We start from the raw sequence: 57671 nt of genomic DNA on the forward strand, positions 1-57671 counted from the left end.
GATATGGAACTGCTCCAAGGCGACCTCCCCACCTTTCTCGATCTCCGTCTCATATTCTCCATTCTCCTCGTACCACTCCACTTCCCGTGCGGCACCTGTTCCTCCATACTCAAACTCAATCTCTGAACTCAGTACCCATTTGGGAGAGAAGGCGTAATCAAACCCCAAAATAAAACGAGGAATAGAGACGGTAGCCCGGTTCGTATGTGATGTACCTTGAGGTGTCACCCAGTTCCAGTCATAATCCATATAACTGGCAGCCATCTCACCATATCCCCCAAAACGGAATTTAGAAAAACCGTCGGCATATATCTCCGATGCCTTTACGGTAGAGCTCATATTACGCTCTTGAGCATGTAAAGTAGTAAAGGAAAGTAATCCAATCGCCAATAAATTTGTTAACGTTCTCATTGCGTTTTATAATTTTGGGCAAAATTACAGGGGCAGAGAATCTGCTACAATCGCCCGAAATAGGTAAAAAGAGACCCTGATTACCTACTCGTAGGTATTGCGCGCTCTTATAGACCGATGTCTCTTACGTTTTATTACCTTTTTTTATCGCAGAATGGATGTATCTTTGCCCGGGAAACTGGAAGAGACTCAACTTAATGCTAGGAATCGTCAGTAAAGGAATCATTATAGGTGTATTGGTTTCGGCCCCCATGGGCCCCATCGGTATGCTCTGTATACAAAGAACACTAAATAAAGGACGTTGGCACGGGTTCGTCACCGGATTAGGGGCCGCGCTATCCGACGTGATTTATGCGGCACTGACTTGTCTGGGCATGGGAGTTGTGGTCAATTTCGTGGAGGCGAACCAAGCACCCCTGCAATTGATCGGAAGTATCGTTCTCGGCATTTTCGGGTATTATATCTTCCAGAGCAATCCGACTAGGAACTTAAAAAAACACCGAGAAAAAAAATTGTCGTTCACCCAAGACTTTATTACAGCTTTTCTACTTACCTTTAGCAACGTGTTAATCGTCTTGCTCTATATCGGATTATTCGCCCGGTTCGGTTTCGTGTTGCCGGAATATTCGTTTTGGCTACTGGTATTGGGTATCGCTTGCATAGGGTTAGGCGCCGTTCTTTGGTGGTTCGGCATAACATATATTATTGGAAAACTGAGAAAATGGTTCAACGTTAGAGGTATTGGGTTACTGAACCGGATCGTGGGATCTGTCATTATAGGATTGTCTATTATCGGCGCCCTATCGGTTGTACTGACCTCCTACTTACATTGGCCTTTGCTCCAAATCTATAGTTAAGATGAAACGACTGAAAGTTCCTGTTATTCCCGTTCTGGATGTGCTTGATATAACATCTATCGAACCGATTCTTGAGGTGCAATCCCAACGTGAGTTCCTCACCCATGCCAATTGGCGTGAATATCCGTATAAACCAATCACCGCTTTTAATATAGCCCGGACTGAGAAAAATCTATATATACGATATAGCGTACAGGGTAATTCGCTGAAGGCATCTTATGGGGTAGACGATTCCCCGGTCCATAAAGACAGTTGCGTGGAATTTTTCATGAAAAAGGAAGGTGACTCGCATTATATGAATTTCGAGTTTAACTGCATCGGAACTTGCGATGCCGCCCGCCGTACCTCGCGGGATATCAAGACATCGCTTTCGCAAGAAGAGTATAAAAGCATTCTAAGGTTCCCGTCCGTGAAAAAAAGGACGTTCGAGGAGATTAAAGGCATTCGTACATGGAGTTTGATCGTAGTCATACCTCTCAAGTTGATGGGGCTGGATCCGAGTAACCTGCCGGAGAAAATACTAGGGAACTTCTATAAATGCGCTGATGAGACGATGAATCCGCATTTCGTAAGCTGGAGCCCGATCGACCTTCCCGAGCCTAATTTCCATTGTCCGGAGTTCTTCGGTGAGATCTATCTGTAATATAGGCGTAGCGCATGCAGCATGCGCTACGCCTATATGGCTATTTATTATTCTTACCTAGTTTCAGCTCAAGTACGAAGGCTATTATCAAGCCGATGCCTCCGAATAAAAGAACCGAAGCCCCATAAGCTGTACCTGCTACCTCCTGCCTGTACCAATCAGCATCGCAATAAGAATGTGTCGCCATACACATGTTAATAATAAAGCCGACCAACAGACCTAATCCGATTCCCGCCAAAAGGCATCCGACCTTCAAGCTACTGAACGAGATGTTTCTCACGTAATTAGACAATCCCCATTTCCCATCGAAAGCAGAGGCATCCAGCTTATCACCGATCTTCTCGATAATCGCCAAACGTTCCCTCTTGCGAACAAACAACTCAAATAACCCATAAATTCCTGCGCAAACGATTCCGACAATTAGCGGAATAGAAATGAAATCCATCATAACGGTATAATTTTAATTGATTTATAATTCATTCTCATCTCTGTTTGCCTTTTTGACGCAATAAATTCCCTGAGGTTACACCTCCGGCCGGAAAATATTTTTTACTTTTGCTACCGCGGGTTGTAACCTATTTACCCGGCTTGCGTCCATTAAGTACGATGGAATTGTATACCGATACATATTATATACGAAGGATACAAGCGGGGGACGTGAAAGGTTTCGCTTGCCTTTTGGATAAGTATAGCCGCCCAATTCATTCGCTGATCCTCAAAGTGGTACAAAACCAGGAGGATGCAGAGGAACTGGCGCAGGATACGTTTATGAAGGTATTCAAGAACCTAGCCTCGTTCAAAGGTGATTGCAGTTTCTCCACATGGATTTACCGGATCGCTTATAACACGGCGATATCGTCCGTAAGAAAGAAGAGACATGAGTTCCTGACGATCGAGGAGACAGCATTGGATAATGTATCGGAGGAGGAAGCCGCTAACTTATTCGGGCAGACCGATTCCACGGGACAAGTGCGAAGACTGGAGATCGCCCTTGAACAGCTTCCCCCAGACGAACGGGCCTTAATATTGCTCTTCTATTGGAAAGAAAAGACAATAGAAGAACTCGTCTCTATCACCGGCTTGACCGCCTCGAATATTAAAGTCAAGCTGCATCGCATCCGAAAGAAATTGTTTGTATTATTAAATGGAATGAATCATGAGTAAGCTAAACACGAATAAGGAACGGCCCGATTTCTTGAGGGATTTATTCAGCCGTATACCGGAGGAGGAGTTGCCCGCCTCGTTTCGTTCAAACGTAATGCGACAAATCATGCTTGAATCTGTCAAAGCGAAGAAACGTGATGAACGATTCGGCCTGCTAGCGGTAATCCTCGCATCGCTTGTCATGATTTCCCTTGCCGTTGCGTCTCTCATCTACATGGGGATACCTCGGATCAGCCTCCCGGCCCTAGACACATCGGCTTTGGCTTTCTATCTATATATAGGAGCCCTGGCGCTCATCCTTCTACTAGCGGATTACAAATTGAGAAATCTGCTGCTTCACAAGAAAGAATAAAAATACTTGTCAATCAGAAAAAAAACATTACCTTTGCCCCGATTTTTGAGAGATGACAACATAATGTCTAACTTACTAATTAAAAACAAATTTAGTATTAACGATTAAAGAATGGAAAATTTAAAAAACATCCAGCCGGTTGAAGACTTCAACTGGGACGTTTTCGAGCAAGGCGAGACCTACACCGAGGTAAGCAGGGACGATCTTGTAAAAACGTATGACGAGACCATGAACACCGTAAGAGATAAAGAGGTGGTTATGGGTATCGTTACCTCCATGAACAAACGTGAGGTTGTTGTAAACATCGGTTTCAAATCTGACGGTGTTGTTCCTATGTCCGAGTTCCGTTATAACCCGGATCTAAAGATTGGTGACGAGGTAGAGGTGTACATCGAAAGCCAAGAAGACAAAAAAGGACAATTGATCCTTTCACACAAAAAAGCACGCGCTACACGTTCTTGGGATCGTGTTAACGAGGCTCTTGAAAAAGACGAAATTATCAAAGGTTACATCAAATGTCGTACGAAGGGCGGTATGATCGTTGACGTATTCGGTATCGAAGCGTTCTTGCCGGGTTCTCAGATCGATGTTAAGCCGATCCGCGACTACGATGTATTTGTAGGTAAGACTATGGAATTCAAGATTGTTAAGATCAATCAAGAATTCAAGAATGTTGTTGTATCTCACAAGGCTCTTATCGAGGCAGAGCTGGAACAACAGAAGAAAGATATCATCTCCAAATTGGAGAAAGGACAGGTATTGGAAGGAACTGTCAAGAACATCACTTCTTACGGTGTATTCATCGACTTGGGTGGCGTAGACGGTTTGATCCACATCACAGACCTCTCTTGGGGACGTGTTTCTCATCCGGAAGAGATCGTTCAGCTTGATCAGAAGATCAACGTCGTTATTTTGGACTTCGACGATGAGAAGAAACGTATCGCTCTTGGCTTGAAACAATTGACTCCGCACCCATGGGATGCCCTGGATCCGGACTTGAAGGTTGGTGACAAAGTTAAGGGTAAAGTTGTCGTTATGGCTGACTACGGTGCGTTCATCGAGATCGCTGCCGGCGTAGAAGGTTTGATCCACGTTTCTGAAATGTCTTGGACTCAGCACTTGCGTTCCGCTCAAGACTTCATGAAAGTTGGCGACGAGATTGAAGCTGTTATCCTGACCTTGGATCGCGACGAGCGCAAGATGTCTCTTGGTATCAAGCAGCTGAAGGCTGATCCTTGGGAAAACATCGAGGAGCGCTTCCCGGTAGGTTCTCGTCATATGGCTAAGGTTCGTAACTTCACTAACTTCGGCGTATTCGTAGAAATCGAGGAGGGTGTTGATGGCTTGATCCATATCTCTGACTTGTCATGGACGAGGAAGATCAAACACCCGTCTGAATTTACTCAGATCGGTGCGGAGATTGAGGTCCAGGTATTGGAAATCGACAAGGAAAACCGTCGCTTAAGCTTGGGCCACAAGCAATTGGAAGAGAATCCTTGGGATGTATTCGAGACAATCTTCACGGTTGGTTCCATCCATGAAGGTATGATCATCGAAGTATTGGATAAGGGCGCTGTTATCTCATTGCCCTACGGCGTAGAAGGTTTCGCTACTCCGAAGCACCTTGTAAAAGAAGATGGTTCTCAAGCTCAAGTAGATGAGAAACTTTCATTCAAGGTAATCGAGTTCAACAAGGAGGCCAAACGCATCATCCTTTCTCACAGCCGTATCTTTGAAGATGAGCAAAAAGGTGCTAAAGCCACTTCTGAGAAGAAAGCTTCCTTTAAGCGCGGTGGTAAGAAAGAAGAGGAAGCCGCGATGGTAACCGGTTCGGTTGAGAAGACTACATTAGGAGACATTGAGGAATTGGCTGCTTTGAAAGAGAAACTTTCCGGTAAGTAATCGATCCTTCTTTAAGATTATAACAAAAGGAGATATCTGGTCCAGGTATCTCCTTTTTCAATTCCTGCCGCGGGGCTTTATTTAGGAGAAACATTCTTCCGTGACACGTGCCTCACCGGGGTCGAAAATACCTAACAAATCATTGATCTCCTTCCTTTTCTCTAAATCCGTGAAATAAGTCTCTACAACTTTATAGATATCAAAACCTCCCGTAGAACCGGCCGCTAAGTTTAATGACTCTACCAACTTACCTGTAGCTTTGTGAATCTCAGCTTGTTTCAGTAAATGAAATTCATTCCCGTGAATTAATTGATTCTTTGCCATGATACTCTAATTTTAGGTTATACAATATTATTCCTGTCCTAAAGATACAAATATCTTGTATATGACCTAATACTTTTATCTATTTTTTAATCGATTCATCTATTTTATCAGCCGAAAGGGGAAATATGTCTCCATATTCCATTAATTTTGCCAGAAAACGGAAATGAAAAAGTTAGTCATATTCGATCTTGACGGAACACTATTAAATACGATCGCAGATTTAGCCCATAGTACGAATCATGCGTTACGGCAAAACGGCTTTCCGGCGCATGACGTAAACGAGTATAACTTCTTCGTAGGAAACGGCATCAACAAGTTATTTGAACGTGCCTTGCCTGAAGGCGGGAAAACGGAAGAGAATATATTAAAGGTAAGGAAGGAGTTCTTAAAGCATTACGATCTGCATAACACGGATCGCAGCGTTCCCTACCCCGGTATCCCGGAGTTATTAGCCATGTTGCAGGAAAGAGGAATAAAACTGGCGGTCGCTTCTAATAAATATCAAGCCGCTACTCGTAAGCTCATCGCCCATTTCTTTCCTTCTATACAATTTACGGAAGTTCTCGGGCAACGTGAAGGAATAAAGGCGAAGCCGGATCCCGGTATCATCCATGAGATTGTAGAACAAGCGGGCATCTCCAAAGAGGACACTCTTTATGTCGGAGACTCGGGCGTAGACATGCAAACCGCAATCAACAGTGAAGTGACATCCTGTGGGGTAACATGGGGATTTCGCCCTCGCACGGAATTAGAGAAATACGCGCCCGATCATATAGCGGAAAAGGCAGAAGATATACTCAAGTTTGTCTAAAAGACGATTCAAGCCAGTCGTGCGAGGTTTGCGCCAGCACATATTCCATCCAGTTCGCACAGCCATTAGAAATACAGTCGTCCCTAACATTCCCTCCAACTTTCCAAAGGACTTTTAAGTGCGCACCCAATTTGCTGAAAGAGATCAATAAATGAAAAATAAAGGGCCAGCTCCACCAGGAACCGGCCCTTCCGTCATACCCCTTAATGACGTACCAAAGACAACATTCTATAATCTACATCAATATCTGTCGAGCGTATTTCACGCAAGTACCTACCTCTTTCACGGAATCAGACCAAGGCTTGATAGCATATTCCAGCTCTATATCGCAATAGATAGGCCATTTCTCTTGTTTGATCAACAAGAGCACGTCTTCCAACGGCATCTCACCTTGTCCCCATACCTGATTCGTATTCGGCTGATCCCCTGTCGTAGGTCCTGTCTTGTCTTTCAGGTGGATACTATAGATCCGGTCATGGTATTTCTTGATCATCTCATTCGGATGGATACCTGTAGAGCCAAAGAAGTGACCCGCGTCAAAATTCAACATAATAGAAGGAGAGACCGCTAAGATCGGATCGCAACTAAACCCCTCCTCGGCATATTGCATATGATTGTGGAAAGCCATATACATCCCATGCTTTTCGGCGAATGGAGCGACTCTTTTCGCTGTCTCCAAATTAATCTCGTCCGTTACGGCTTTAGCACCCATGGCCTTGGCCACCTTGAAGGCATAATCAATCTCTTCGTCCGAACCCATACCGGAAGGTTGCATTTTTACGATATGCACTGATATTCCGGCGTCATTCAATAATTTACGGGCACCTTCTACCTTCGACAGATCTAAGCCGAGACGCCACGCTTTCAGCTCATCTTTATACTTATCGATCTCAGCCTGCTGCTCCGGAGTAAACTTCGGGGGACCCATCCGACGGGGAGCCGCCGGTTTCTCACCGGGTTTCGCCGCAGGTTGAGGAGCTTGCTGGCGGAAGAATCGCATCATCGGATTCTCCGGAGCTCCTAAATAAGTTTCCAGATCACTTCCCATCAACTCGATGGAACTGATATTCGCCTTTTGGCAATACCTGACGATATTCTCCAATCCACCCGGCATGGAGCGCCAACTGTAAGTGATCGTGCCGATTTGCACGCCACCGAACTTCGAGTTAACCTTGCCTGCCTCCGTCTCAACCGGAGCGGGAGCCGTCTCTCCCTTTCCCGTACAAGAGAAAGCACTCGGAAGGAAAGACACAGCCGCCAAAGCGGCGACCGATCTCCCTAGAAACTCACGTCTGGACTGACCATTGTTCACATCTTCATTCATAACCATTCAATTTATAAATTAACTTTAACTCTTAGAAGAAAGGCCCCCCCATTCGCCAGCGACACAATCTCCGCCAATTTAGCGGATGCCTCAAATTCATTAGCGGCGAAAATATATAATAGTAAAAAACACAACTTCGCTTCCTCGTGCGAAACAACGAGAGCAAATATAGAGATGAGCAGTAAACTATGAGTTAACAAACACTAAACAAGGCATTAATACAGGACTAATTTAAGGCTAATTTCGTATCTGTGTAAAGCTTAATTCGCACAATAACAGTGAAATAAATAAACTGAAAAATAGTTATAAAAATCTTCGGACACTTACCGGGTAGATTGCTGACTCATCAGCGAAGACGGCACGATTTGCTCAAAAGAGGAGGGGAAAGCCTCGCCATACATCTCCTGGTATAAATCGCAAAAGCGGTCGTACGCATAACGGGCCAATTTGAAGTTGTTCTGGTAAATCAAGGCTTTGATCTTATAGATCAAAGCCTCCTCGTTGCAAGGATCGTTCAGAAGGATCTGATCGGCTATCTGGATCACCCGATCCGCCTCGTTCTCGATCGAGTAGGTGCCGATAAAGCGAGACAAGACATCCACCGTACTATTACAGATATAACTTTTAAAATCATCCATCCAATCAAACGATTCCCCTTTGAACACTTCTCCTTTGCTGATAATATCGTAGAAATATTCAAAGTCCGGCTGAGTCCGTACCCGTTTATCTTTCAGCCAATCCAAGCAAACCAGATAATCGCAATAGACATCTTCCGAAAGCTGGAGGATATATCGATTCGCATTGAATAGGACCTCGATCGTGTCGATACGTTCCAATATCTTCCGGAGTTTCAATATCGATACGCTTCGAAGGCTCTTCGTACTTTTCGAGGGGTTGTCATTCCCCCAAATCATCCGTGTCAAGTCTCTGCTCGATATTCCGAACCTCCCGGGGGAAGAGTGAAGCATAATCAAGATAAACAGCTGTTTTAATTTGGGGGTAAATAGAGCGGTTATATCATTTCCATCCCGGTCCAACACATAGAACTCTCCAAACAACCGGATGTAATTGCGCAGAACCGGGGCCTCCTCGATCTTCTCCAGCATTTCTTGCGAAGAACGATCCGGCTCCTCGATTTCTTGCTCGATTCCCTCTTCCGCAACCGTTCCCGCATCAACCTCCTTCTGCCTTGGCTTTCTGTTCACCTTCCGATAGCCTAGATAAGCCATAAAGGCCAAAGCCATCAAGATCAACCCCATTCCAAGGATATCCAACCAAGTGATCGTATTCGATATATGCAAATCCAATAACTGGTTGCTCAATCCCAATATCTCCTTATCGCTCAACACACGAGACCAAATACAAAGATTATCCAGCACACCTGCGAAGTTCGAGGACTGACCGAAATTCACGAAGCCGACATATAAGCTATCACTACCTAGGTAAGCCGGACGATCAAAAGAGACTGCGTCCAGTTTTCCATTCACGAATATAGCCTGCTCCCCATTCCTCTTATTGTACCGCCATACGACATTGTACCATTTGCCCGGCTCGATCTCCGTGTTACCAACCAGATCGTTGTTAAAGAATCCCATATACGGTTTCCGGTTCCGTATCAACAGATGCAACGCTTGTTGATAAGCGCTGTTCTTAGCTCCCAGAATACAATAATCCTCCTTCTCCGGCAGGTACTTAGGTATTTTCAACCAAACGCCGACGGTGAAATCATGATCCCGCATATGAAGTTCCGAAGCAGTCGGCAAGTCCACACGGGCCTGATTTTCCAAGGAAGCGACCCGCCCCCGTATAGGATCCTGAATAAACTCGACATGCCTGGATACCGTGAGATTGTGATTGGACGAACCATCTTTCTCGTCGCCCTCAAACGGTAAATAAATCTCTATATCCTCGTCGATCCGCAAAGGCCTGGCCTTAAAATCACCGGCGAAAGCCTTCCTTCGGATACCGGAAACATAAACCGTGGCTGGCTCTATCCTATAGCCCGGAGAGGTAGGGGAAAGCATCAACTCGGCCCCGGGCTCTAGCGGGAAACAATATTTACCCGTCGTATAATTAGACATCCCCTCCCAATTCACGTAGTTAAGCAGTTCATTGTTATTCGTAACCGATCCGTAGATGATATCGAAATTCCGGAAAGTGACCAACGAGACATCCAACCACGGGTAATACTTATCTACCAAGACAAAATTGGGAATCCTTCCATCCCGGATCCACGCTCTTTTAAACGATTCTATTAAATAAGGCGTCTGTCGGGCTAGAGCCGAGATATCATTGCTATTTCCCCGGGAAGTCTCCAGAAACTTATATCCGGTAAATAAAGACAAATTCTTTTTCAGCCGTTCATCAAAACCCTCAATTCCTTTCGGTTGGTTTCCCCAATCAGCGTCCGTATGCTCCACGAAATCCCTCATATTATGTAACCATGAAGGATTGTTCAAATGCTTCTGAACCTCGAAAACGACCAGTCGCTTTCCGGAACTCAACATATCCTTCAGGGATGGCCATCCATTTTTCGTATCATACTCCAGTATATACTCCATCAAGCCTGTTTCCTTAAAAGAGGATTCCAGCCCCGTCTCCACATGAAAATCAAGGAAAAGCGTCATAACCTTGGAGGAGTCCGCATCCAAGGCCGTTTTAATGGCCTCCAATGATTCACTGAAAGGAGTAAACGTACCATCGGGTTTCCTTAGTAACAATACATTTGTCTCCGCATCCCGCTTCAAATAGAAATAAAAACCTTCGATCGGTTTCCGCAGCAACTCGTCCAAAGAAAGTTTTTCCGGGAAATTGGAGGATAGACAGGAATAATTAGATAGGACATAGACGCTCTCGTTGTATAAAAGACCGGCCTCCACATCCTCTTGACGTTGAGAAACCAAACGTTGTGCCGAAAGTAATTCCGGCATAGTGGTTATAATGCTGACAATTAAACATATATAACGAAACTGCGCTATCATCCTATACAATATCCCAATTATAAGATCATCCAAAAGTAAGGTTTTAATATGACATAACAATGCTTTTGGATGATTATCTTCGCATTAGGCAGCTTCCCTGTATGTATGTTTCAGTAGGATAATTGTAGATGTTGTCGAAAAATGTATATCTTTGCTTACTGTTAGAAGGAAAAGCAAATGAGGAAGTTTATGAGAAAAATCGGAATGTCGCTGATTGCCGTGATGCTGATTGTACCGGCGATGGCCCAGGTCTCTTTCGGCGTACGTGCCGGAGGCGCTTATTCTTCGTTGATCCAAAAGGTAGACGATCGGTATGAGTCGGGAGCCCGCTTCGGTTTCAGCGTAGCGGGTTTGGCGGACATCCCTTTGAGCAAGAATAAGAAATGGTCGCTTCGTCCCGAGGTGGCGTTCGTGAACCAGGGTGGCGCTTATTACTCGAATCAGGATATGCATGGAATGGCGCTTTATAACAAATGTTGGTATTACTCTCTGCAGATACCCGTGAATGTGGCATATACATTTACCCTCGCGGATGTTTATCTGTCCGTATTCGTCGGCCCTACCTTCGATTGGTCCTTGTTTGGCGAGATGAAGAGCCGGGAGACCAATCCGGATCTCCATTTCGGCGTGTCCGAGGAGAAGGATTTGAAACCTTGCGATTTTGGTTTGAGTGTTGGCCTGTCGGTGGAGTATAGTAACTTCTTCTTCTCCGTAAGCTCCCTGTGCGGCATGATAGACCGCCGTGCTCTGAAGCGTGACGGCGAGACTTCCGTTTACCAGAACAACGTGACACTTTCTTTGGGATATTACTTCCGGAAGTGACGGAAGTGACGCCTTCATAATAACTTGAAAAATAATTAGATTTGTTTGGTATTTCGGATAAAACCCGTACCTTTGCGAGCCGATTGTTATCAAATTGTACTAAGAGTTTAGTTCTTAGCACGTTGTTGCGTCATGTGTCCGTTGCAACAATGTTGGTAAGGCTGGTTTTTTGAGTTATTAATTAATTTAATTTTTAAGCAGTGGATACTTTAAGTTTTAAGACCATTTCTGCAAACAAGGCAACTGTAAACAAAGAGTGGGTCATTGTTGACGCCGAAGGCCAGACGTTAGGTCGCCTTTGCGCTAAAGTAGCGAAGCTTTTGCGCGGTAAGTACAAACCCAATTTCACTCCGCACGTTGACTGTGGTGATAACGTAATCATCATCAATGCAGACAAAGTCGTTCTGACTGGTAATAAGTGGAACGATCGTATTTATTTGAGATATACCGGATATCCCGGTGGACAGATTGAGTATACTCCGGCTGATCTCTTGAAGAAAGGCGGCGACCGTCTGTTCCGTAAAGTAGTAAAAGGTATGTTGCCGAAGAACCGTCTTGGCGCTAAATTGTTAGGCAACATGTACGTGTATGAGGGTACGGAGCACAAGCACGCGGCTCAACAACCCAAGTTAATCGATATAAACTCATATAAATAATCACGATGGAAGTAGTAAATGCAATAGGAAGACGTAAGGCGGCAGTCGCTCGCGTATTCGTTAGCGAAGGTACGGGAAAGATCACGGTCAACAAGCGTGAGCTGGAAAAATACTTCCCTTCTTCAATCCTTCAGTTTATCGTAAAGCAGCCGTTGGCAAAGTTGAACGTCGCGGAGCAATATGATATTAAGATCAACCTTGACGGTGGGGGTTTTAAAGGTCAGTCTGAGGCTGCCCGTTTGGCTATCGCTCGTGCGTTGGTAAAGATTAATCCGGAAGACAAGGCCGTCTTGAGAGCGGAAGGATTCGTAACGCGCGATCCTCGTGCTGTTGAGCGTAAGAAACCGGGGCGTCCGAAAGCTCGTAAGAGATTCCAGTTCAGTAAACGTTAATGTTATTTGTGAGTCCCTTACAAGTAAAGCGAAGCGTTTAGTATCTAAATTGTCGGGATTCTTTTTACATGCGGACATGCGGAAAGACTACCTGATGGTTGAAATTAAACAAAGAAAGTAAACGATTTAAGAAAAAAACAATGTCAAGAGTAAATTTTGATCAATTATTAGAGGCTGGTGTACACTTCGGACACTTAAAAAGAAAGTGGAATCCTGCTATGGCTCCTTATATCTTCATGGAGCGCAATGGTATTCATATCATTGATCTTTATAAAACAGTTGCTAAAGTAGACGAAGCTGCTGAAATAATGAAGAACCTGGCTAAACAGGGTAAGAAGGTTCTTTTCGTGGCTACCAAAAAACAAGCTAAACAAGTTGTCGCTGATAAGGCTGCTTCCGTAGGAATGCCTTACGTTATCGAGCGCTGGCCGGGTGGTATGTTGACCAACTTCCCGACGATCCGCAAAGCGGTCAAGAAGATGGCTGCTATCGATAAGATGACAAAAGATGGTACATTTGATAATCTTTCCAAGAGAGAAAAACTTCAAGTCACTCGCCAACGCGCTAAGTTGGAGAAGACGTTAGGTTCTATCGTAGATCTTACTCGTCTTCCGTCGGCTTTGTTCGTCGTAGACGTGATGAAAGAGCATATCGCTGTTCGAGAGGCTAACCGTTTGGGAATCCCTGTATTCGGTATGGTTGATACGAACTCTGATCCGAACAATATTGACTACGTTATCCCGGCTAACGATGACGCTACAAAGTCTGTAGAGGTGATCTTGGGCGCTATCTGCGAGGCTATGAACGAAGGCCTGCAAGAGCGTAAGGCCGAAAAAGTTGACACGGCGGAGGCTGCCGAAGAGGCTCCCAGGAGAGAGCGCAAGGCAAAGGCTGCTGTCAAGAAAGAACGTACGAAGAAAGAAGACGGCGATGCGTTGAACGCTAACGTTGCCGGTAAGTTCGCGAAAGACGAAGAATAAAATTCGGTTGACATTTTAAAAGATAAAAGAAATAAAATTATGGCTGTAACAATGGCTGATATTACCAAGCTGCGCAAAATGAGTGGAGCTGGTATGATGGACTGTAAGAAGGCTTTGACCGAGTCTGGCGGTGACATCGAGAAAGCAATGGAAATTATCCGTAAAAAAGGACAGGCTATCGCCGCTAAACGTTCTGATCGTGAGGCCGCCGAGGGTTGTGTATTGGCTAAGAAGGATGGCGAGTTCGCCGCTATCATCGCATTGAAGTGCGAGACGGACTTCGTGGCTAAGAACGAGGATTTCGTAGCTTTGACTCAAGCGATCTTGGACGCTGCCGTGGCTAACAAATGCCGTACTTTGGACGAGGTGAAAGCTTTGCCTATGGGTAAGGGTACGATCCAAGACGCCGTTACGGATCGTAGCGGTATCACGGGCGAGAAAATGGAGTTGGACGGTTACTGCGTAGTTGAAGGTACTTATACTACCGTATACAACCATATGGGTAAGAACCAACTTTGTACAATCGCCGCTTTCAACAAGGAGTCTGAGGTTGCCGCTCACAATGTCGCTATGCAAATCGCCGCTATGAACCCGATCGCTATCGATGAGGCCGGTGTTCCTGAGTCTGTAAAAGAGAAAGAGATCCAGGTCGCTATCGAGAAGACGAAGGCTGAGCAAGTGCAGAAGGCTGTGGAGGCTGCGTTGAAGAAGGCCGGTATTAATCCTTCGCATGTAGACAGCGAGGCTCACATGGAAAGTAACATGGATAAGGGTTGGATCACGGCTGAGGATGTAGCGAAGGCAAAAGAGATCATCGCTACTGTTTCTGCCGAGAAGACCGCTAACCTACCTCAACAGATGATCGAGAATATCGCTAAGGGTCGTCTGGGCAAGTTCTTGAAAGAGGTTTGCCTGTTGAACCAAGAAGACATCATGGATGGCAAGAAGACGGTAAGGGAGACCATGAAGGAGATCGATCCTGAGTTGCAGATCTCGGCGTTCAAACGGTTTACCTTGCGTGCTGAATAATTACGGTAAATGCATGAGATAGAAAGAAAAGGCTGTCGGATCCGATCCGACAGCCTTTTCTTATTTTAATGCGGCCAACGCATCCTTAATGCGTTTGATCGCCTCCGTGATATTCTCATCGCTGGTAGCATAGCTCATGCGGATACATTCAGGCGCACCGAAAGAGGTACCGCCTACGCAGGCTACATGCGCTACTTCCAAGAGATACATCGCTAAGTCGTCCGCGTTATTGATCACCCGGGGTCCATCGGTCTTACCGTAGTAATAACTACATTTGGGGAAGAGGTAGAAAGCGCCTTCCGGTTTGTTAACCTCCAGGCCCGGAACTTCTTTCGCCAAATTGACGATTAAGTCGCGACGGCGTTCGAAAGCCTTGCGCATCTCCTCGACGGGTTCCTGTGAGCCCGTATAAGCCGCTTCCGCCGCTTTTTGAGATACGGAGCAAGGGCCGGAGGTATATTGTCCTTGTAGTTTATTAACCGCTTTCACGATCCATTCCGGTCCGGCGATGAAACCGATACGCCAGCCGGTCATCGCGTACGCTTTGGAAACGCCGTTTACGATTACCGTACGGTCTTTCATCCCTTCGATAGAAGCGATACTGTTGTGTTTGCCGATATAGTTGATATGTTCATAGATCTCATCCGCGATAACGATGATATCCGGATGTTTTTTCAATACGTCCGCCAAACCTGCCAGTTCCTCGGCGCTGTAAACAGAACCCGTCGGGTTGGAGGGTGAGCATAGGATCAACGCTTTTGTCTTGGGTGTAATGGCCGCTTCCAACTGAACCGGAGTGATCTTGAAATTCTGCTCGATACCAGCCGGGACGATAACGGGAGTGCCTTCCGCCAGCTTCACCATCTCCGGATAGCTTACCCAGAAAGGAGCTGGGATGATAACCTCGTCCCCCGGATTTACCAATACCATGACTGTGTTACAAACGGATTGCTTGGCGCCGTTCGCGCAAGAGATCTGGCCTGCTGTATATTCCAGTCCATTCTCGTTCTTCAATTTGGCGACGATGGCATCGCGCAATGCCGGGTAACCCGCTACGGGAGAATAACGCGAGAAGTTGTCGTCAATCGCCTTCTTCGCGGCTTCTTTAATGAAGTCGGGAGTATTGAAATCGGGTTCTCCCACACTTAAATTGATAATATCGATGCCTTGAGCTTTCAACTCGCCGCTCTTTTGTGACATCGCCAATGTTGCTGAGGGCGATAAACTCGCTAAACGATCTGAGACTTGTGTCATAATTGTATATTATTTAATGTTGTGCAGTACATGACCCATGCGTTCTTTCTTCGTTTTCATGTAGAATTCGTTATAGGGATTCGGTTTTATCTCGATAGGAACATTCTCTACCACCTCAAGTCCATAAGCTTCCAGGCCTACACGTTTTACCGGATTATTGCTCATCAAGCGCATTTTCGTTACGCCGATATGACGTAAGATCTGTGCTCCGACACCATAATCTCGCTCATCCGCTTGATGGCCTAAATGCAAGTTCGCGTCCACCGTATCCAAACCATCCTCTTGGAGCTTGTATGCTTTTATCTTCTCCATCAATCCGATGCCTCGTCCTTCTTGGCTCAGGTAAACGATAACCCCTTTGCCTGCTTGTTCGATGCGGCGCATGGCCTCGTGCAGTTGCTCTCCGCACTCGCAACGCATGGAACCGAAGATATCACCGGTAGCGCAAGATGAGTGTACGCGTACTAAGATAGGCTCATCTTTCTCGAGTTTACCTTTTATCAAGGCGATATGTTCCAATCCATTGCTTTTCTGGCGGAAAGGAATAAGATGGAAATGTCCGTACCGGGTGGGGAGATCTACCTCTACTCCGTTCTCTACGATCGATTCGGTTCGGAGGCGATAAGCGATCAGATCCTTGATGCAAATGATCTTGATGCCGAATTTCTTGGCTACCTCGATTAATTGCGGCAGACGTGCCATGGTCCCATCCTCGTTGATGATCTCGATCAAGGCCCCGGCGGGATATAAACCGGCGAGTCGGGCCAAATCCACGGCTGCCTCTGTATGACCCGCACGGCGAAGCACGCCGCGAGAGCGAGCACGGAGCGGATTGATATGCCCGGGACGTCCCAGATCGGATGGCTTGGTCTTTGGATCGGCCAATGCCAAGATCGTTTCCGCACGGTCGTACATGGAAACGCCGGTCGTGCACTTCCCGCCTAATTTATCGACTGTTATCGTGAAAGGAGTACCCAGTAAAGAGGTGTTATTGGCAACTTGCATCTCCAGTTCCAGCTCTTGGCAACGTTCTTCCGTGATCGGGGCGCACAATACACCTCGTCCGTTTTTCAGCATGAAGTTGATTTTTTCCGGGGTTACTTTCTCGGCTGCGATGATAAAGTCTCCTTCATTCTCCCTGTCCTCGTCGTCTACAACGATTAAGAACTTTCCTTCGCGGAAATCCTCGATAGCCTCTTCGATGGTGTTTAATTGAATCTCGCTCATGTGTATTGATTATTTTATATCCGAGTTATTTTTCAGCAAATGTAGTGAATATATCATATGGATCAGCTCCTTGCTGGTCTTTTGAATCATGACGATATCATGCCGTAGCCATTTGCGTTGGTATGTAGCCAATAGGTAGATCGGCAATCCCAGCGGGAGGAAAAGGCCGATAGCCAGCGCAAGCCTCCCATTTAGATATTTGCTTAGCTTGTTACTGTAACCTCCGATGACCGGGTAGTCCATCAATTTGTTCAGGAGCAGATTCTGGTCGGAATTACTTAATTCCTCCACGATATCTTCGGTGTCTTGAGCTAACAGTTCCGCTGTGCGATCTTTTCCTCCTTGTTTCCAAAATGTCAGATAATGGATCCAGCGTTTATGGTTTGTCAGATAAGTCGTACTCTCTTCCACCAATTTCTCCAGTCGGGGAAGAGTGGCCTCATAATCCGGGGTGTATATGATCACCTCTTTTCGTGCCACTTTTCGCCCTTCACGCTTGCCGATTAAGTTTTTCAAGGCATTCACGTAAGTGTCTGCATTCAAGATAACCGAATCTTTTACCGCTTTATAGGTCAAGAATATACCCATAGGCGTTAGGACTGCGGAACTGAGCCACATACCCTCCCATGCGTCCCAAACGCCGTCGCGCGCCATCTTGAAGCCCATATTATCTATAATATAATAAAAGATAAACAAGATTACCGAGATAACAACCGGTACGCCCAATCCTCCTTTGCGGATGATGGCTCCTAAGGGCGCCCCTATAAAGAAGAACATGATACAAGCGAACGATACCGTGAATTTCTTATGCCATTCCGTCAAATGGCGGCGTACCTTATAAGCCTCATCGCCAACCGTGGCCGCACGGAAATAATAATCTGTCTTGATATTCTCGATCGAGGATTTGGCCCGACCTAATAAGGCGGCCTGGCTACTCGCTGCCTGCGCTTGGTAAAGACTGTCGAAATCCAACTGGATGGTAGGAGTGATTACTGGCGGTTTTTCCTGCCGCTCGTCGGGTTGTCCCTCGATTTCACGTTCTTTTTTAGCTTGTAAGAACTTTAGTGTCTTTACATAGGAGGCATCGTAAATGTTTCTTGCGTTCACGTTCTTGATGCTATCCAAGCGTACGCCCATCGAGTCGATAGAGGTTTGTAAATCTTCCAAGTTCTTTCCCATATATTGGTTCTGCATGAAAGATTCGTCGGTACGGTTGAAATTCCCGTCGAATTCAATCAAGATATCCTTGCTGCTGAATGATTCCCGTCGGTAGGGGACGGCGGTTCTCGTTTGCGTCGTGTTGGTCTGGCTTTTACCTACGTTCTCGAAAGATTCACCGTTGAATAAGGATAGGACAAGGAATAATTTATCGGCGGATGTCTTTAGCCGTCCGGAATCCGCTACGATTACGCGTGCGTTATTGAACCCTTCCGAATAATCATAGATCATCACGTCTTTTAGTAAACCGTCCTTCGGCTCCTTTTTCTTCACATATACGTTGAATCCGGGAATATCTTTATAGAATGAACCTTCCGGAATATCCAATTCCGGCGATTTCTGGCGCATGGAATATAATAATGTATATAGCTTGACCTGGACAACGGGCATTACGTTGTTTTGGAAGAAAAAGGCCCCCACGCTCACGAATAGGAGCGTTATGATTAAAGGACGCATGATATGTATCAATGATACCCCGGCCGACTTCATGGCCAGTAATTCCAGGCGTTCCCCCAAATTCCCGAAAGTCATCAATGAGGCCAATAGAATAGCCAAGGGGAGTGCCATCGGGACAAGGAATAGGGCCGCGTACATAAACATCTCCGCCAATACGGGGATGCCAAGGCCTTTTCCTACCATATCGTCGATGTATCGCCAGAGGAACTGCATCAACACAATAAACAGACAAATACCGAATGTCATAAGAAACAACGGCAGGAATGTCTGCAGCATAAATGTATATAATCGTTTTATCCTCAACATTGCCTAATCGGGTTGAAGGGGCAAAAGTAGTGTAAAAAACGATAACACCCCACGGATTTCTGTAAAACTACTCTAAATACCAAGCGTTCGCTTCAAATCCTCCACTTGTGAGTCCCATAAGTTAATGGAATCCTTTTTCTCCCCGGGGTCGGAGAAATCCGTAATCTCAAGCGCCGTAGAGCCCGTTAATTCGATCGTGTGGATTATAAATTCGAAATAGGCATTCTCATCTTCCTCATCCACCCAGCGGTAACGGACAAAGTTCTCCGGCTTGGAGTCGATCACTGTTGCCTCCTGGATCTCTTTGCTCCATTTAAAGGTATAGTGATTACCCCTTATAATGACCTCGTCGGCGAACCAAGCGGAAAGTCCCAGAGCGGTGGTTAGGTGATTCCACAAGCTTCGTCGCGAAACTTTATCGAAGATGTATTCGATATGAAACTTTTCTTTTTTCATTGCTCTTATCCTTATATTTGCCGCAAGTTACATAAAAGATTTGAAAACGACTAATTTTAACGCTGAAAAAAGGAACTAACAACTAATTGTTTAGATGAATGCCTTAAAAATTAGGCGATTTTTTCATTGAAAATGTTGTGTAATTCAAAAATAACCCCTACCTTCGCACCGTCAATGAGAGAAACGGTGACAGCAACAAGATGGCGAGATAGCTCAGCTGGTTAGAGCGCATGATTCATAATCATGAGGTCCCCGGTTCAATCCCGGGTCTCGCTACTGAAGAGGAGAGAGGTTTACGAGAGATCGTAAGCCTTTTTTTGTCAGCCCAGCACCGACGTGCCATTCGGATTAATTTTTTCCGCAAAAAGATAAGGATATTTTGGGAACTCATTGAGTTTTCGTATATTTGCGGGCGATTGAGTGAAGTTGAGGAGGGGGCGGGTAGTCCCCTTCTTTTGTTCTTAACAGATATGTGTATGATAGAAAAGAAAGTGATAAGCCAATTCATAGAGGAAAAATTAGCCTCTTCAAGCAATTATTTAGTAGACGTAGTGATTAAACCGGGAAACCTGATCGTCGTTGAGATTGATAGCGATGAGGCGGTAAGCATCGATGACTGCGCTGAGTTGAGCCGGTATCTGGAGGAGCATCTGGATCGTGACGTCGAGGATTATGAGCTGGAGGTTGGCTCCGCCGGTATTACATCTCCCTTCAAGGTGCTTCGCCAATATGTCAAGAACATCGGGAATGAGGTGGAGATGCTGCTGAAAAACGGCTCGAAGCTGACAGGCGTGTTGAAATCCGCCGACGAGAACGGCGTGGTGGTCTCTGTCGAGAAGAAGGTGAAGCCGGAGGGCGCTAAGCGGAAGGTGACCGTGACAGCGGATCAGTCGTATATATTTGATGAAATAAAATATACAAAATACGTAATAAGATTCAAGTAAGATTATGGCCAAGAAAGAGGAAACAATCAGCATGATTGACACCCTTGCGGAGTTCAAGGAGTTGAAGAATATCGATAAGGATACGATGATTAGCGTTTTGGAAGAATCGTTCCGTAACGTGATCGCCAAGATGTTTGGTACGGATGAGAACTATGACGTGATTATCAACCCTGAGAAAGGGGATTTCGAGGTCTGGAGAAACCGTACGGTTGTGGCTGATGATAAGTTGGAGGATGAGAACTTGCAGCTCACGTTGACAGAAGCCCGTAAAATTGACGCCGACTGTGAGGTGGGCGAGGAAGTGACCGACGAGGTGCATTTCGCGGAATTCGGGCGCCGCGCGATCTTAAACTTGCGCCAGACTTTGTCCTCGAAGATACTTGAATTGCAGAAAGACAGCTTGTTCGCTAAGTATAAGGATAAAATCGGTCACATCATCGCCGCCGAGGTCTATCAGGTGTGGAAGAAAGAGATCCTGTTGCTGGATGACGATGGGAATGAGTTGCTGCTGCCGAAATCCGAGCAGATCCCGACCGATTTCTACCGTAAGGGAGAGACCGTACGCGCGATCGTCCAACGTGTGGATAACCTTAATAACAACCCGAAGATCCTTCTCTCCCGTACGGATAAGGTCTTCTTGCAACGGTTGTTCGAGTTGGAGGTCCCGGAGATCAACGACGGCTTGATTACGATCAAGGCGATCGCCCGTATCCCGGGAGAGCGCGCCAAAGTGGCTGTCGAGTCATACGATGACCGCATCGATCCGGTAGGCGCCTGCGTAGGTATGAAAGGCTCTCGTATCCATGGTATCGTTCGCGAGCTGAGAAACGAGAACATCGATGTGATTAATTACACCTCAAATCTCTCTCTGTTTATCCAGCGTGCCTTAAGCCCGGCCAAGATCTCTTCCATCCGCGTAAATGAGGAGGAGAGGAGAGCGGAGGTTTATCTGCGCCCGGAGGAGGTCTCTTTGGCGATCGGTAAGGGCGGTCTGAACATTAAGTTGGCTTGCATGCTGACCGAGTATACGATTGACGTGTTCCGCGATATCGAGGGCGCGGACGAGGAGGATATCTACTTGGATGAGTTCGCCGACGAGATCGACAGCTGGGTGATCGACGCGCTGAAGAATATGGGATGCTATACGGCGAAGAGTGTCCTGGCTATGAGCCGCGATGAGATTATTGAACGTGCCGATCTGGAAGAGCAGACCGTGGACGATCTTCTAGCCATCTTGGCCGCGGAATTTGAAGATGAAGGTAACGAATAAGTAGTACGCAAAGTTAGATATGCCTATAAAATTAATTCAAGTACAACGAAAATTGAACGTGGGAATCAACACGGTGGTTGAGTTCCTGCACCGGAAAGGGTTCTCGGTCGAGGATAATCCCAACACGAGGATCAGTGATGAACAGTATGCTTTGCTCGTAAAAGAGTTTGGAAAGGATCTGCCCGCGAAAGAGCCTGATCGCGCGGCGGATCGCGCGCGGAAAGAGGTGCCTTCTGTGAAAGAAGAGAAGACCGCGGAAATAAAGACCGTGATACCGGAAGAATTCAGACCTAAGATCGTGAAGAAGGGTTATATCGATTTGGAGAGCGGACAACCTAAAAGACAGCAGGAAGAGCCGAAGGTGAAGGAGGAGCCGGTGGTGAAAGAAGAGCCAGTTAAAACCGTGCGGCCTGCGCAGGCTCCCGCGGAGGAAAAAGAAGAAAAAGTTATAGTAGTGGAAGTAGAAAAAGAGAAACCCGTAGAGACGCGACCGGTTGCCGCGGAACCCAAGGTGGAAAATGTGATGCCGGAACAGGAAGTAGAGAAGACCGCGGAAAAGGATGATAATCTTTTCCGTTTGACCTCGGTTAAATTGGAGTCGAAGATCAAAGTGACCGGTAAGATTGACCTGGACGCGCTCAACCAATCGACCCGCCCGAGGAAGAAAACGAAGGAGGAGAAGCGGAAAGAGCGCGATGAGAAGCAGCGGTTTAACGCGAACCGGCCGGGCAATACGGGCAACGCCTCGGGAGCGCCCCATAAAAATCCGAACGCGCCTGCCTTGGTTAAACCGAACGCGCCCGCTAAACCGGGGGAGGCCGGTGACGCGAAGAAGAAACGTAAACGGATCAAGAAAGATCGGATAGACGTGAATAATGTGGCGGGTACGAATTATCCGCGCCCCAATCGCGACGACCGTCCGAATAACGACCGTAAGCCTCGCCTGAAGAAGCCGGTGAAGGCGGAAGTGAGCGAAGAGGATGTTCAGAAGCAGATCAAGGAGACGCTGGCTCGCCTGACCAACAAGAATACGAAGAATAACAAGGGCGCCAAATACCGCCGCGACAAACGCGACGCCGCGGTGAAACGCGAGCACGAGTTGATGGAACAGGAGGAGCGGGAAAGCAAGGTATTGAAGCTGACCGAGTTCGTTACGGCCAACGATTTGGCGAACATGATGGACGTATCGGTAACGGAGGTCATCGGCACTTGCATGAGTATAGGCATCATGGTTTCGATCAACCAGCGTCTGGACGCGGAGACGATCAATATCGTGGCTGAGGAGTTCGGCTTTAAGACGGAATACGTAAGCGCGGATGTGGTCGAGGCGATCAACGCGGATGATGAGGAGGATAACGAGGAGGATTGGGTAGCCCGTCCGCCTATCGTGACGGTGATGGGACACGTTGACCATGGCAAGACCTCCCTGTTGGACAATATCCGTAACGCGAACGTAATCGCCGGTGAGGCCGGTGGCATCACGCAGCATATCGGAGCCTACAACGTGAAGTTGCCGAATGGCCGCCGTATCACCTTCTTGGATACGCCGGGGCACGAGGCGTTTACCGCGATGCGTGCCCGCGGCGCTAAGGTGACGGATATCGCCATCATCATCGTGGCCGCCGACGATAGCGTGATGCCCCAGACGGTTGAGGCGATCAATCACGCTTCGGCAGCCGGTGTCCCGATCGTTTTCGCTATCAATAAAATCGATAAGCCACACGCTAATCCGGAGAAGATCAAGGAGGAGCTGGCGAATATGAATTACCTGGTGGAAGACTGGGGAGGCAAGTACCAGAGCCAGGAGATCTCCGCGAAGAAGGGGATCGGTGTCGAGGATCTGTTGGAGAAGGTATTGCTGGAGGCCGACCTGTTGGACTTGAAAGCGAACCCGAAGAAACGCGCGGTGGGCTCTATCATCGAGTCTTCGTTAGACAAGGGACGCGGCTATGTATCTACCGTATTGGTGGAGAACGGTACGCTGAGGATGGGAGATATCGTCTTGGCGGGGACGCACCAAGGACGTGTCAAGGCGATGTTCAACGAGCGTAATCAACGGGTGGAGAAGGCCGGCCCTTCCGAGCCGGTATTGATCCTCGGCTTGAATGGCGCTCCCCAGGCCGGTGACACCTTTAATGTATTGGAGACGGAGCAGGAGGCGCGCGAGATCGCGAACCGGCGCGAGCAGCTGCAACGCGAGCTAGGCCTGCGTACGCAGAAGATGCTTACGTTGGATGACATCGGACGGCGTATCGCCGTAGGCAACTTCCAGGAGCTGAACGTGATCGTGAAGGGTGACGTGGATGGCTCCGTAGAGGCCTTGTCCGACTCGTTGATCCGCTTGTCTACCGAGGAGATCCAGGTGAACGTGATCCACAAGGCGGTCGGCCAGATTTCCGAGTCGGACGTGGTCCTGGCGGCGGCTTCGAACGCGATCATCATCGGATTCCAGGTGCGCCCCTCCCTGCAGGCGCGTAGAAACGCCGAGAAGGAGGGTGTGGAGATCCGTCTGTACTCGATCATCTACGACGCGATCGAGGAGGTGAAGAGCGCGATGGAAGGCATGCTCTCTCCGGAGATCAAGGAGGAGATTACCGCTTATGTGGAGGTCCAGCAGGTGTTCAAGATCTCCAAGGTCGGCACGGTTGCCGGATGTATGGTGAAGGAGGGCAAGATCAAGCGTACGAACAAGATCCGCCTGATACGCGACGGCATCGTGATCCATGCCGGCGAGCTAGGCTCCCTGAAACGTTTCAAGGACGACGCGAAAGAGGTCGTGGCCGGCTTGGATTGCGGCCTGAATATCGCGAACTTCAACGATATCCGGGTGGGCGACATGATCGAGGCTTACGAAGAGACAAAAATCAAGAAGACGTTATAACGATGAATGGGTTGGACATTATATTGCTATGTCTGGCGGGAATCGGATTTGTGAAAGGCCTGTTTGATGGAATCATCAAACAGGTTGTTTCGCTTATAGCCCTGGTGGTCGCGATCTTTTTCTGCGGGAAAGCGGCTGCCTGGCTGAAGGGATATATCCTGGCGCTGGGCTGGTTCCCGGAAGAGGGGGTCGCGATCTTGAGCTATATAGCGGGTTTCATCCTGATCATGGGGGTGTTTATCCTGGCGGGAGAGCTGGTTACCCGGGTGGTCGGGGCGACCCCGTTGAGCGTTTTCAACCATTTGTTCGGCGGCTTTTTCGGGCTGCTGGTCGTGTTGGTCTTTACCAGCTTGTTGTTGAACGTGCTGGAGTTCGTAGATCGCGAATCGGTCTTGATCCGTCGCCAATCGAAGGTGGAATCCCGTTTTTATTACAGCGTGAAGCAGATCGTGCCAACCATTTTCCCCCGTAACTTGTTTTCGTTGGGAGAATGATGGGCTTTTATCAATGGTTAATTTTAAATTATGCAGGATTCAAATCATATAATTGATGAGGTGACGAGCGGGGATTACAAATACGGCTTCGTCACCGATATTGATACGGAGGTGATCCATCGCGGGTTGGACGAGGAGACGGTCCGTATCATTTCCGCCAAGAAGCGCGAGCCGGAATGGTTGCTCGAGTTCCGTTTGAAGGCTTTTCGCCATTGGCAGACGCTGGAGATGCCTACATGGCCGCACCTGAATATCCCGCCGATCGACTATCAGGATATTATCTATTACGCCGCCCCGCGGAAAAAAGAGGCGCCGAAGAGCCTGGATGAGGTAGATCCCGAGCTGTTGAGAACGTTCGACAAGCTGGGCATCCCCTTGGAAGAGCGGAAGCACCTGAGCGGGATGGCGGTAGACGCCGTGATGGATAGCGTCTCCGTGAAGACGACTTTCAAGGAGAACCTCGCGGAGAAGGGGATTATCTTCTGCTCGTTCAGCGAGGCCGTGCGGCATCATCCGGACCTGGTGCGGAAGTACCTGGGCAGCGTGGTCGGTTATCGCGACAACTTCTTCGCCGCCCTGAACTCGGCCGTCTTCTCCGACGGTTCGTTCGTCTATATACCGAAGGGCGTGCGTTGCCCGATGGAGCTGAGCACCTACTTCCGGATCAACGCGGCGAATACCGGGCAGTTCGAGCGTACCCTGATCGTCGCCGACGATGAGGCGTATGTGAGCTATCTGGAGGGCTGCACGGCGCCGATGCGCGACGAGAACCAGCTGCACGCCGCCATCGTGGAGATCGTGGCGAACGAGCGCGCCGAGGTGAAGTACTCCACCGTGCAGAACTGGTACCCGGGCGACAAGGAGGGGAGAGGCGGTATCTACAACTTCGTGACGAAACGAGGCCTGTGCAAGGGGGAGGGCAGCAAGATCTCCTGGACGCAGGTAGAGACCGGCTCGGCGATCACCTGGAAATATCCGAGCTGCGTCCTGGCGGGCGATAACTCGGTGGGTGAGTTCTACTCGGTGGCCGTGACCAATAACTACCAACAGGCGGATACGGGCACGAAGATGATCCATCTGGGCAGGAATACGAGAAGTACGATCGTATCCAAGGGAATCTCCGCCGGTCATAGCCAGAATAGTTATCGGGGGCTGGTGAAGGTATCCGCCCGCGCGGAGGGCGCCCGCAACCATAGCCAGTGCGACAGCCTGCTGCTCAGCTCCACTTGCGGGGCCCATACGTTCCCTTACGCCGATATCCGGAACGAGACGGCGATCGTGGAGCACGAGGCCACGACGAGCAAGATCAGCGAGGAGCAGTTGTTTTACTGCCGGCAGCGGGGCATCTCGGTCGAGGAGGCCGTCGGCCTGATCGTGAACGGATACGCCCGCGAGGTGATGAACAAGCTGCCGATGGAGTTCGCCGTCGAGGCCCAGAAGCTACTGACGATCTCGCTGGAAGGCAGCGTGGGATAGAATGGTTTTCAATTTTCAACGTTCAATTTGCAATCAGAAAAAGATGTTAGAGGTTAAGAATTTGCATGCCAACGTGAATGGCAAAGAGATATTGAAGGGTATCGACCTGTCGGTGAGGGCGGGTGAGGTACACGCGATCATGGGGCCGAACGGCTCCGGGAAAAGCACCTTGAGCAGTGTATTGGTAGGTAATCCCGCGTTTGAGGTGACGGAAGGAGAGGTCCGCTTCAACGGCAAGGACCTGCTGGCCCTTTCTCCGGAGGATCGGAGCCGCGAGGGGATCTTCCTGAGCTTCCAGTATCCGGTCGAGATCCCGGGGGTCAGTATGGTGAACTTCATGCGCGCGGCGTTGAACGAGCATCGTAAATACAACGGCCTGGAACCGGTCTCGGCCACGGACTTCTTGAAGTTGATGCGCGAGAAGCGCGCGATCGTCGAGCTGGATACGCGACTGGCCAGCCGCAGCGTGAACGAGGGCTTCTCCGGCGGAGAGAAAAAGCGGAACGAGATCTTCCAGATGGCGATGCTGGAGCCGAGGCTGGCGATCCTGGACGAGACGGACAGCGGCCTGGATATCGACGCCTTGCGCGTCGTGGCGCAGGGCGTGAACCGCTTGAAGACCCCGGAGAACGCCGCGATCGTGATCACGCACTACCAGCGTCTGCTGGATTACATCAAGCCGGATGTGGTGCACGTGCTTTACAAAGGCCGTATCGTGAAGACCGCCGGCCCGGAGCTGGCCTTGGAGCTGGAGGAGAAGGGATACGACTGGATCAAGAAAGAGATGGGGGAGGAGTAGCATGAGGGCCGAGCAACAATACATCGATCTTTTCGCCCGCTACGAGGAGCTGGTATGCCGTCACAGCACGCCGGTGATGAACGCCCTCAGGGCCGGGGCCTTGGCGGACTTCGAGCGGCTCGGGTTCCCCTCCGCGAGCGGCGAGGACTATAAACATACGGATGTGGCCCAGGCCTTCGCGCCGGACTACGGGTTGAATATCAACCGGGTCGCGATCCCGGTGAATCCGTACGACGTGTTCCGTTGCGACGTGCCGAACCTGAGCACGTCGTTGTACTTCGTCGTGAACGATACGTTCTACGAGCGGGAATTGCCGAAGGCGCGCCTGCCGGAAGGCGTGTACGCCGGAGGCCTGAGGGCCTTTACGGAGCGCTACCCGGAGATCGCCTCCAGGTATTACGGGAAGGCGGCGCCGAGCGGCAAGGATGGCCTGATCGCGTTGAATACGATGCTGGCCCAGGACGGTTTCGTGGTGTACGTGCCGGAGAACGTCGCGGTGGAGCGCCCGATCCAACTGGTGAACATATTCCGCGGTGACGTGGATACGCTGGCGAGCCGCCGTATCCTGGTGATCCTGGAGCCTCATTCGGAGGCGAAGCTGCTGGTCTGCGACCACAGCGTCGACGACGTGAAGTTCCTGGCGAATCAAGTGGTCGAGATCTTCGCGGAGGAGGGGGCTTGCTTCGATTATTACGACCTGGAGGAGAGCAACGAGTCTACGACCCGCTTCTCCTCCGTACACGTAAGGCAGGCGGCCGCGACCCGCGTCCTGGTGAACGGCATTACGTTGACGAACGGCCTGACGCGCAACAACTATTACGTGGAGCTGAACGGCGAGCGCGCCGAGTCCTCCCTGTGCGGGATGTCCGTCCTCGACGGGGAGCAACAGATGGATACCTATAGCCATATCACCCACGCGGTCCCGAACTGCACGAGCGACGAGTTGTTCAAGAACGTGCTGAACGACCGCGCCGTAGGCGTCTTCAGCGGACGTATCCTGGTGAAGGCGAACGCCCAGAAGAGCGTCGCCTGCCAGACGAACCGGAACCTGTGCGCCACCCGCGAGGCCCGTATGTACAGCAAGCCGCAACTGGAGATTTACGCGGACGACGTGAAATGCTCGCACGGCATGACGACCGGCCAGTTGGACGAGAACGCGTTGTTCTACATGCAAAGCCGCGGCATCCCGCGCGACGAGGCCCGCATGCTATTGAGCGTGGCCTTCACCTCCGACGTGATCGACCGCGTACGCCTGGAGGCGTTGAGAGACCGGCTGCGCCGGCTGGTGGAGAAGCGCTTCCGCGGGGAGCTGGCCAAATGCGCCGGTTGCCGCGCCTGCGAATCCTAAGGAAATCCGGGCGGGGAGCCGCCTTGGAGGTCGTCGCGGGCCGCTCCGCGATTTTTAAACGGCCCCTCGCGGGGTGTCGCGGCCGTTTCGCGACTTTTAAACGGCCCGCGCGGGTGTCGCGAGCCCGCTTCGCGACTTTTAAACGGCCCGCGCGGGTGTCGCGAGCCTGTTTCGCGAATTTTAAACGGCCCGCGCGGGTGTCGCGAGCCCGTTTCGCGACTTTTAAACGGCCCGCGCGGGGTGTCCGCGGGCCGCGTTACATCTCCAGCACGTAGATGCCCTTCGGCGCCAGGGTCAGCTCCTTCTCCAGCCGGATGGTTTGGCCGGTCAATACATCCTTCCCCGAGCTCTTCCCCCTCAATACCTCGGCGTAGCGGGCCAGCGGGAGGCTCACCTCCTTGGAGCTGCCGTTCAGCAGGATCAATACGCTCCGCCCCTCCAGGCTGCGCTCGTACACGTAGACGCCTTGCTGCACCATGAAATGCTTCATCTTGCCCTTGGCGATGACGGCGTTGCCCCTGCGCCATCGCAACAGGGTGCGGAGGAAATTCCACGCGTCGTTCCGCACCTCGCCGCGGCCGGATGCCTCGAACCAGCTCTCCGGGTCGCCGGGCCAGCCGCCGGGAACATCCAGGCGGATGTATCCGTCGCCCTTCTCCTTGCTGCCGTTCATCAGCAACTCCTGCCCGTAATAGAGCTGGGGAATGCCGGGGATCGTCAGCAGGAAGGTCACCCCCTGCTTGAACGCGTACAGCTCGTCGACCGACCGGGGCAGGGCGGGCAGAAAACGATCCGTGTCATGGTTCTCCAGGAAACGCAACACGTTGTAGATGTCGGGGTATACGTAGTCGTAGCACATATGCTCGAAGATCGTGTGCAGGCCCCCGGAATACCCGGTCTCCTCGTGAAACGCCTTGCTCGCGATCCCCATCAGGCGGAAATCCATCACCGATTTCAGCCCCGTGTCCTGCCCGAAGTTCAACCGGCTGCCCCTTTGCCAGTAGGCGGAACCGATCGTGTGGTTCATCCACGCCTCGCCCACGATGTTATACTCCGGATACTCGCTCATCACCTCCGCGCACCACCGGCGCATCATCTCCGCGTCGGCATACGGGTAGGTGTCCTGGCGGATACCATCCGCGCCGCTATACTCGATCCACCAGATCGAGTTCTGGATAAGGTATTTGGCCACGTGCGGGTTCCTCTGGTTCAAGTCCGGCATGCTCCGGACGAACCAGCCGTTCAGCATCCTCTCCTTGTCGTAGTCCGACACGTAAGGATCGAAATAGGCCTCCTTGTCGTGGTTGGTCTGGACGTAGTTGTCGAGGTGATTGAACCAGTCGCGGCTGGGGAGGTCCCTCATCCAGGGATGCTCGCTCCCGCAATGGTTGAAGATCATGTCCATCACGACGCGCATGCCCCGCTCGTGCGCCTTCCCGATCAGGCGGACGTAGTCCTCGTTCGTGCCCAGGCGCGGGTCTATCCGGTAATAGTCCGTCGTGGCGTACCCGTGGTAAGAGCCCCCCTCCATGTCGTTCTCCAGTACCGGGTTCAGCCAGATCGCGGTGACGCCCAGGTCCTCGATATAATCCAGGTGCTGCTCGATGCCGGCCAGGTCGCCCCCGTGGCGGGCGTTCGGGTTGTCGCGGTCTACCCGGTAGGCGGCGCGCGTCGGGACCCGGTCGTTCGCGGGATTCCCGTTCGCGAAGCGATCCGGCATGATGAGATAAAGCACGTCGGAGGAGTCGAACCCCTTGACCCGGCGGGCCTCCGGCCGGCGGGCCTTCAGCTCGTACGGGCAGGTGAAGCGCTTCTCGCCCTTCGTGAACGTGATGTCGAACCGGCCGGGCCCGGCGTCTCCCACCTCCAGGTAGATCAACAGGTAATTCGGGCTCTCCAACGCCACCGCGCTTTTCAACCGCACGCCGGGATGGCTCACGCTGGGGCGGTACCCGGCGATATCCTTACCATACACCATCAGCTGGAGTTCGGGGTTCCTCATGCCGCTCCACCAGAAGGCCGGCTCGATCTTGAGGTTGTCGGCCGAAAGCGTGCCGGAAGCGAAGAGCGCCACTAAAAGGCTCAAGAATAGATGTCTGTTCATGCTATAGGTTTATTTTATGGGTCGATACGACCCAGGTTGCACATCCCCGCGAAGATAGCATAAAAATCGCGAGAACGTTCGCGGGCTGCCGCACATTCAGCGTGTCCCGCGCGGGCGGGATCCCTCTCTCCCCCTCTGCCGGCGAATGATAAAAAAGGCATCCTCCCGGCGGGAACGCCTTTTTTTTGTATCTTTGGCTCCCGTAATCTCAAGACAAAAAGCAGTAAGACTATGTTAGACGTTCAAGCGATCCGAAAAGACTTCCCGATCTTGGATCATAAGATATACGACAAACCGCTGATATATCTCGATAATGGCGCGACGACCCAGAAGCCGCGTCAAGTGGTGGAAAAGATAGCGAATGGATATTATAACGTGAACGCGAATATCCACCGGGGCGTGCATTTCCTGAGCCAGGCGGCGACGGAGGCGCACGAGGAGGCCCGCGAGACGGTACGGCGTTTCTTGAATGCCCGTTCCTCGAACGAGATCGTCTTCACCCGGGGGACGACGGAATCCATTAACCTGATCGCCTCCTGCTTTACGGACGCGTGCATGTCGGCGGGGGATGAGGTGATCCTGTCCGTGATGGAGCATCATTCCAATATCGTCCCTTGGCAGATACAGGCGGCCCGGAAAGGCATCGCGCTGAAGGTGATCCCGATGGACGAGAAGGGCGTGTTGAACCCCGACGCGTACCGCGAGCTATTCTCGGATAAGACGCGTCTGGTCTCCGTGACCCACGTGTCGAACGTACTGGGTACGGTGAATCCGGTGAAGGCGATGATCGAGACCGCCCACGAGCGGGGCGTCCCGGTGTTGATAGACGGGGCCCAGGCCGTCCCGCATACGCGGGTGGACGTGCAGGACCTGGACGCGGAGTTCTACGTCTTCTCCGGGCATAAGATTTACGGCCCGACGGGCATCGGGGTCTTGTATGGCAAGGAGGAGTGGCTGGACAGGCTGCCTCCGTACCAGGGCGGCGGCGAGATGATCGCCACGGTCTCGTTCGAGAAGACCGCGTTTAACGAGCTCCCCTTTAAGTTCGAGGCGGGAACGCCGGATTACATCGGCAGCACGGCCCTGGCGGAGGCCTTGCGGTATGTGGACCGGATCGGCATGGAGAACATCGCGGCCTACGAGGAGGAGCTCCTGCGCTACGCGACCGCCGGCTTGCGTACGATCGAGGGCGCGCGCGTTTTCGGGCAGGCCGACCGGAAAGGGGCGGTGCTCTCGTTCCTGGTGGGCGAGATCCATCCTTACGACATGGGGATGTTGCTGGACCGTCTGGGGATAGCGGTGCGCACGGGGCATCATTGCGCCCAGCCTTTGATGCGCGCCCTGGGGATCGAGGGTACGGTGCGGGCCTCTTTCTCCTTTTATAACACGAGAGAGGAGATCGACGCGTTCGTCGCGGGTGTGGAACGTGTCCGGAAAATGTTTCGCGTATGATGTATTATATCAAGAAATATCCGTTCTCGCTGGCGATTATCGGGATCGTTATCTACTTGTCGTTCTTTAATCCGCCGCAGATGGATGATATCCCTCTGTTCCCGGGAGTGGACAAGCTGGTTCATTTCTGTATGTATGGAGGGGTGTCGGGCATGCTGTGGCTGGAGTTCCTGCGGAATCACCGGAAGTATGAGACCGTGTTGAGGCACGCCTGGATCGGGGCGGTTCTCTGCCCGGTCGCCATGAGTGGGATGATTGAGATATTGCAAGCCTATTGTACGACGTATCGGGGCGGGGATTGGCTGGACTTCCTGGCGAATACCTGCGGGGTGGCCGCCGCCACGGCATTCGCCTGGCTCGTGCTCCGCCCTTGGTTCCTTCGGAGAATGCCGGAAGACCCGTCGTAAAAAAAGAACGTTGGAATGCCCCTCGCGAGAAGGGGGCCGTATGAACCCTATAAAAAAAGAGAGACGCGATGTTATTACCTTATAGAGAAGCCGGGCGCGTGGAGGCCGGGTGCGACGAGGCGGGAAGGGGCTGCCTGGCGGGCGCGGTATTCGCCGCCGCCGTGATCCTTCCGGCGGATTTCAAGAACCCGGATTTGAACGACAGCAAGCAATTGAGCGAGAAGAGGCGGTACGCGCTTCGTCCCGTCATCGAGCGTGAGGCGATCGCTTGGGCGGTAGGCGTTGTCAGCCCGGAGGAGATCGATCGGATGAATATCTTGAGAGCCTCTTTCCTGGCCATGCATCGCGCGATCGAGCGGCTGGGAGTACGGCCGGAGCATCTGTTGATCGACGGGAACCGCTTCACCCCCTATCCCGGTATTCCGCATACCACCGTGGTAAAAGGCGACGGCAAATACCTGAGTATCGCCGCCGCCTCTGTATTGGCCAAGACCTACCGGGATGATTACATGAACGAATTGGCCCTGGAGTACCCCGCTTACCATTGGTCGGACAATAAAGGTTATCCTACCCAGGCCCACCGGGAAGCGATCCGTACCCACGGCGTCACGCCCTATCATCGCAAGACATTCGCGCTGTTGCCGGAGGAGCGACAGCTTGCGCTCTTCGCCTGGTAAGCCACCGCGTACAGGCGCATTTGCTTCACCATCGCCACCAACCCGTTGGAACGGGTAGGGGATAAATGCTCCCTCAATCCTACCTTGTCTATAAAGTATAGATCCGCGTCCAGGATCTCTTGGGGGGTGTGGCCCGACAAGATCCGTATCAGCAAGGATACGATCCCTTTTACGATCACGGCGTCGCTTTCCCCCTGGAAAATGATCTTGCCATCCGCGTAATCCGCCTGGAACCAAACCCGGCTTTGGCAGCCCTCGATCAGGTTGCTTTCCGTTTTATAGCGCTCGGCGAGCGGGGGGAGCGAGTTCCCCAGATCGATTAATAACGCGTATTTGTCCATCCAATCATCGAAGGCAGAGAATTCCTCGATTACCTGGTCTTGAAGTTCATTGATTGTCATTTTATCAGTATTTTATCGGTTGTATAGTACTTCCAGTACGGTTTGGCCGACCGCTTTCAGCGTCTCGCGGCCGATGTTCTCCATCGTGTCTTCTTGCGTGTGCCAATAACCGGCGAAACCGGTCGCTGACTCCGGGTCGTAGTTGATGATGTCGATACTCGGGATATTTCGTCCGCCAATCACATATTGATGATCGTCTGTGATCGCCCCGCCGGTGGCGTTGATGAAATATTTGCCATAGCCCAGGTCGCGGGCCGCGCCCCATACCATCTCGACGATCGGGGCAGCCGCGCGCAAGGATTGTCGCTCCTTGAAAAACGTGGCGTTCTTGCCGCCCACCATATCCAATAAGATCCCGTATTCCGCCGTATAACCGGAGACATGCGGGTTCCTTGCCCAGAACTGGGCTCCCAGGCACCAGCTATCCGGCGTATAATCGGTTACGAATTCCGGCGTACCGTAATCCTCCGCGTCGAAGAAAATAATGTCGATGCCGATACCCGGGGCCTTCTGCCCGATTTGGCGGGCGATCTCCAATAAGACACCGACACCGCTGGCGCCATCGTCCGCCCCGTCCAGCGGCATCCGGTGCTTGGAAGGATCGGGGTCGTGGTCCGAATAGGGCCGGCTGTCCCAATGCGCGAACAGTAAAACGCGTTTACGGTTCCCCGGATCAAACGAGCCTATGATGTTTCTCGCTTCCAGCCTCGTCCCGTCGTAGGCGGTCAGCAGGGCCTCCTGCTGGTAGACGTCGGCGCCGAAGCGCCTCAATTCGGACGCCAGGTAATCCCCGCATGCTTTATGAGCCGCCGTGTTCGGTACACGGGGGCCCAAAGCGACTTGGCTCGCCACATAGGCGTAAGCGCTGTCCGCGTTGAAATCGGGGACAGCTGAAGCGATCGGTTGTTTTTTGATCTCCGGCATATGATCTGTCTCTTTGGTTCCTTTGGCTCCACAGGATAAAAGAACAAAACTCAATAACGCAAAAAATAATCGGGTCATAAATCTTCTGTCTGGTTTAGAATGTTCTTACGGAGGCGGCCGCTTGAACCTCGTCCAATACGCGCATCAGGTTTCCGCCCCATATCTTGGCGATATCCTCCTCGGTATATCCCTTCTCTATCAATCGCACCGTGATCTGTATGAGATCGTTGTCACTCTCGCAGCCGATAATTCCGCCACCGCCGTCAAAGTCGGAACCGATACCGACATGATCGATACCGGCGACTTTCACCATATGGTCGATATGCTCGATCGCGTCGGCAAGGCATGCCTTTTTAGAATCCTTGTTGATGTAGCGGTTGAGCAGGCAGACTTGCGCCACGCCTCCATTCTTGGCAAGCGCCCTCAGTTGATCGTCGGTCAGGTTGCGGTCGTGCTCGCACATCGCCATGGAGGAGGAGTGCGAGCAGATGATCGGGGCCTTGGACAATCGGATAACGTCCCAAAATGACTTTTCCGAGGCATGAGACATATCCACCATGATGCCTTGGCGGTTCATCTCTTTCACGACCTCCTCGCCAAACGGGCTTAAACCGTCCCACTCGTTCTTCGTATGGGTGGATGAGTCGCAAATATCGTTGTCGTAGGAGTGGCAGAGCGTGATGTAGTTGACACCCATCGCCTTGAACCTGGCGATATTCGCCAGGTCCTTGCCCACGCCGTACCCATTCTCGATACCGATAAAGAACGCCTTTTTCCCCTCATTCTTCAGGCGGATGAAGTCTTGGCTCGTGACGGCGATGCCGCATATATCCTGGTTCAACTCAGCTTGCTTGCGAATCCCCTCGATCAGGCCCGTCACTTTCCGTACGGCCTCTTGTAAAGAGGCCTCGTCGCGTTTACCTTGCCCGATGAAGGCCGCGAGGAATACCCCGTCCAGTTTCCCCTCTTGCATCTTCGGGATGTTTACCCGGTTACGTTCCCGGTCGGCGATGTTGAATCCGGCGCGTCTGAACCAGAAGGGAGTATCGGTATGTGTATCCACAGAAAGGAAGCGTTTGTGCATCTCCTTGGCTTGGTGGAAAGTCTCGGCCTTCCCTACCAGGTGGCGGAATAGCTTTAACATCGTCGTGTCGCCTCCGTAGGTCAACGTTTCCGGATGCCATTGAACGCCAAGGATGGATCGATTCGGATAAGCCTCGATCGCCTCGATAATGCTGTCGGACGCGTAGGCGGCGACCTTGAAGATCGGCGCTAGATCCTTGATCGCCTGGTGATGAAAAGAGTTTATGGTCAAGGTATCTTTCCCCAAGATAGAGGCTAGCTGCGACTTCGCACCAACGAAGACGCGGTGCGAGCCATACGAACCGGGTAAATCTTGCCGATGCTTGACGGCGTGATTGCCCCGTTGTGAGGGGATGTCCTGGTAAAGCGTGCCGCCAAAGGCCACGTTCAGCAGTTGCAAGCCCCGGCATATACCTAAGACCGGGATATTCTGGTCGGTAGCCATCTTGATGAGTTTCAACTCATACAGATCGCGTACCGGGTCGACTTCCTCCAGCCTTTCCCGAGGCTCCTCCCCATACCACAAGGGGTTTACATCCGCTCCTCCCGTAAGGACCAATCCGTCTACATTCGATACGATATTCCTGAGTACCTTGCCGTCGGTGACAGCCGGGATGATAACCGGAGTGCCCCCTGCCTTTACGATGGATTGGATATAGGTGGCTCCTACCCGCGAAGCCTCATTTGAGATACTGGCGGAAATCCCGATCAAGGGGGAGAATCGTGCCCGTACGTTTACGTCGCAAGAGTCTGTCAACTCATATAACTTTTTCAAGTTGGGTACCTCCGATCCGGGAGCCTGTGCCTGTGCTCCACACAAGATGCCACAGGCGCAGATTGCTGTGTATAAGATCTTTTTCATGCTATGTTGTTGTTTTCGTTCGCTATTTGTTTGGGAAATCTTGTACAGCGGTCATAACCCGCAGCAAGTTTCCACCCCATATTTTCCGTATCTCTTCTTCCGTATATCCTTCTTCTAAAAGCCGGACGGTAATGTTGATCAGCTCATGGGTGGCCGAGCAACCGATCAGTTCCCCGTCTCCGTCAAAATCCGAGCCGATCCCTACGTGATCGATGCCGATTAAATCCGCGATATGATTGATATGGCGGATCGCGTCACTTAAAGAGGCTTTGTCCTCTTCCTGATTGATGAACCCTTTGTATAGGCAGATTTGGGCGACTCCCCCTTGAGCGGCCAGCGCTTTCAGTTGATCATCCGTTAAATTGCGGGGATGATCGCAAAGCGCGCGCGCGGAAGAGTGGGAGGCTATGATCGGCGTCTCGCTTATTTCCAGTACCTGGTAGAAGGTACTTTCCGCCGCGTGCGAGATATCGACCATGATTCCTAACCGGTTCATCTCTTTTACCACTTCCCTGCCGAAAGGGCTCAGTCCCTTCCATTCCTGTTTGCCCCTGGCGGAATCGCAAATATCGTTATCCCCGTTATGGCATAAGGTGATATACGACACTCCCATATCCTTGAACAGCCGTAGGTTCTCGATCCGCTTACCTAAAGCGTACCCATTCTCGATACCGAGACAGATCGCTTTTTTCCCTCGCGCCTTGATCGTCCGGATCTCCTGGGGGGTAGTCGCTATGGCCATCCGGTCCGGATGTAAGGTTTGCTGGCGTTTTACCTGATTCAGCCGTTCGATCGCGTACGCTGTCGCCGCCCGCGAGGATGCCTCATCTCGTTTACCTTGCGGGATATAGGCGACCATAAAGGTCGCGTCGATATGTCCTTCTTCCATGAAAGGGAGATTCACCTTCCCTCCCTCTTTTTCCCCGATATCAAACGCGCCGGGAAAGATCATCGGGGTATCTGTATGGGAATCGATCGTCACGATCCGTTGATGGATCGTCTTGGCTTTCGCGAAACGGCGGGCGTTCCCGATATGGTAAGCGAATAGGGCTTTCATGGCCTGATCCCCCTGCGGGGCCATGGCTTCCGGGTGCCATTGTACGCCGAATATCGTCTTCTCCGTATGTTCCATCGCCTCATTGATCCCGTCCGGAGCGGTCGCTGTCGCCCTGAATCCGGGCGCGACCTCTTTTACCGCTTGATGGTGGAAAGAGTTGACAAGGATTTGTTCTTCTCCATTGAGGATAGTACGTAGCCGGTTCATGCCCGGTTCGAGTGTTACCGTATGCGACGGATACTCCCGGGCCAATGTCTGGCTGTGTTTCAACAGGGGGTGATTGGCTTGCGAATGAATGTCTTGATAGACACTCCCTCCGAACGCTACATTCATGACCTGATGCCCCCGGCAAATACCCATGATCGGAATCTGCCGGTTAGCGGCCAGGCGAAGCAGGATCAAATCGTATTCGTCGCGCAGTGTGTCTACGTCTTGCAGTCGCGGGATAGGCTCCTCCCGCAAATAGAGCGGATTGATGTCCCCACCCCCGCTCAGGAGCAACCCGTCCAGTTCGGAAACCAGTACGGTCAATGCTTTCAGGTCCGTGATCACCGGGATGAGTACCGGGGCTCCCCCCGCGTCCAATACGGCTTGCACGTAGGTCTCCGCTATACAGGAAAGCCCGTCCTTCCGGTTCGCGGATATGCCTATTCGGGGAGGTTGAAGGCTTTCTTTAGCCGGTATATAATTATCAACTTCTTTGTATAGGGCCTCTAAATTCGGACGACGGACTCTCATGATCTTAGGCATCTATGTTAGCATATGTGGCGTTTTCCTCGATGAACTCACGGCGAGGCCCTACGTCTTCACCCATCAACATGGCGAAGATCTGGTCAGCCTCGGCCGCGTTGTCGATCGTGATTTGCTTTAACGTACGGTTTTCCGGGTTCATGGTCGTATCCCACAATTGATGGTCGTTCATCTCTCCCAAACCTTTGTATCGTTGGGTATGGATCAAGTTCTCGTTGCCTCCTCCATATTTCAAGATGAACTGCTGACGTTGTTGCTCGGTCCAGCAATATTCCTCAACCTTGCCTTTCTTGCACAAATAGAGAGGGGGAGTCGCCAGATAAACATATCCGTTCTCGATCAAGGAACGCATACGGCGGAAGAAGAAGGTCAAGATCAATGTGGCGATGTGGCTACCGTCCACGTCGGCATCGGTCATGATAATCACCTTGTGATAACGTAGTTTCTCCATGTTCAAAGCCTTCGGGTCATCCTCCGTGCCGACGGTCACTCCCATCGCACGATAGATGTTCTGGATCTCCTCGCTTTCGAAGATCTTGTGATCCATCGCTTTCTCAACGTTCAAGATCTTACCGCGCAACGGTAGGATCGCCTGGAAGTTACGGTCGCGTCCTTGCTTAGCCGTACCACCCGCGGAGTCTCCCTCGACAAGGAACAATTCGCAGATCGCCGCGTCTTTAGAGGAACAATCCGCCAGTTTACCGGGAAGCCCACCTCCTGACAGCGGGGATTTGCGCTGTACCAATTCGCGAGCCTTACGTGCGGCATGGCGGGCCTGAGCGGCCAGGATCACCTTGTCGACAATTATTTTCGCCTCTTTCGGATGTTCTTCCAAATAGTAGCCTAACGCCTCGCCGATCGCCATATCCACGGCACCGGTAACCTCGCTATTACCCAGCTTCGTCTTTGTCTGTCCCTCGAACTGAGGTTCGGCTACCTTGATAGAGATAACGGCGGTCAAACCTTCGCGGAAGTCATCCCCCTGAATCTCTACCTTGGCTTTCTCCAATAATTTGGAGTCCTCGGCGTACTTTTTCAACGTACGGGTCAGACCCCGGCGAAAACCGGCCAAGTGCGTACCTCCTTCGATCGTGTTAATGTCATTTACGTAAGAGAATACGCTCTCGTTGTAAGAAGTATTATAAGTCAACGCCACCTCGACAGGGATGCCCTGTTTCTCGGTTATGATGTGGATTACGTCTGGAATCAGTTTCTCCTTGGAGCGGTCGATATAGCGGACAAACTCTTTCAATCCCTCATCCGAATGGAATACCTCGGACTTGAAAGAACCGTCTTCTTTCCGAACTCGCTTATCTGTCAGACGTAGCGTAATACCGGCGTTCAAGAATGCTAATTCGCGCAAACGGGTAGCCAAGATATCATACTTGTATTCCGTGACCGTAAAGATAGAACCGTCCGGCTTGAAAGAGATCGTAGTACCTGTTTTATCCGTGTTATCGACAACTTGTACGTCGTGCAACGGCTTTCCGCAGGAGAACTCTTGCATATGTACCTTACCGTTTCTGCGAACTTCCGCTTTCAGATAAGTGGAGAGGGCGTTTACGCAAGATACGCCCACGCCGTGCAAACCACCGGATACCTTATAGGTTCCCTTGTCGAACTTACCGCCGGCGTGCAGCACCGTCAATACTACCTCCAAGGCTGATTTACCTTCTTTCTCATGAATATCCACGGGGATACCACGGCCGTCGTCGGTAACCGTGATCGAGTTGTCCTCATTGATTACCACGTCGATGTATGTACAATATCCGGCTAGCGCTTCGTCGATTGAGTTGTCTACGACCTCGTACACCAGGTGATGGAGACCTTTCTCGCTGGTATCGCCAATATACATGGATGGCCTCTTTCGTACTGCCTCTAACCCTTCAAGTACTTGAATACTATCTGCGGAGTACTCTGCGGAAGTATTCTTAATTTCTTCACTCATGAGTTTATCTTTCTTTAAAATCTGTAATTATCTATGTCTTCAAAAAAAATCTAACAAATGTAGTGATTTTTATCGAGATAGCGAAGTGGGGGATGTGAAAATAGCGAAAAAAGGACGGAAGGATACCAAAAAAGGAGAGAGATAAGCCATGAACTTGTCTCTCTCCTCTGGGTGGTAGCCCATAGGGGAATCGAACCCCTCTTTCAAGAATGAAAATCTTGCGTCCTAGCCGATAGACGAATGGGCCATTGGGTTAAAAAAAGCCGGGCTTGTTGAGAGTCCGGCTTTATACTTGTAAAAGTATCTACCTCCTGCTTACGCTAGCGCGTTGACGCGCTTAGCCAACTTAGATTTCAGATTGCCAGCCTTGTTCTTGTGGATAACGTTCTTTTTCGCAAGCCTATCCAACATAGAGCACACCTTAGGGAACAAAGCTTGTGCTTCATTCTTGTCTTCAGTAGCGCGCAAAACTTTCACAGCGTTTCTAGCTGTCTTCGCGTAATACCTGTTACGCAGACGCCTCGCGCTTGTCTGTCTGATTCTCTTGATTGATGACTTATGATTTGCCATTTCTAGATCTTCTCTTTATTGTTTTTTAATCCTGTTTATTGTAGCCCATAGGGGAATCGAACCCCTCTTTCAAGAATGAAAATCTTGCGTCCTAGCCGATAGACGAATGGGCCAAACTGCCAAAGCTCTCACTTTTAACGTCCTAAGAAAATGATTTCCTAATTGCGAGCGCAAAGATAGACGATCTCTTTGAACCGGCAAAACATTTCGAAGGAAAAATTAATATTACTCATTGTTTTAACTTCTCTTTAGAACTTATATCTTCCAGATGAATTTCCAAGGCTTTAACGGAAATATTTATTTCCCAAATACATACACATAACGATGCCGCCAATAGCAACAGGGCTATGCCAAATATCCATGCGGCGAAAATCTGCCACGATACGTAAATGAGGAACATAGCGATTACGCAGAGCAGCAAACTGAGTATTCCCAATATTTGCATGGAACGGGTCAGATAGAGCCTTTTCCGCAGGTTTGCGATCTGGGCGATATCCCTGGGATCACGGGTTTGCTGATGCTTTTCTTTCAAGGCGCGCACTATGCTGGCGTATGAAAGGAAGCGATTCGTATAGGCCAACAATATCAACGATATGGCGGAAAATAATAAAGAAGGGGTCGTTAAGTCCAACATAATTCTACACTTTAATTACATGTATAACATTAATTTGAGTATCTTTGTTCGTAATCATCGTCGTAAAGCTACGAATTATGTTGTGTAAAACGAGGGGGATTGTCTTGCATACGATTCCTTACAATGATAAATACGCTATTATATATATGTATACGGAGGCGTTTGGCCGAGCCTCGTATCTGGTTAGTCGTAGCCGTGGGAAGAAAAGCACGGTATCGAAGGCATTGTTTATACCTTTGTCCGTTCTGGAGATGGAGGTGGAGCACTTGAATAAGCGGGATTTGCACCGGATTAAGGAGACCCGCGTTTGTTTTCCGCTGAATGAGGTTTGTCGCGATCCGGTTAAGAGTGTATTGGCGCTTTTCCTCTCGGAGGTTCTTTTTAGGGTCGTGAAGGATACGGAACCGGATCCCCGTTTATTTGATTACCTATACGAGTCTATACATTTATTGGAATACGCGGATAAAGGTATCGCTAATTTTCATTTGGTTTTCTTGTTAGGCCTTCTCCATCATCTCGGTATTTTCCCGAACATGGAATCGCACCGGGCGGGGTATTATTTCGATATGTTGAATGGGGTGTTTACGGATCATGTCCCGATGCATCAGCATTATTTAAATAGGGTGGAGAGCGCTTTCTTCTCTCGTTTGCTGCGTATTCGCTTTGAGAATATGTCGCTTTATGGCTTTTCCCGTCAAGAGCGGGTCCGTATTATTCGTCGTATTCTTGAATATTACCGTCTACATCTCCCGGATTTCCCGGAAATCAAATCGTTATCGGTGATGCAAAGCTTATTTGATTGATCTTTCCGGACCGTAAAAACATACGATAACGGTTGCCTATTTGAGGAAAAGATTATACTTTTGCGATCTCAAAGGAGTTGCCCTTGTAGTTCAACGGATAGAATAGTGGTTTCCTAAACCATAGATTTGGGTTCGATTCCCAACGAGGGTACAAGACGGCGTGGGAGAGGTACTCGAGGTGATGAAACGACAATTAAAATCATAAGCTACCATGAAATTCAGATTATTTGCTGTCGCGGCACTGATGATTGCCGCGCTGTGCGGTTGCTCGACATCCGCCAAGAAGAACAAGACGCTCGTCTTCTACTATTCGCAGACGGGCGCGACAAAGGCTGTCGCCGAGGAGTTGCAAAGCCAACTCGGTGCGGATATCGCCTGCATCGAGGTGGTAGAACCTTATAATGGAGACTATGCCGCTACGGTGGCGCGTTGGCGGCGGGAGCGCGAGGCGGGTGTCAAGGTCGCCATTCAGCCGCTGGCGGTCGATCTCGACCAGTACGACACGATTTTCCTTGGCTTCCCTATTTGGGGTGGAACGTTCGCTTCGCCCATGGCTACCTTTCTCGACGATCACTCGTTGGCCGGCAAGACGGTCGTAACCTTTGCCACCTTTGGCAGCGGTGGTATCGACTCGGCGACTGCTGATGTCGCCGCGGCACAGCCCGACGCGAAAGTCATCAAGGGTTACGGCGTGCGCAATGCCCGCGTAGCAAAGGCTCCTGCCGAAATCTCACGATTCCTGATCGAGAACGGATATGTAGAGGGTGAGATTGCCCCGCTGCCGGAGTATGGCGAGGCAGTACCGGTAACCGATGAAGATGTTGCGGTGTTCGATGCGGCCTGCGGCGATTACCAGTTCCCGCTCGGCACGCCCGTGACGGTGGCCAAGCGCAGCTATGATGGGACACAGGACTACCGCTTCGATGTGAAATCGCAGACCCGCGATGGCGGCGAGGCCTTATCGACCATCTATGTCGTTGTTCCGCAGGGCGGTACGCCGGAGTTTACGCAGGTGCTGAAATAGTTGCGATAGTCAGTGAATTCCATTGAGATACGGCGCCAAGTCAATGGAACGCGAGACGGATTCCAGTGACTTAGCCTCCCGATTCCAGGCGGATATCACCCGGCTCTGTTGTTTCCTCGATCTTTTTTTATACCTTTAGCGCAAAATTTTCAGATGTATGCAAAAAACATTACGCATTAAGAACGATATTCATGAGCTTTCCACGATGAATCAGTTCTTGGAAGAAGCTGGAGAAGAATTGGGATTAAGCACCGCTTTCAGGATGAGCCTGAATCTGGTGATGGAAGAAGCTGTCTCGAATATAATTCTTTATGCGTATAAGGGAGATGTGGAGGATGCCGTAGACATTTCGTTAGTCAGGGAAGGCGGGGAGCTGATCGTGACTTTGATAGATCATGGGATCGCTTTTGATCCGACCTTACGAAAAGACCCCGATATTACCCTACCTGCCGAAGACCGTCCGATCGGAGGGTTGGGCATTTTCTTGATCAAGAAGATGATGGATGAGGTCTCTTATCAGAGAGTAGATGAGCGGAATGTCTTTATCATGAAGAAAAAAATAACCGAATAAAATAGAAAGATATGGAAGTAGTTATTGATCGAAAAGGCGAGGAGACTGTAATCAAGATCAAAGGAAGATTGGATACGAATACGGCTCGCGAATGCGAGGAAAAGGTCTTGCCGGTATGGAAGAATCCGGGAGTGAAGGTTTGTGTCGATTGTTCTGATTTGGAATATGTGAGTAGCGCGGGCCTCCGATTGTTTTTAGTATTGCAAAAAACGACGACTGCCCAGAAAGGGGCTTTACGCTTGGTCGGCCTGCGGGATGTGGTTCGTGAGACGTTTAGTTTGACGGGATTTAACGCTCTCTTCAAGATAGAAGACGTGAAATAGGTGTGAAGGTTGGGGAAAGAAGTAAGCCGGTGTGTCAAATTTGTGGTACACCGGCTTTGTATTAATCTTTCAGATTTTCGTCGATGGTGCCCTCCCATTTGCCGCCGTTTACTACATCAAGGGTGAAGGTGTCGTCTGACACCCTTGGGGTGTAGAGAAGCCCGGTATAACGAATAATGTGATTCATGAGAGGCTGGATGTCATTGACCGCTCTTTCCCGGGTTACTTCGTTCCTCTGGTTTTGGGCCGAGAGGTGTGCTTCGAGCATGGATCCCGGAGCCGGGATAAACGTGAAGAAGGAATGGGTGAACCTTGTTTTCCCGATATCGGAGTCGTTAAAAGTGTAGGTTTGCGTATAAGGCGTGTTTCGCGAAATGCCATTCCCGGAGGTTAAGTCAATCTCGTTTTGATAGTTGGATACATTTATCGTGAGGCTTTTCAAGAATTCAGGTACGGCATCGGTGGATATGAACTCTATTTTACTGACGATTCGCTGTAAGGTGATATCTTTAATGATACTTTCTCCCGCTTGTACTTCTTGTGTCAGAAAAAGATGAAACGTATCCGATACTTTACTGAATAGCGCGGTTTGTCCGGACACGGAGATATTCCTGTCCGAGTGGGCTAGGAAACAAACATGGTAGTTGCCGGGAGGCAGCGAATCATAAATGATCGTGAAATCCGGGTCCTGAGGCGTGAATTGCCTATGCTTTACCAGAATGTCCGGGTTTCCGCTTTGGTATACGATATAATCGATCCGGTTGTATAGATGATCCGGATCGATCTCCGGAGTGGAAGGATCTTCCTCGGCATCGGGGTTTTGGGAAATAGGCTCGGGGATATTCAACTCGGGGATGCTCTTGGTTACGGGAAAGGGCAATATCTCCTTTTGTAAACCGATCGTAAACTGTACGGGTGATAATTTCACGTGTAGGTCGGGGGCAGGAACCTCCTTCTCCGTTCTATTACAACCGCAAAAACAAAACAGACAGGCGATGGCCACTAATTCTTTTTTCTTCATAGTTACTATTCTTTTGGTAAATGTTTGACGCGAAAATACGAATAAAAAGTGAAACGAAGAAGAATGTAGCATTCATTATTGATTTAACACTGTGAAGGAATGATATATTTTGTGAATTAAAAAATATTAAGCTGTTAAAATGGCGTACACCGGTTATTTTTCATAGCTTTGCGAATCAACAATGTAATTACCTCGCAGTTTAATAAAACGGAATAATACCATGAAACGAAAAATCAGAATGGGAATGGTCGGCGGTGGAAAAGGCTCGTTTATCGGGGCCGTTCATCGTGTCGCCGCCAATTTAGACGGACAGATCGAATTGGTCTGTGGATGTTTTAGTTCTCACCCCGAGAATTCATTGGCTACCGGACAATCTTTATTTTTACCGGATAATCGTATTTACGCATCTTATCAGGAGATGATAGAGAAAGAGGCCGCCCTGCCTGAAGGTGAACGGATGGATTTTGTGTCCATCGTTACCCCGAATCATGTGCATTTCGGCCCGGCCATGATGGCGTTGGAACATGGTTTTCATGTCGTGCTGGATAAACCGATGACATATACCTTGGACGAGGCGAAGCAATTGCGAGACAAAGTGAAGGAAACCGGGAAACTGTTTATGCTGACTCATACCTATACCGCTTACCCGATGGTGAAGGAAGCTCGGGAAAGGGTGCGCAGGGGCGATTTAGGTAAGATACGCCGTATTTATGTGGAATATCCTCAAGGTTGGCTATACAATGACTGCGCGGATGTTAACAAGCAAGCGGCTTGGCGGGTGGATCCCCTTCGGTCGGGTAAGGCCGGTTGCATGGGGGATATCGGGACGCATGCGTTTAATCTGGCGGAATATATAACCGGGCTGAAGGCCGTGGAATTGTGCGGTGAATTGAATGCCTTTGTGCCGGATCGTCTTTTGGATGACGACGGGGCGGCGTTGATCCGCTATGAGGGAGGCGCGAAAGGGGTGCTGACCGCCAGTCAGATCGCCGTAGGCGTGGAGAATGGCTTGAATATTCGTGTGTATGGAGAGAAAGGCGGGTTGGAATGGCGTCAAGAAGAGCCGAATACGATGGTTATGCGTTGGCCGGATCGTCCGGCGGAGATCGTCCGTACTTCCAATGGATATATGTCGGGTATCGCCGCTCATAATTCCCGTACGCCGGGTGGGCATCCGGAGGGCTATATCGAGGCATTCGCCAATTTGTATCGGAATTTCGCCTTGGCTTTGCAATCGGTTCTGGCTGGAGAAGAACCGGCTCCTGAGACCTTGGATTTCCCTTCCGCCGAAGAAGGTGTCCGCGGCATGCGCTTTATCGAGACGATTGTAGCAACCGGATCGACAGAGAATAAATGGATAAAAATAATCGACTAAAAATAAGACTATATATGGCACGTCCTGTAACATTGTATACCCTCCAGTGGGGAGATTTATCACTGGAAACAGTTTGTCAAAAAGCGAAAGAATTCGGATATGACGGTGTAGAATTGGGCCTTCCCGATCATGTGGATGTCCGACGTACGGATACGGCTTATTATCAAGGGATCAAGGACCTGTTAAAGAAATATGACTTACGGCTTTATGCGATCTCTACCCATCTGGTGGGACAAGCTGTTTGCGATAATATCGACGAGCGCCATAAGGCGATCTTGCCGGATTATATTTGGGGAGATGGCGATCCGGAAGGCGTTCACCGACGGGCTGCCGAGGAGATGATCCGGACCGCCCATGCGGCGAAGATGCTGGGAGTCGATACGGTCGTAGGTTTTACGGGTAGTTCTATCTGGCATTATTTGTATTCATTCCCTCCGGTAACGGACGCTATGATACAACAGGGGTATGACGATTTCGCCCGTCGCTTTACGCCCATCTTGGACGAGTTTCAGAAACTGGGTGTACGTTTTGCGTTGGAGGTACATCCTACAGAGATCGCGTTCGATACTTTTTCCGCACGCAGGGCATTGGAGGCGGTAAATAACCATCCCGCTTTCGGTTTTAACTATGATCCGAGTCATCTGGGATACCAAGGGGTGGACTATGTGGATTTCATCTATCAGTTCCCGGAGCGTATCTTCCATGTGCATATGAAGGACGTATATTGGAGTGATACCCCCAAGCAGGTGGGTATATTCGGCGGTCATGTCACTTTCGGCGATCCCCGTCGATATTGGAACTTCCGTAGCTTAGGGCGAGGAAAGATTAATTTTGAGGAGATTATCCGCGCTTTGAATTCAATAGGTTATCAAGGTCCGCTTTCCGTGGAGTGGGAAGATAGCGCTATGGATCGGGAACATGGGGCACGGGAATCTTGCGAGTTGGTGAAGAGAGTGGATTTCCAACCTTCCGCGCATGCGTTCGACGCCTGTTTCGGGAAGGATAAATTATGAACACAAAAAATATGAGATTCGATGAATTGCCGCAGGCTTAGGATATTTGCCGGGGCCTTGTTATTGGCCGCCGGCTTGAGCTCTTGGGTATTTGCCCAAAAGCCGGGGTTGAAGTTTAATCCGGATAAGAAGTTTAAGATCGTACAGTTTACGGACTTGCATGTGAAATGGCAAGACCCTCGCTCGGACATCGCCTTTGAGCGTATGAACCAAGTATTGGATGACGAGAAACCGGACTTGGTGATTTTTACGGGAGATATTATCTATAGCAAGCCTGCGTTGGAAAATATGCGGAATGTATTGAAGACAGTCTCCGACCGTAAAATACCGTTCTCTCTCGTTTTCGGGAACCATGACGATGAGCAGGGGGCGACAAAAGAGGAGTTGCTGAAAGTAGCCGAAAGCCTGCCGTATAGTTTGATGGCGGATGAGGTCCCCGAGATCCCGGGCGTAGGCAATTACGCCCTGACCGTACGTTCGTCCGATGGAAAGAAGGATGCTTGCGTCTTGTACTGCATCGACTCGAATGCCTATTCAACGATCAAAGGGGTAGAAGGATACGATTATATCAAGCGTGACCAGATCGATTGGTATTGTAAGAAGAGCGCGGAGTTTACCCGGAATAACGGAGGAGAGCCGGTTCCTTCCTTGGCCTTTTTCCACATCCCGTTGCCGGAGTTTAATCAAGCGGCTTCCGACGAGAATGCCCAGCTATATGGCATACGCAGGGAGAAGGCATGTGCCCCGGCCCTGAATTCCGGTTTGTTTACGGCGATCAAGGAGAACGGGGACGTGATGGGCGTATTTGTCGGTCATGATCATGATGACGATTACGCGGTTTGCTGGTACGATGTTTTATTGGCTTACGGTCGTTTTTCCGGGGGGCCGACGGAATACATGCATTTGCCCAACGGCGCTCGTGTAATCGAATTGAACGAGGGAGCCCGCGCCTTCAAGACGTGGATCCGTACGAAAGCCGGCGTGGAGCAGCTTACGGCCTATCCGGATTCATTCGTGAAAGAGTGAGGATCTATATCATTCTGAAAATGATATAAAAACTGTATTCCGTATTGTTAAAGCTCTAAATTATACCTAACTTTGCGGTTGGTTGAAAAGTAAAAACGAAAGTATGAAGAAAATTAGAGCTGCCATCGTAGGTTATGGCAACATTGGAAAGTATGTGTTGGAGGCCCTTGAGGCTGCCCCGGATTTTGAGGTTGCGGGTATTATTCGTCGTAATCCGAATGATATCCCCGACGAGTTGAAGGCATATACGGTTACTGATAGCATCACCCGGTTAGATAAGGTTGACGTAGCGGTTTTGGCTACTCCCACACGCAGCGTGGAGGCGCACGCGAAAGAGATTCTGGCTTTAGGCATCAATACGGTCGACAGTTTCGACATCCACGGAGGTATCGCGGATTTGCGTCGTTCTTTGGATGCCGTGGCGAAGGCTCACCATTCGGTGGCTGTCATTTCTGCCGGTTGGGATCCGGGAAGCGACTCTGTGGTACGCGCTTTGTTGGAGGCGATGGTGCCGAAAGGCATTACGTATACGAATTTCGGCCCGGGCATGAGTATGGGGCATACGGTTGCCGTGAAGGCTGTAGAAGGCGTGAAGGCGGCTTTAAGCATGACGATTCCTTTGGGGACGGGCGTGCACCGTCGTATGGTTTATATCGAGGTGGAAGAGGGATACGATTTCAAGCAGGTGTCTGCCGCCATCAAGGCGGATGATTATTTCGCTCATGATGAGACCCATGTAATGCAGGTTGAATGTGTCGATAATCTGTTGGATATGGGGCATGGCGTGAACTTGGTCCGTAAAGGCGTATCGGGCAAGACTCAGAACCAGTTGATCGAATTCGATATGAAGATCAATAACCCTGCTCTGACTGCTCAGATCCTGGTCTCTGTCGCCCGTGCGAGCTTGAAGCAACAGCCGGGCGCGTACACGATGATCGAGTTGCCGATAATCGATATGCTGTACGGCGAGAGAGAGAACTTAATTAGAAGACTCGTTTAATATAAGTTGATAGTTGACAGTTGGCAATTGACCGCTCGGGAAATCCTGACCCTGCGGTTGCCGACCGTCGATTGCCAAGTGAGATAATTATGCTTGATTTTATTACATGGACGGCCGATCCCGCCATCTTTACGATCGGGTCCCGAGAGATTCGCTGGTATGGATTGGCTTTCGCGATCGGTTTCGCTATTGGCTATATGATTGTAGAGCGGATGTGGAAAAAAGAGGGACTGCCGCCCGCGTGGATCGATTCCCTTTTGATTTATACGATGCTCGGTACGGTGATTGGTGCCCGTTTGGGGCATTGTTTGTTTTATGCGCCGGGATATTATTTAGCCAACCCTGTCGAGATGCTCAAGATCTGGGAGGGAGGATTGGCTAGCCATGGCGGTACGTTAGGTATAATTATCGCCATTTATTTCTACTCGAGGCGAGTAAGCCATAAAAGCATGTTGTGGACTTTCGATAAGTTGGTGGTCCCGACCGGATTGGTGGCCGCTATGATTCGTTTGGGAAACTTGATGAATCACGAGGTTTACGGTCATCCTACGGATCTGCCCTGGGGATTTCGTTTTATCGATAATCTGCACGCGTGGAGAATGGGGGCGGAGCCTCTCTTTACCGCTCCGAGCCATCCGACACAATTGTATGAGGCCGCTTGCTACCTGGTGGTGTTCGTTATCTGTATGTGGCTCTATTTTAAGAAAGAGGCATGGAAAAAGCAAGGGTTTATCTTCGGCGTGTTTATGACATGCGTATTCGGGTCTCGTTTCTTCATAGAATTCGTGAAAAATGACCAAGAGCCTTTCGAGGCCGGAATGATATTGAATATGGGGCAATGGCTAAGTATCCCGTTTGTTTTGGCAGGGTGCTGGTTTGTCTGGAAAGCGTTAGGGAAAGGGAAATTAAAAGTTGAGAATTGAGAATTGGAAAAGATGTACAAGTTAAAAGAAATTACGGATAAAGTTTATTATGTAGGAGTCAACGACCGTCAAAAGGCCCTCTTCGAGAATATGTGGCCGTTGCCGTACGGCGTTTCCTATAACTCGTACTTGATCGTAGACGAGAAAACTGTATTGATCGATACGGTCGATGTTTGTTACTCTGATATTTTCTTGAAAAAGGTAGCGGATGCCTTGGACGGGCATTCTTTGGATTATCTCGTGGTAAATCATATGGAGCCGGATCACGCGGGTAGTATCCGTCTGTTGCGTCAGCAATATCCGGACGTACGGATTGTCGGAAACAGTAAGACTTTCGGTATGCTGGATGGCTATCATGGCATCCGGGAAGGCTTATATGAGGTGAAAGAGGGTGACACTTTGCATACAGGCCGTCATGAGCTTGTCTTTTATATGACTCCGATGGTACACTGGCCGGAAGTGATGGTTACTTATGACGTTACGGATAAAATCGTATTCTCCGCGGATGCGTTCGGTACGTATGGCACATTGGATGGTGGAGTGATCGACACGGAGATGAACGTGGAGCATTATTGGGAAGAGATGATTCGCTATTACTCCAACATTGTCGGGAAATATGGAAATCCCGTACAAAAGGCATTACAGAAGCTTTCGGGCTTGGATATCCAGACGATTTGCCCTACCCATGGGCCTGTTTGGCGTGAATACGCGTCGAAGGCGATCGATATTTATGACCGTATGAGCCGCTACGAAGGTGAGGAAGGCGCGGTTATCATTTATGGCAGCATGTATGGTAATACGGAGCAGATGGCAGAGGCGATCGCCGCTTCGTTGGCTGATAATGGCATCAAGAACATCGTGATGCATAATGTTAGCAAAAGCCCCTCTTCCTACATCTTGAAAGATGTGTTCAAATATAAAGGCGTTATCGTAGGCAGCCCGACTTATAGCAATCAGCTATTCCCCGAGGTGGAGGCTGTGTTGAGCAAGATCGAGCTGCGGGAGGTGAAAAATCGTATTTTCGGTTATTTCGGATCTTTCACATGGGCCGGGGCCGCCGTGAAACGTTTGGCGGCTTTTGGTGAGCGGATGAAGTGGGAGACGATCGGCGCGCCGGTTGAGCAGAAGCAGGGTTTAAGCGCCGCTAAATACGAGGAGTGTGTGGCTTTGGGCCGGGAAATGGCCGGGAAATTGAGAAACTATTAACGACAAATCTAATTTATAAACAAGAAAGTTGATTCGACTTTCAATTAAAAGCGTAACGTTATGAGACTAATTATCGAACCTAATTACGAGCAACTCTCAAAATGGGCTGCCAATTATGTAGCAGCGAAGATTAAAGCCGCGAATCCAACCGCTGAAAAACCATTCGTGCTGGGCTTGCCTACCGGGTCTTCTCCGCTGGGTATGTACAAGAACCTGATTGAATTGAACAAGCAGGGGGTTGTATCGTTCCGGAACGTGATCACTTTCAATATGGATGAATATGTCGGTCTTCCGAAAGATCATCCGGAAAGCTATCATTCGTTCATGTGGAATAATTTCTTCAGTCATATCGATATCAAACCGGAGAACGTAAATATCTTGAATGGTAACGCCGAGGATTTGGAGGCCGAGTGTGCGTCTTATGAGGCTCGCATGAAGGCGGTCGGTGGCGTAGACCTGTTCTTGGGAGGTATCGGTCCGGATGGCCATATCGCGTTCAATGAGCCGGGTTCATCTTTGAGCTCTCGTACTCGTGTCAAGACATTAACTACGGATACGATTATCGCCAACTCCCGTTTCTTTGATAATGATGTGAATAAAGTCCCGAAGACCTCAGTAACGGTAGGTGTAGGCACGGTTCTTGACGCAAAGGAGGTATTGATCATGGTAAATGGCCATAACAAGGCGCGTGCGTTGCAACAGGCTGTTGAGGGTGCGGTAAACCAAATGTGGACAATCACCGCCTTGCAGCTGCATCCGAAGGGAATCATCGTTTGCGATGAGGCGGCTTGCGCGGATCTTAAGGTAGGTACTTATAACTATTTCAAGGATATCGAGAAGGATCATCTTTGTCCCTGTTCATTACTGAAATAAACGAATCTCGGAGAGGGCTTTCCTTGAATGCCCATTGTAAGAAGTTAAGAATGCCCATCGTAAGGAGTTTATGATGGGCATTCTTATAACCTTACGATGGGCATCGTTGTTTGGGGGCAATGGTCGGCTGCCATACTTCGCGGGCAAAGCCGCCGTTACTCCTTATTTTTTCACGTTCTTGACGTAACGGTCCAGCCATAGATCACATTCATACAATAGATGTAATATGTTCTCTTTGGCGGCGTAGCCATGACTCTCATAGGGCAATACCACATAACGTGCGATCGCCCCGTGGCCTTTCAGGGCACTGAACAGGCGCTCGGATTGGATCGGGAAGGTCCCGGAGTTGTTATCCATCTCACCATGTACGATTAATAAAGCTCCATGTAGTTTGTCGGCCGACATGAATGGCGACATGGCATTGTATATTTCCGGAACTTCCCAATACGTACGGGTCTCTGTCTGGAAACCGAATGGGGTAAGCGTACGGTTGTAAGCTCCGCTACGTGCGATGCCGGCTTTGAACAGTTTGGTATGCGTTAATAAATTCGCCGTCATGAAAGCTCCATAGGAATGTCCTCCTACGGCTACACGATTCGGATCGCCTACACCCATCTCGGAAATAACTTTTACGGCCGCCTCGGCGTTCATTGTCAATTGCTCGATGAAATCATCGTTCGGCTCCGCTCCCTCTTTGGTACTAACGATCGGCATCTCGACATTTTCCATTATACAGAATCCGCGTAAAACCCAATAGACGGGAGAACCGTAGTTGATATTCGTAAACATGTATTGAGAACCCCGTACCTGCGAAGCCTCGGCTTTCGTTTTATATTCTCTCGGATAGGCCCACATTAAGACAGGCAACGGGCCGTCTTTCGCTTTATCATATCCGGCAGGGAGGTATACGGTCGCTGTCAGGTCCAAGCCATCCGCACGTTTATATTTAATCTTTTGCTTACTGACGTTTGCCATGGCCGGGTATGGATTGGCGAAATGAGTCAATTGAACGAATTTTTTCTTCTTCAAGTCGCGAGAACAGAGATTCGCCGGTTCTGAGATGGATTGACGCGAAGTGATCAATTGAAGCTTTACCGGATTCGCTACCTTCAGGATGGTCTCATAATATCCGTCCTCACAGCGCCAAAGCTCCGTGTTCTTTTTTGTTTTCAAGTTGTAACGGCTAAGGTAGGGCATATCTCCTTTTGGAGAGGCACCTTGGGCAAGCATCAATAACTCATTGTGGGCTTTATTGGTATATACGATAGATTTGCCATACGCGTTTTTAATCGTAAGTGGATTTCCCGGATTGTTGTAATTATCGTCGGTGGATACGTCGAACAATAGAACCGGAGATTCAGAAGAGCAAGGCTTAAAAGCAAATGTCCTTCTTTTGCGAGTCTTCCGGGAAGTCTCGGTCAATAAAGCGAAAGTATCGTCATGCCACAGGATGTTGCGGAAACGTTTCTCTGTCTTCGCGACTTCCTGTTTCTCGCGGTTGAACGGATAGCTTATTTGGTAGATAATATCCATGAAATCAGTCTTGTTTTGCTTAGGATCTCCTTTGTCTTGCGCTTCCGCCCAGTAAACGGTAGCCGGTTTATCCGATCTCCATCCGAACTGGCGGGGATAAGGCGAGCTCGTGTCATATCCCATCGGGACATTGACGGTCGGATTATCCGCTAACGTATAAACGGAATTGCCTTGTAAGTCCATGACCTCGAACTTTTGTGGGAAGTTACGGACCGTTACTTGGTATGAATAGGGACGATGAACGGTAGCGACCAGCAATAAGGATTTGTCGGGAGATAGAGAAAGCGTACCGGCATATATGGCCGGTTTCCCTAACTCATTGACAATACCCTCTTTTATACGCACCAGTTGTGCGGTGAAATAATGATCGAACAATTCTTCGTCATACGGGCTTTTCAGTAAATCTTGATAAGTACGTGCGGGCATAACCTTTCCCGTACTTTCTTGAATAACAGGACCGGAAGGCACGGCTGGCTTTTGAGGTGTCTTACCCAGATTACCGGGAACCATTAGCGTGATAAAATCATTATCGTTGATCCACAAAATCATCGCTCCTGTTGTCGCGTTGATTTTCCGAAGGCTTACTTTTTGTGCGGTTGGTTGTTCCGGCGTGCAGGTATAAAGATATACTCCATCCGCTTCCTCCACAAAAAGAGCGACTTTGTTTGATGAGGGAGAAAAAGAGGTTTCCGTAATCACTGCGTTCTCAGGAATCCCTTGTATCGTTATTTCCTCCTGTGTAGCGATATTCATTAAACGGGCACCGGTATACTCGGCTTGCCGACTGGCATTGAATGTCTCCGGACAGATACGCGTTCCCGCTAATTTAAGTTCCGGCTGCGCAAGCTTGGCGATAGACCGGTAGGGGGAACGCTCTAACTGAAGTGCCCATTGATTGTTATCACTGATTCGGATAACCGGAGATAGTTTGGTCAAGGCCACTTCCTCTATTACGGCCGGAGGCCTTTGGTAATGGGTCTCTTGTGCCATTCCCGGGCAGGCCAGAGCCAAGGACAGCAGGGCGGAGAACAGATGGTTTGTTTTCATGGATTTAATTACTTGAATTATTTTAATGATTTGGAATAACCTCTTTTAGTTCTTAAAAAATTCCCGCCTAAACCGGTTAAGGGTATAGGCGGGGACTTTTTGATACAATTAGTAAGGAACAGCGCGATTATTTATTCTGAGTCATAAGACTGTTCGCGTTCATTTCGTCATCCGGAATCTTGAATTGCCATTCAGGAGAACCGGCATCTACGTGCATCTTTATCGCGATACCCTTATCGTGATTCGTGTTATTTCTATCCAACGGTAAGTTTAAACGTTTCAAGTCCGTGAATCGGAATCCTTCTCCCCACAACTCGACACGACGTTGGATCATGATCTCTTCCGTTAATTCGGCCGCTGTTTTGCTCGTCTCTTTGTATTCAGGATCGCGAGTCAAGGCAAATGCGGTCAACGTCTTTTGTGCTTCTTGAAGTTGATTGCTACGAGCCAATGCCTCCGCTTTCATCAAGTAGAGCTCTGCCAAACGCATGAAAGGAAAGTCTCCGACCGCATTGGAAGAAGATTTGGCCGTGAATTTACGATTCTGATACGGGAACCGTTTGAAATTGCTTTTGGGAACATCTGCTTTACCTGTCGGATCCCACCATTGTTTGCGGACATCTGTATCTGATATTTTATCATACAAAGCCGAGTTTATACATCTGGGGACGGCACGTATCGCGGACGCGTTGAAATTCCAAGACATATATGCATAGAAAGAATAAAAATAGATGGTTTGGTCTTCCTGCGTATTGGCTGCCCATATAGCCTCCTTATTATCTGTCAGCATGGAAGCGAAGCCTCCCATTAATTCTTCTTTGCCGGTCATCAATTTATGGCCTTCTCCCTCCGCGGTTTGTATTGCCAAATCCGCGTATCTCGCGGCTTCCGCATAATTTTGCTGTGCCAGCAGGACACGAGCCTTTAAACCATAAGCCACTTTCAAAGAGAAGTGAGTGACCTCTTTTGCCTCGTAGTTTTTCAACAACTCAATAGCGGCATCGAGATCTTCGTTAATATATTGATAGCATTCCTCTACCGTATTACGAGCGACTTCTCCTGTTTCCGGGGCCTTACGGTAAGGTATGCCCAATTGTGTATTGCCACCTCCCGCTTTATAACGTTCCGCGTAGAGCTGCACGAGTTGAAAATGGCCAAACGCACGGAAGCAAAGTGCCTCCCCTTTTACGCCGGCGTATAAATTTTCATCCGTACGATCCACCGCATCCACATTATTAAGAAGTATGTTACTGTTCAATATTAATTTGTAATAGAAGAAGAAACCATACTTGGTCAATGTTGATTTTGAATTTCGATGATCTACCCATTGAAGCGTTCTTAAAAACCAAGTGTTACCGGAAGATGGGTGTACCAGATCTTCGCCTAATACATCTCGATCGATATTCCAAGAAGGTTCTCCACCACAACTTTGTGAAGATAAGTATTGCTTAACCATGGCCCGATGTGTTCCGTTTAGAGCAATGTATAGGTTTTCCAAAGATGAAGCGACTGTTGTTTCGCCAACCTGGTCGGTTGGACTTGTTTCCATGAACGTATCGGAACAAGCCGTCAGACCTGCGACGCATAAGGCTAGAATTGTATATTTGAATCTTTTCATTGTAATCAACGTTTAATATAATAATGAATTAAAATGTGAAATTCAGTCCGAATGTAAATGAACGAGCGGGGATATGAGCATTGTTCGTAATACCGCTGAACTGTTGTTGTGGATCCATACCTTTCATGGAAGTAAGCAGGAATAGATTCTCGCCACTCAATGATACGCGCGCGTTCTTTATCGCGAACTTAGAAAGGAAGGCCTTTGGTAACGTATAAGCGAATGTCAAAGACTTCATGCTTAGATAATCAGAACTCATCAACCAACGATCCGACTGTGCATTGAAATTAGTAGCTTCACTGCCGTCTAGACGAGGAACATTCGTTATATCTCCCGGTTGTTGCCAACGATCGTAGATATCCGTATGCATAGCCGCTCCATATTTGTTTACACTCATAAGAGATAGATAGCTGGAGTTATAAACCTTTCCTCCCAACGCGTAAGAGAATACGGCGGATAACTCAAAATCCTTGAATTTTACGCGTGTATTGAAACCGCCATATACTTTAGGAATCGCGCTACCTGCATAATGGTATTTTGCTTTTTCCTGGTTCGTTGTCACTTTCTCTCCGTTTACGGTACGACAATCTTCGTCATCCCAGTTTTGTGCCGCGTTTCCATTCTCATCTACCGTATCGTCGAAACGATAAAGAGCCGCTCCATCTTGAG

General features: G+C 49.7%; 53 protein-coding genes and 4 tRNA genes (2 of these 57 cut by a window edge). 34 read left to right on the forward strand and 23 right to left on the reverse strand.

The genetic code is table 11. From position 1 onward, the window contains the following. Positions 1-411, reverse strand: partial view of a hypothetical protein gene (locus G7Y39_RS01980; protein WP_165154586.1) — the beginning only. 903 nt of this gene lie to the left of the window's left edge; the window shows 411 of its 1314 coding nt (coding positions 1-411); it begins with the start codon at positions 409-411; its stop codon lies off the left edge, out of view. Between the two features lie 197 nt (positions 412-608). Here G7Y39_RS01980 and G7Y39_RS01985 point away from each other — a divergent pair, with 197 nt between their 5' ends. Beyond that, positions 609-1268: a LysE family translocator gene (locus G7Y39_RS01985; RefSeq protein ID WP_165154588.1), complete on the forward strand. Its 660-nt coding sequence runs from the start codon at positions 609-611 to the stop codon at positions 1266-1268. A 1-nt stretch (position 1269) separates the two neighbouring features. Further along, complete coding sequence (locus G7Y39_RS01990) at positions 1270-1911, forward strand: carbohydrate-binding family 9-like protein (protein ID WP_165154590.1); 642 nt, start codon at positions 1270-1272, stop codon at positions 1909-1911. Positions 1912-1951: 40 nt separating this feature from the next. Here the strand turns inward: G7Y39_RS01990 and G7Y39_RS01995 are convergent, their stop codons facing one another. Then, positions 1952-2359, reverse strand: a complete 408-nt coding sequence (locus G7Y39_RS01995) for a DUF6249 domain-containing protein (RefSeq protein ID WP_165154592.1) — start codon at positions 2357-2359, stop codon at positions 1952-1954. 158 nt (positions 2360-2517) lie between these two features. Between G7Y39_RS01995 and G7Y39_RS02000 the strand changes: the two genes are divergently transcribed. The 3 genes from G7Y39_RS02000 to rpsA all read left to right on the forward strand — a co-directional run bounded on the left by G7Y39_RS02000 (position 2518) and on the right by rpsA (position 5329). Continuing rightward, positions 2518-3075: an RNA polymerase sigma factor gene (locus tag G7Y39_RS02000; protein WP_165154594.1), complete on the forward strand. Its 558-nt coding sequence runs from the start codon at positions 2518-2520 to the stop codon at positions 3073-3075. Then, positions 3068-3427 carry a hypothetical protein gene (locus G7Y39_RS02005; protein ID WP_165154596.1) on the forward strand — a complete coding sequence of 120 codons (360 nt, stop codon included), beginning with the start codon at positions 3068-3070 and terminating at the stop codon, positions 3425-3427. Before G7Y39_RS02000 ends, G7Y39_RS02005 begins: the two co-directional genes overlap by 8 nt. A gap of 111 nt (positions 3428-3538) precedes the next feature. Next, a complete protein-coding gene (gene rpsA / locus G7Y39_RS02010) occupies positions 3539-5329 on the forward strand; it encodes a 30S ribosomal protein S1 (RefSeq protein ID WP_165154598.1) in 1791 nt (596 codons plus the stop codon). Between the two features lie 81 nt (positions 5330-5410). On the opposite strand, the gene G7Y39_RS02015 is transcribed toward rpsA, so the two are convergent. Next, entirely contained in the window at positions 5411-5653 is a 243-nt protein-coding gene (locus tag G7Y39_RS02015; protein WP_165154599.1) for a hypothetical protein, read from the reverse strand. Positions 5654-5816: 163 nt separating this feature from the next. Between G7Y39_RS02015 and G7Y39_RS02020 the strand changes: the two genes are divergently transcribed. Beyond that, positions 5817-6464 (forward strand): HAD family hydrolase, encoded by a 648-nt coding sequence (locus tag G7Y39_RS02020; RefSeq protein WP_165154600.1) that lies wholly within the window; start codon positions 5817-5819, stop codon positions 6462-6464. A 235-nt stretch (positions 6465-6699) separates the two neighbouring features. Here G7Y39_RS02020 and G7Y39_RS02025 read toward each other — a convergent pair whose 3' ends face one another. Continuing rightward, positions 6700-7788: a sugar phosphate isomerase/epimerase gene (locus G7Y39_RS02025; protein WP_165154602.1), complete on the reverse strand. Its 1089-nt coding sequence runs from the start codon at positions 7786-7788 to the stop codon at positions 6700-6702. Positions 7789-8111: 323 nt separating this feature from the next. Next, complete coding sequence (locus G7Y39_RS02030) at positions 8112-10802, reverse strand: LamG-like jellyroll fold domain-containing protein (protein ID WP_165154603.1); 2691 nt, start codon at positions 10800-10802, stop codon at positions 8112-8114. Positions 10803-10958: 156 nt separating this feature from the next. On the opposite strand from G7Y39_RS02030, the gene G7Y39_RS02035 reads away from it, so the two are divergent. The 5 genes from G7Y39_RS02035 (at position 10959) to tsf (ending at position 14648) form a co-directional block, all read left to right on the forward strand. Then, entirely contained in the window at positions 10959-11591 is a 633-nt protein-coding gene (locus tag G7Y39_RS02035; RefSeq protein WP_165154604.1) for a porin family protein, read from the forward strand. Positions 11592-11791: 200 nt separating this feature from the next. Then, positions 11792-12247 carry a 50S ribosomal protein L13 gene (gene rplM, locus G7Y39_RS02040; RefSeq protein ID WP_165154606.1) on the forward strand — a complete coding sequence of 152 codons (456 nt, stop codon included), beginning with the start codon at positions 11792-11794 and terminating at the stop codon, positions 12245-12247. Positions 12248-12252: 5 nt separating this feature from the next. After that, entirely contained in the window at positions 12253-12639 is a 387-nt protein-coding gene (gene rpsI / locus G7Y39_RS02045) for a 30S ribosomal protein S9 (protein ID WP_165154607.1), read from the forward strand. A gap of 140 nt (positions 12640-12779) precedes the next feature. After that, a complete protein-coding gene (gene rpsB / locus G7Y39_RS02050; protein WP_165154608.1) occupies positions 12780-13619 on the forward strand; it encodes a 30S ribosomal protein S2 in 840 nt (279 codons plus the stop codon). Positions 13620-13658: 39 nt separating this feature from the next. Next, positions 13659-14648: a translation elongation factor Ts gene (tsf, locus tag G7Y39_RS02055; protein WP_165154610.1), complete on the forward strand. Its 990-nt coding sequence runs from the start codon at positions 13659-13661 to the stop codon at positions 14646-14648. 60 nt (positions 14649-14708) lie between these two features. Here tsf and G7Y39_RS02060 read toward each other — a convergent pair whose 3' ends face one another. The 4 genes from G7Y39_RS02060 to G7Y39_RS02075 form a co-directional block, all read right to left on the reverse strand. Then, the gene (locus G7Y39_RS02060; protein ID WP_165154611.1) at positions 14709-15902 is read right to left on the reverse strand and encodes a pyridoxal phosphate-dependent aminotransferase; all 1194 of its coding nucleotides are present in this window, start codon (positions 15900-15902) and stop codon (positions 14709-14711) included. 9 nt (positions 15903-15911) lie between these two features. Beyond that, entirely contained in the window at positions 15912-17129 is a 1218-nt protein-coding gene (locus G7Y39_RS02065; protein ID WP_165154613.1) for a bifunctional 3,4-dihydroxy-2-butanone-4-phosphate synthase/GTP cyclohydrolase II, read from the reverse strand. Positions 17130-17138: 9 nt separating this feature from the next. Further along, a complete protein-coding gene (locus tag G7Y39_RS02070) occupies positions 17139-19079 on the reverse strand; it encodes an LptF/LptG family permease (RefSeq protein WP_165154694.1) in 1941 nt (646 codons plus the stop codon). A gap of 102 nt (positions 19080-19181) precedes the next feature. Beyond that, positions 19182-19565: an START-like domain-containing protein gene (locus tag G7Y39_RS02075; RefSeq protein WP_165154614.1), complete on the reverse strand. Its 384-nt coding sequence runs from the start codon at positions 19563-19565 to the stop codon at positions 19182-19184. Between the two features lie 202 nt (positions 19566-19767). Here G7Y39_RS02075 and G7Y39_RS02080 point away from each other — a divergent pair. The 8 genes from G7Y39_RS02080 (at position 19768) to sufD (ending at position 28777) form a co-directional block, all read left to right on the forward strand. Continuing rightward, positions 19768-19841, forward strand: a tRNA-Met gene (locus G7Y39_RS02080). 200 nt (positions 19842-20041) lie between these two features. Beyond that, complete coding sequence (gene rimP, locus G7Y39_RS02085) at positions 20042-20509, forward strand: ribosome assembly cofactor RimP (RefSeq protein ID WP_206225135.1); 468 nt, start codon at positions 20042-20044, stop codon at positions 20507-20509. Positions 20510-20513: 4 nt separating this feature from the next. Beyond that, positions 20514-21779 carry a transcription termination factor NusA gene (gene nusA / locus G7Y39_RS02090; RefSeq protein ID WP_165154617.1) on the forward strand — a complete coding sequence of 422 codons (1266 nt, stop codon included), beginning with the start codon at positions 20514-20516 and terminating at the stop codon, positions 21777-21779. A 19-nt stretch (positions 21780-21798) separates the two neighbouring features. Continuing rightward, positions 21799-24660, forward strand: coding sequence for a translation initiation factor IF-2 (gene infB / locus G7Y39_RS02095; RefSeq protein WP_165154619.1), 2862 nt, complete (start codon positions 21799-21801; stop codon positions 24658-24660). Positions 24661-24662: 2 nt separating this feature from the next. Further along, positions 24663-25154: a CvpA family protein gene (locus G7Y39_RS02100; RefSeq protein ID WP_165154620.1), complete on the forward strand. Its 492-nt coding sequence runs from the start codon at positions 24663-24665 to the stop codon at positions 25152-25154. Between the two features lie 30 nt (positions 25155-25184). Next, positions 25185-26630: a Fe-S cluster assembly protein SufB gene (sufB, locus tag G7Y39_RS02105; RefSeq protein ID WP_165154621.1), complete on the forward strand. Its 1446-nt coding sequence runs from the start codon at positions 25185-25187 to the stop codon at positions 26628-26630. Between the two features lie 43 nt (positions 26631-26673). Beyond that, positions 26674-27429, forward strand: a complete 756-nt coding sequence (gene sufC, locus G7Y39_RS02110) for a Fe-S cluster assembly ATPase SufC (protein ID WP_165154623.1) — start codon at positions 26674-26676, stop codon at positions 27427-27429. Position 27430: 1 nt separating this feature from the next. Then, complete coding sequence (gene sufD / locus G7Y39_RS02115; protein WP_165154624.1) at positions 27431-28777, forward strand: Fe-S cluster assembly protein SufD; 1347 nt, start codon at positions 27431-27433, stop codon at positions 28775-28777. A gap of 256 nt (positions 28778-29033) precedes the next feature. Here sufD and G7Y39_RS02120 read toward each other — a convergent pair whose 3' ends face one another. Next, on the reverse strand, positions 29034-30881 hold the full coding sequence (locus tag G7Y39_RS02120; RefSeq protein ID WP_165154626.1) for a glycoside hydrolase family 13 protein: 1848 nt from the start codon (positions 30879-30881) through the stop codon (positions 29034-29036). Between the two features lie 231 nt (positions 30882-31112). Between G7Y39_RS02120 and G7Y39_RS02125 the strand changes: the two genes are divergently transcribed. The 3 genes from G7Y39_RS02125 (at position 31113) to G7Y39_RS02135 (ending at position 33417) form a co-directional block, all read left to right on the forward strand. Continuing rightward, entirely contained in the window at positions 31113-32333 is a 1221-nt protein-coding gene (locus tag G7Y39_RS02125; RefSeq protein ID WP_165154628.1) for a cysteine desulfurase, read from the forward strand. Continuing rightward, on the forward strand, positions 32330-32740 hold the full coding sequence (locus G7Y39_RS02130; RefSeq protein WP_165154630.1) for a VanZ family protein: 411 nt from the start codon (positions 32330-32332) through the stop codon (positions 32738-32740). The genes G7Y39_RS02125 and G7Y39_RS02130 overlap by 4 nt, the downstream gene beginning before the upstream one ends. 68 nt (positions 32741-32808) lie before the next feature. Beyond that, positions 32809-33417, forward strand: coding sequence for a ribonuclease HII (locus G7Y39_RS02135; protein WP_165154632.1), 609 nt, complete (start codon positions 32809-32811; stop codon positions 33415-33417). Here G7Y39_RS02135 and G7Y39_RS02140 read toward each other — a convergent pair. From G7Y39_RS02140 to G7Y39_RS02180, 9 genes are all read right to left on the reverse strand, one after another. Continuing rightward, a complete protein-coding gene (locus tag G7Y39_RS02140) occupies positions 33357-33818 on the reverse strand; it encodes a SufE family protein (RefSeq protein ID WP_165154634.1) in 462 nt (153 codons plus the stop codon). The genes G7Y39_RS02135 and G7Y39_RS02140 overlap by 61 nt on opposite strands. A 12-nt stretch (positions 33819-33830) precedes the next feature. Next, the gene (locus tag G7Y39_RS02145; RefSeq protein WP_165154636.1) at positions 33831-34820 is read right to left on the reverse strand and encodes a M28 family peptidase; all 990 of its coding nucleotides are present in this window, start codon (positions 34818-34820) and stop codon (positions 33831-33833) included. Positions 34821-34836: 16 nt separating this feature from the next. After that, positions 34837-36687, reverse strand: coding sequence for a membrane dipeptidase (locus G7Y39_RS02150; RefSeq protein ID WP_165154638.1), 1851 nt, complete (start codon positions 36685-36687; stop codon positions 34837-34839). 22 nt (positions 36688-36709) lie between these two features. Further along, entirely contained in the window at positions 36710-38494 is a 1785-nt protein-coding gene (locus G7Y39_RS02155; RefSeq protein ID WP_206225136.1) for a gamma-glutamyl-gamma-aminobutyrate hydrolase family protein, read from the reverse strand. Further along, positions 38487-40442, reverse strand: a complete 1956-nt coding sequence (gene gyrB / locus G7Y39_RS02160; protein ID WP_165154642.1) for a DNA topoisomerase (ATP-hydrolyzing) subunit B — start codon at positions 40440-40442, stop codon at positions 38487-38489. The genes G7Y39_RS02155 and gyrB overlap by 8 nt, the downstream gene beginning before the upstream one ends. A 172-nt stretch (positions 40443-40614) precedes the next feature. After that, a tRNA-Glu gene (locus tag G7Y39_RS02165) sits at positions 40615-40689 on the reverse strand. 68 nt (positions 40690-40757) lie between these two features. After that, the gene (rpsT, locus tag G7Y39_RS02170; RefSeq protein ID WP_165154644.1) at positions 40758-41012 is read right to left on the reverse strand and encodes a 30S ribosomal protein S20; all 255 of its coding nucleotides are present in this window, start codon (positions 41010-41012) and stop codon (positions 40758-40760) included. Positions 41013-41053: 41 nt separating this feature from the next. After that, positions 41054-41125 (reverse strand) — tRNA-Glu (locus tag G7Y39_RS02175). Between the two features lie 116 nt (positions 41126-41241). Beyond that, positions 41242-41646 carry a DUF2721 domain-containing protein gene (locus tag G7Y39_RS02180; RefSeq protein WP_165154646.1) on the reverse strand — a complete coding sequence of 135 codons (405 nt, stop codon included), beginning with the start codon at positions 41644-41646 and terminating at the stop codon, positions 41242-41244. A 77-nt stretch (positions 41647-41723) separates the two neighbouring features. Here G7Y39_RS02180 and recO point away from each other — a divergent pair, with 77 nt between their 5' ends. From recO to G7Y39_RS02205, 5 genes are all read left to right on the forward strand, one after another. Next, a complete protein-coding gene (gene recO, locus G7Y39_RS02185) occupies positions 41724-42449 on the forward strand; it encodes a DNA repair protein RecO (protein WP_165154647.1) in 726 nt (241 codons plus the stop codon). Between the two features lie 79 nt (positions 42450-42528). Continuing rightward, positions 42529-42600, forward strand: a tRNA-Arg gene (locus tag G7Y39_RS02190). Positions 42601-42660: 60 nt separating this feature from the next. Then, the gene (locus tag G7Y39_RS02195) at positions 42661-43473 is read left to right on the forward strand and encodes a flavodoxin (RefSeq protein ID WP_241159945.1); all 813 of its coding nucleotides are present in this window, start codon (positions 42661-42663) and stop codon (positions 43471-43473) included. Between the two features lie 157 nt (positions 43474-43630). Continuing rightward, positions 43631-44044 (forward strand): ATP-binding protein, encoded by a 414-nt coding sequence (locus G7Y39_RS02200; protein WP_165154648.1) that lies wholly within the window; start codon positions 43631-43633, stop codon positions 44042-44044. Between the two features lie 11 nt (positions 44045-44055). After that, positions 44056-44367 carry an STAS domain-containing protein gene (locus G7Y39_RS02205; RefSeq protein ID WP_165154650.1) on the forward strand — a complete coding sequence of 104 codons (312 nt, stop codon included), beginning with the start codon at positions 44056-44058 and terminating at the stop codon, positions 44365-44367. Positions 44368-44428: 61 nt separating this feature from the next. Here G7Y39_RS02205 and G7Y39_RS02210 read toward each other — a convergent pair whose 3' ends face one another. Beyond that, positions 44429-45388, reverse strand: a complete 960-nt coding sequence (locus G7Y39_RS02210; protein ID WP_165154652.1) for a hypothetical protein — start codon at positions 45386-45388, stop codon at positions 44429-44431. A gap of 220 nt (positions 45389-45608) precedes the next feature. Here G7Y39_RS02210 and G7Y39_RS02215 point away from each other — a divergent pair, with 220 nt between their 5' ends. From G7Y39_RS02215 to nagB, 7 genes are all read left to right on the forward strand, one after another. Continuing rightward, positions 45609-46763, forward strand: a complete 1155-nt coding sequence (locus tag G7Y39_RS02215) for a Gfo/Idh/MocA family protein (RefSeq protein ID WP_165154654.1) — start codon at positions 45609-45611, stop codon at positions 46761-46763. A gap of 14 nt (positions 46764-46777) precedes the next feature. After that, positions 46778-47776 (forward strand): sugar phosphate isomerase/epimerase, encoded by a 999-nt coding sequence (locus G7Y39_RS02220; protein WP_165154656.1) that lies wholly within the window; start codon positions 46778-46780, stop codon positions 47774-47776. A 21-nt stretch (positions 47777-47797) separates the two neighbouring features. Next, the gene (locus G7Y39_RS02225; protein WP_165154658.1) at positions 47798-48802 is read left to right on the forward strand and encodes a metallophosphoesterase family protein; all 1005 of its coding nucleotides are present in this window, start codon (positions 47798-47800) and stop codon (positions 48800-48802) included. A gap of 103 nt (positions 48803-48905) precedes the next feature. Beyond that, entirely contained in the window at positions 48906-49802 is an 897-nt protein-coding gene (locus tag G7Y39_RS02230; protein ID WP_165154660.1) for a diaminopimelate dehydrogenase, read from the forward strand. Between the two features lie 89 nt (positions 49803-49891). After that, on the forward strand, positions 49892-50725 hold the full coding sequence (lgt, locus tag G7Y39_RS02235) for a prolipoprotein diacylglyceryl transferase (RefSeq protein WP_165154662.1): 834 nt from the start codon (positions 49892-49894) through the stop codon (positions 50723-50725). A gap of 12 nt (positions 50726-50737) precedes the next feature. Continuing rightward, a complete protein-coding gene (locus tag G7Y39_RS02240; RefSeq protein WP_165154664.1) occupies positions 50738-51931 on the forward strand; it encodes an FprA family A-type flavoprotein in 1194 nt (397 codons plus the stop codon). 60 nt (positions 51932-51991) lie between these two features. Next, the gene (gene nagB, locus G7Y39_RS02245) at positions 51992-52804 is read left to right on the forward strand and encodes a glucosamine-6-phosphate deaminase (RefSeq protein WP_165154666.1); all 813 of its coding nucleotides are present in this window, start codon (positions 51992-51994) and stop codon (positions 52802-52804) included. A gap of 162 nt (positions 52805-52966) precedes the next feature. Here the strand turns inward: nagB and G7Y39_RS02250 are convergent, their stop codons facing one another. From G7Y39_RS02250 to G7Y39_RS02260, 3 genes are all read right to left on the reverse strand, one after another. Further along, positions 52967-55384, reverse strand: coding sequence for a S9 family peptidase (locus G7Y39_RS02250; RefSeq protein ID WP_165154668.1), 2418 nt, complete (start codon positions 55382-55384; stop codon positions 52967-52969). Between the two features lie 127 nt (positions 55385-55511). Next, positions 55512-57002 carry a RagB/SusD family nutrient uptake outer membrane protein gene (locus G7Y39_RS02255; protein WP_241159946.1) on the reverse strand — a complete coding sequence of 497 codons (1491 nt, stop codon included), beginning with the start codon at positions 57000-57002 and terminating at the stop codon, positions 55512-55514. A 28-nt stretch (positions 57003-57030) separates the two neighbouring features. Further along, on the reverse strand, positions 57031-57671 hold the final stretch of the coding sequence (locus G7Y39_RS02260; protein WP_165154670.1) for a TonB-dependent receptor. The gene runs 2545 nt beyond the window's last position; only the last 641 of its 3186 coding nucleotides appear in the window; its start codon lies off the right edge, out of view — the gene reads right to left on this strand; its stop codon occupies positions 57031-57033.

The sequence above is a fragment of the Parabacteroides sp. ZJ-118 genome (assembly GCF_011038785.1).
In the GTDB taxonomy this organism is placed as follows: Bacteria; Bacteroidota; Bacteroidia; order Bacteroidales; family Tannerellaceae; genus Parabacteroides.

Excerpts from the sequence above, each read along its gene's own strand:
- G7Y39_RS02025 (WP_165154602.1), bottom strand. The coding sequence starts at position 7,788 with ATGAATGAAGATGTGAACAATGGTCAGTCCAGACGTGAGTTTCTAGGG.
- G7Y39_RS02100 (WP_165154620.1), top strand. The coding sequence starts at position 24,663 with ATGAATGGGTTGGACATTATATTGCTATGTCTGGCGGGAATCGGATTT.
- nagB (WP_165154666.1), top strand. The coding sequence starts at position 51,992 with ATGAGACTAATTATCGAACCTAATTACGAGCAACTCTCAAAATGGGCT.
- G7Y39_RS02120 (WP_165154626.1), bottom strand. The coding sequence starts at position 30,881 with ATGAACAGACATCTATTCTTGAGCCTTTTAGTGGCGCTCTTCGCTTCC.
- G7Y39_RS02020 (WP_165154600.1), top strand. The coding sequence starts at position 5,817 with ATGAAAAAGTTAGTCATATTCGATCTTGACGGAACACTATTAAATACG.
- sufC (WP_165154623.1), top strand. The coding sequence starts at position 26,674 with ATGTTAGAGGTTAAGAATTTGCATGCCAACGTGAATGGCAAAGAGATA.
- G7Y39_RS02255 (WP_241159946.1), bottom strand. The coding sequence starts at position 57,002 with ATGAAAAGATTCAAATATACAATTCTAGCCTTATGCGTCGCAGGTCTG.
- G7Y39_RS02145 (WP_165154636.1), bottom strand. The coding sequence starts at position 34,820 with ATGACCCGATTATTTTTTGCGTTATTGAGTTTTGTTCTTTTATCCTGT.
- G7Y39_RS02130 (WP_165154630.1), top strand. The coding sequence starts at position 32,330 with ATGATGTATTATATCAAGAAATATCCGTTCTCGCTGGCGATTATCGGG.
- G7Y39_RS02015 (WP_165154599.1), bottom strand. The coding sequence starts at position 5,653 with ATGGCAAAGAATCAATTAATTCACGGGAATGAATTTCATTTACTGAAA.
- gyrB (WP_165154642.1), bottom strand. The coding sequence starts at position 40,442 with ATGAGTGAAGAAATTAAGAATACTTCCGCAGAGTACTCCGCAGATAGT.
- G7Y39_RS02180 (WP_165154646.1), bottom strand. The coding sequence starts at position 41,646 with ATGTTGGACTTAACGACCCCTTCTTTATTATTTTCCGCCATATCGTTG.
- G7Y39_RS02075 (WP_165154614.1), bottom strand. The coding sequence starts at position 19,565 with ATGAAAAAAGAAAAGTTTCATATCGAATACATCTTCGATAAAGTTTCG.
- sufD (WP_165154624.1), top strand. The coding sequence starts at position 27,431 with ATGAGGGCCGAGCAACAATACATCGATCTTTTCGCCCGCTACGAGGAG.
- G7Y39_RS02005 (WP_165154596.1), top strand. The coding sequence starts at position 3,068 with ATGAGTAAGCTAAACACGAATAAGGAACGGCCCGATTTCTTGAGGGAT.
- G7Y39_RS02195 (WP_241159945.1), top strand. The coding sequence starts at position 42,661 with ATGAAATTCAGATTATTTGCTGTCGCGGCACTGATGATTGCCGCGCTG.
- G7Y39_RS02230 (WP_165154660.1), top strand. The coding sequence starts at position 48,906 with ATGAAGAAAATTAGAGCTGCCATCGTAGGTTATGGCAACATTGGAAAG.
- recO (WP_165154647.1), top strand. The coding sequence starts at position 41,724 with ATGTTGTGTAAAACGAGGGGGATTGTCTTGCATACGATTCCTTACAAT.
- lgt (WP_165154662.1), top strand. The coding sequence starts at position 49,892 with ATGCTTGATTTTATTACATGGACGGCCGATCCCGCCATCTTTACGATC.
- G7Y39_RS01990 (WP_165154590.1), top strand. The coding sequence starts at position 1,270 with ATGAAACGACTGAAAGTTCCTGTTATTCCCGTTCTGGATGTGCTTGAT.
- rpsT (WP_165154644.1), bottom strand. The coding sequence starts at position 41,012 with ATGGCAAATCATAAGTCATCAATCAAGAGAATCAGACAGACAAGCGCG.
- rimP (WP_206225135.1), top strand. The coding sequence starts at position 20,042 with ATGATAGAAAAGAAAGTGATAAGCCAATTCATAGAGGAAAAATTAGCC.
- rpsB (WP_165154608.1), top strand. The coding sequence starts at position 12,780 with ATGTCAAGAGTAAATTTTGATCAATTATTAGAGGCTGGTGTACACTTC.
- G7Y39_RS02220 (WP_165154656.1), top strand. The coding sequence starts at position 46,778 with ATGGCACGTCCTGTAACATTGTATACCCTCCAGTGGGGAGATTTATCA.
- G7Y39_RS02035 (WP_165154604.1), top strand. The coding sequence starts at position 10,959 with ATGAGAAAAATCGGAATGTCGCTGATTGCCGTGATGCTGATTGTACCG.
- G7Y39_RS02070 (WP_165154694.1), bottom strand. The coding sequence starts at position 19,079 with ATGCTGCAGACATTCCTGCCGTTGTTTCTTATGACATTCGGTATTTGT.
- G7Y39_RS01985 (WP_165154588.1), top strand. The coding sequence starts at position 609 with ATGCTAGGAATCGTCAGTAAAGGAATCATTATAGGTGTATTGGTTTCG.
- G7Y39_RS02215 (WP_165154654.1), top strand. The coding sequence starts at position 45,609 with ATGAAACGAAAAATCAGAATGGGAATGGTCGGCGGTGGAAAAGGCTCG.
- infB (WP_165154619.1), top strand. The coding sequence starts at position 21,799 with ATGCCTATAAAATTAATTCAAGTACAACGAAAATTGAACGTGGGAATC.
- G7Y39_RS01995 (WP_165154592.1), bottom strand. The coding sequence starts at position 2,359 with ATGATGGATTTCATTTCTATTCCGCTAATTGTCGGAATCGTTTGCGCA.
- G7Y39_RS02065 (WP_165154613.1), bottom strand. The coding sequence starts at position 17,129 with ATGAGCGAGATTCAATTAAACACCATCGAAGAGGCTATCGAGGATTTC.
- G7Y39_RS02000 (WP_165154594.1), top strand. The coding sequence starts at position 2,518 with ATGGAATTGTATACCGATACATATTATATACGAAGGATACAAGCGGGG.
- sufB (WP_165154621.1), top strand. The coding sequence starts at position 25,185 with ATGCAGGATTCAAATCATATAATTGATGAGGTGACGAGCGGGGATTAC.
- G7Y39_RS02135 (WP_165154632.1), top strand. The coding sequence starts at position 32,809 with ATGTTATTACCTTATAGAGAAGCCGGGCGCGTGGAGGCCGGGTGCGAC.
- tsf (WP_165154610.1), top strand. The coding sequence starts at position 13,659 with ATGGCTGTAACAATGGCTGATATTACCAAGCTGCGCAAAATGAGTGGA.
- rpsI (WP_165154607.1), top strand. The coding sequence starts at position 12,253 with ATGGAAGTAGTAAATGCAATAGGAAGACGTAAGGCGGCAGTCGCTCGC.
- G7Y39_RS02250 (WP_165154668.1), bottom strand. The coding sequence starts at position 55,384 with ATGAAAACAAACCATCTGTTCTCCGCCCTGCTGTCCTTGGCTCTGGCC.
- G7Y39_RS02155 (WP_206225136.1), bottom strand. The coding sequence starts at position 38,494 with ATGCCTAAGATCATGAGAGTCCGTCGTCCGAATTTAGAGGCCCTATAC.
- G7Y39_RS02240 (WP_165154664.1), top strand. The coding sequence starts at position 50,738 with ATGTACAAGTTAAAAGAAATTACGGATAAAGTTTATTATGTAGGAGTC.
- G7Y39_RS02150 (WP_165154638.1), bottom strand. The coding sequence starts at position 36,687 with ATGAAAAAGATCTTATACACAGCAATCTGCGCCTGTGGCATCTTGTGT.
- G7Y39_RS02210 (WP_165154652.1), bottom strand. The coding sequence starts at position 45,388 with ATGAAGAAAAAAGAATTAGTGGCCATCGCCTGTCTGTTTTGTTTTTGC.
- G7Y39_RS02205 (WP_165154650.1), top strand. The coding sequence starts at position 44,056 with ATGGAAGTAGTTATTGATCGAAAAGGCGAGGAGACTGTAATCAAGATC.
- nusA (WP_165154617.1), top strand. The coding sequence starts at position 20,514 with ATGGCCAAGAAAGAGGAAACAATCAGCATGATTGACACCCTTGCGGAG.
- G7Y39_RS02225 (WP_165154658.1), top strand. The coding sequence starts at position 47,798 with ATGAATTGCCGCAGGCTTAGGATATTTGCCGGGGCCTTGTTATTGGCC.
- G7Y39_RS02140 (WP_165154634.1), bottom strand. The coding sequence starts at position 33,818 with ATGACAATCAATGAACTTCAAGACCAGGTAATCGAGGAATTCTCTGCC.
- G7Y39_RS02060 (WP_165154611.1), bottom strand. The coding sequence starts at position 15,902 with ATGACACAAGTCTCAGATCGTTTAGCGAGTTTATCGCCCTCAGCAACA.
- rpsA (WP_165154598.1), top strand. The coding sequence starts at position 3,539 with ATGGAAAATTTAAAAAACATCCAGCCGGTTGAAGACTTCAACTGGGAC.
- G7Y39_RS02125 (WP_165154628.1), top strand. The coding sequence starts at position 31,113 with ATGTTAGACGTTCAAGCGATCCGAAAAGACTTCCCGATCTTGGATCAT.
- G7Y39_RS02200 (WP_165154648.1), top strand. The coding sequence starts at position 43,631 with ATGCAAAAAACATTACGCATTAAGAACGATATTCATGAGCTTTCCACG.